Below are 57,671 nucleotides of genomic sequence, written 5' to 3' on the forward strand. Positions count from 1 at the left end.
CCGTTTCGGGCTTTCGGCCCGGTCAGGAGGCAACCTCTCTAACTTAGCGGATCGAGTCCCGCTCGTCAAACCGCCTGTCCAGCGGTTCTCGGTTCGGATCTCTCCCACATCCGGCGCATCACACCGGGCCGGCGACATGGTCGTCGGCTCGGGATGAGCTCCGGGGGGTGTCGCCTGCGGGACCGTCCATCGCGGTGCGTTCCGCGGTGTCCGTTCCTCCCTGCCGGGCGACGTCGAGAACATTACGCAGCCCCGGGCGCCGAGAGCAAATCCGTGCCGTGGTGACGCCGGTCACCGCGCCGAGATCCGCGTGATCACGCGCCACAGACGCGCGGAAGGCCCTGCGAGCGCGTCGCAAGGCCTCCCGAGCAGGGCTCGTCACGGGCCGCTGCGGCTCCGGGCCGACGGGTGTCCGCCGATCCCGTCGCGCGCCGGCGAGGGCGCTCGACGGCTGGGTCGACGACGGTCGACCCCCGCGCGCCGACTGGGTCGAGCGTGCTCACCGTCGCGTCGGACGGCCACGGGTGCCGGGCTCAGTACAGCGCGCTCGCCATGGCGCGCCGGGCGGCCACCACCCGCGGGTCCTCCCCGCCGACGACCTCGAACAGGTCCACGAGCCGGACCCGGACGCGCTCCTTGTCGTCGCCCGCCGTCACGCGCAGCAGGTCGATCAGGCGGTCGAACGCGTCGGTGACCTTGCCGCCGAGCACGTCGAGGTCCGCCACCGCGAGCTGGGCGTCCACGTCCCGGGGCGCCTGCGCCGCGGCCGTGCGGACGGCGGCGAGGTCCGCGTCGCGTGTCCGGGCCAGCAGGGCGACCTGCGCCAGGCCGGCCCTGGCCTCGTGGTCACGGGGGTTCTCGCGCAACGCCTGCTCGTAGGCCGCGGTGGCGGCGTCGAGGTCGTCGCGCTCGATCGCGTCGTACGCGGCCTGGTGCAGCGGCGGGAGCTCGGGCTCGGGCGCCTGCGCCGGCGCGGGCTCGGCCGGTGTCACCGTGCCGGTCAGCCCGTTGGCGGCGGCCGCCTCGAGCACCTGGTCGATCACGGGTCGGATCTGCTCACGCGGCGCCGCGCCCTGGAACAGCGGCACGGGCTGCCCTGCGAGCACCGCGGCCACCATCGGCACCGACTGCGCCTGGAACGCCGCGGCGATCTGGGGGTTGGCCTCCGAGTCGACGCGCGCCAGGAGCCAGCGGCCCTGGTCCTCGTCGGCGAGCGCCGCGAGGTCGGCGACCACCTGCTGGCTGGCCTGCGACCACGTCGCCCACAGGACGACGACCACCGGGTGCTCCGTCGAGCGGCGCACCAGCTCGGGGAACGAGGCCTCGTCGACGTCGACCACGTAGGCGCCGGGCTGCGGCAGGCCGCCGGGGCTCCCGGGCGGCGGCGTGGGCTTGGCCAGCGCGGACAGGTCCACCGCCCCGCGCACGTCGAGCCGGGGTCGCTGGGGATCGGTCTGAGCCATCTCGTCGTCCTTCGTCGTGCTGATCGTGCCTGCCGGCCCGACGCGTCCGCGGGGTCCGGGCGTCGTGCTGCCACACCGTGCACCGCGCGCCGGCCGTGGCAGCCCGACCGACGCGGTCGATCGTGTCAGGAAGCGGTCACGCCCGTCACCACGAGCTCGCCCGCGAGCACCTGCACCTGGGCCTGCGACCCGGCCGGCGGCACGTAGAGCACGACGATGCCGGTGAACGTCCGCTTGGACTCGTGGGCCGCCGACGTCGCACCGGCGAGAGCCGCGTAGAACGGGTCGGACAGACCGATGGTCGCGCCATCGAGCGTGACCGTCATGCGCGAGACCGCGGTGAACGTGCCCGTGACGATCGCGCCACCGTCGACCGTGCGCAACGCGGTGGCCGGGTTCGGGTCCATCTCGTAGCTCGTCGCCGCCGTGCCCGCCGAGCCGATGCCCGAACGGGCCTCGGCGCGCAGGTCCTCCATCTCCTGCACGAGCGGGCTCGCGGCGAAGCTCGCCGCGTACTGCGAGGCAGCGCCGTTCGCCGCGACGTCCATGAACTGCGTCAGCGCGTCCGTCGGCGTCAGCAGCAGGCTCGTGTCGTCCGCGGCGAGCGTCTCCGAGCCCGCGTCGGCGGGTGCGGTCGCGGGCATCTGCGAGCCGGGCATGAGCCGCGCCCAGCCCCACAGCTTGTAGAGCGCGCGAGGGTCGTCCTGACGCAGCACGAGGATGCGTTGCGCCTGCAGGTCGTCGGGCTGCTCGGTGACGACGAGCTGCGTGCGCGACCAGTCCGTCGTCTGCGGCACGACCATCGCGAGCGCGTTCGTCGGGAGCGCCGTCGGCGGCTTGGCACCCGCGGTGGCCGACGCCCGGACGTACTCGGCGGTGCGCATCGCGAGCGCGGGTCCCTCGACGCGCGGCGCGAGCGCCCCGGGGTCGAGCGCCTCGTCGGACGCGGTCAGGACCTCACCCAGCGAGGTCAGGACGCGCTCGGACTGCGGGACGGTGAGCGCGGCCGGCGCGACCGCGGGGGCGGGCGGCGCGTCGGGCTGCGGCAGGTCGGGCGAGCACGCGCCGACGAGCAGCGCCACGAGCGCGCAGGCCGCCACGGTCGCCACGAGCCGTCGGCGCGCGGGCGCAGGCCTGGTGCGGGTGCGGGACGTCGCGGTCATCGGTCGCCCTCCCCACTGCCCTGCTCGGGCGTCTCGGTCGTTCCGGTATCCGGTTCTTGTGCGGCCGGCAGGCCCCACGCGCGGCGCCAGGCGTCGGCACGTGAGCCGGCGGTGTCCGCCGCACGCTGGTCGGCGCCCGCGTCGGCGGAGGGTGCCCGGCCCGCTGCCGAGCCGTCGGGGCCCGGGCCGCTAGGGATCCAGCCGCCCGGGCTGGGGAGCGCCGAGCCGCCCGCCGGGGGCGCCGGGGTCGGGGTCGTCGCAACCGGGCGGCCCGACGCGGCGGTCGAGCCCGCCGAGCCGAGCCACGACGGTCGGGTGCGCCCGTGGTGGTCGGACGTCCCGCCCGCCTCGGCGGGGGGGACGTGCTGCTGCGGGGCCCGTGCCGGCAGCGTCGCCAGCGCCTGCTGCGGGGGCCGCGCCCGGGCCGGCAGGATGTGGTGGCGTCGTGGACGACGAGGTCGCGCTCGCGCCACCGGTCGCGTCGGGCGCCGGGGCCGCGGGGCCTCGGGACCACGCGCTGCGCGCGCCGGACGTCGTGCCCGAGGTCGGCGCGCCCGGCGTCGCCGCAGCGTCGGTCGTGCCGGCTCCGGTCGGGGCGGCGCCCCTCGGGGACGGGCTCGTCGGAGCCGCACCCGTGCGAGGCGCGCCCGTGCGAGCCCCCGTCGACGCGGGAGCACCCGGGGCGGGAGCCGACGGCGTGACCGGCGACGCGGCGCCCGGGGCGGGCGACGACGACCGCGCGGCGCCCGGCGCCGCACCTGGTGCGGTGGTCGCCGTCGAGCGGAGGTCCGTGCCGGACGAGGGCGCCGCCGACGCGGGGCTGCCGCTCCCGGGGACAGCCGGGACCGTCGCGGTCGGCGGGGTGCCGCTGCGGCGCATCGCGCGTCGGCTCAGGGGCGTACCCGCCCCGAGCGTGGGGGTCGCGCCGGTGGTGACGGTGGCGTCCGTCCCGTCGCCCGCTGGCGTCGGACCGCTCACCGAGGCGGGGAGCGTCGGCAGGGCGGACGACGACCCCGCAGCCGCCGCGGCAGACGAGCTGTGTCGACCCTCGTCGTGCGGCGGGACGGTCTGGTGGGCGCCGGTCACGCGCGGCAGCGAGCCCGTCGGCGTGCGTCCGCGTGCTGCCTGCGCGGCCTCGCGCAGCTCGCGCCGGGTGAGCGGACGACCCTCGTCGGCCACGGCCGGGACGGCACCGGTGTGCACCGACTCCCAGGTGCCCTGGCGGTCCCCCGTGCGGCTGCGCAGGAGCACGAAGGCCGCGCCGAGGACGAGCAGGGCGCCCACCACGACGCACGGCCACAGCCACGGGGTCGTCACGACCCGCGGCCAGGAGATCTCGAGCGTCGGCTCGCTCGTGCCCGTGCTCACCGCGAGCAGGCTCCAGCGGCCGCCCTGCGCGGGCCACACGAGCTCGGCGCTGCGCGTCCCGGTCGCCTCGGCGACCCAGTTGTCGTTGCCCGCCGGGCTCACCTGGGCGGGAGCCTCGGCCGGGGGCTCGGCACCGGCCGTCGCCTCACCGGTGGGCGCCGCGCTCGGTGCGGTCGTGGGTGCCGTGGTGGCGGCGGCGGTCGCCGGCGCGGTCGCCGCCGGCGTGCCCGTCGCGGCGGGGTCGGGCGTCGCACCGCCGGGCGAGGGGGCCGTGGGCGGCTCACCCGCGGTGGTCGCGAGCGCGTCCCAGCTCGCCAGTCCCGTCACGCGTGTGTAGGGGTCGGTGCCGACCCAGCCGTCCACGTCGGTGTCGCGACCGACGACCGCGACGACGTCGCCGTCGGGGGCCGTCACGCGCACGGTCGCGGGGTCGCCGCCGAGCTCGAGCACGCCGGGGTCGGTGACGACGACGTGGGTCGTCGCGGTGGTCGTCGCGACGAGGACGTCGTCGGCGCGCCAGACGGTCGCGGAGGCGACGCCGAGGCCGATGACGACCAGTCCGACGACGCCGACGGCGGCCGTGATCACTCGCTTGCGCACGCACAGTCCTCTCAGGCGGAGAGCCCCAGGATAGGCAGACCAGCCGTCAGGACGCGGACGCAGCGGACGTCGTGGGACGACCCGGGTGCTCGTCACGGGCCTCGTCGCGCCGCCTTCGGGCGTCCCGGCGGGACCGTCCGGCCGTCGGCGGCCGCAGCCGCGGCGGACCGTCGTCGGTGCTGCAGGACGGTGAAGCCGCTCTCGTCGCACCGCCCGATCCCCCCGTCGGGTGAGCGCGAGCCTCTATCCTGAACCCGGGCCCGGAAGGGCGACGTCCGCATCGTCGCCCGCGGCACTCGTCCCACCCGGACGAACGCCGCAGCATCAGCCCCCGGCCCACGCCACCGAGGAGGAGATCTCGTGCCCGAAGCCCGGCCTCAGTTCCCCGTCGTCAACTTCCGCGGGTACGAGCGCGAGGCGGTCGACAGCCGGATCGCCGGACTCGAGCACGCGCTCGCGGAGGCACGCTCGCAGGTCGAGGCGCTCGACGCGAAGTCCCTGCAGATCGCCGGCGAGCTCTCCGAGGCGCACCGCCAGCTGCGGGAGGCCGAGCGCCCCACGTACTCCGGGCTCGGGTCGCGCATCGAGCAGCTGCTGCGCTCGGCCGAGGAGCAGTCCTCGGACGTCGTGACGCAGGCGAACGCCCAGGCCGCCGACGCGCTCGCGCGCGCCAAGCTCTCCGCCGGCCAGCTGCGCGCCCGCGCCGAGAACGAGGTCGCCGAGCTGCTCGCGACGGCACGCCGTGAGGCCGAGGAGGTCCGCGCGACCGCGGCGACCGAGGCCGAGAGCACGCTGCTCGCGGCGCAGCGCCGCGCCGAGGAGCTCGTCGGCTCCGCCGAGCGGGAGGCCGCGCGCATCCAGAGCGCGATCACGACCGAGGAGAGCGAGCGGCGGACATCGCTCGAGCGCGAGCTGGGCACGCTGCGCGCGAGCGTCGAGCACGAGGCGACCCAGCTGCGGGTCGCGACCGAGCGCACCGCGGCCGAGCTGCGCGCGCGGGCCGAGCAGGAGACCACGCAGCAGCGCGACGAGGCGGACCGCTACGCGCAGGACCTGCGTCAGGCGGCCGACGAGGAGACGACGGCGCTGCGCCAGCAGGTCGAGGCCGACGCCGCCGCGCTGCGCACCGAGGCTGAGCGCTACGCCGCCGAGCTGCGCGCGTCCGTCGCGTACGAGGTCGCGCAGCTGCGCCAGGAGGCCGGCGCCGAGACGACGTCGCTGCGCACGCAGGCCCAGGAGTTCGCCGACTCCACGCGGGCCGCCGCGGAGCGCGAGGCGACGGCGCTGCAGCAGCGGGTCGCGGCCGAGGTCGCCGCGCTGCGCACCGAGGCGGACCAGTACTCCGCGTTCGTCCGAGCGCAGGCCGACCGTGAGACGGGCGAGCTGCGGGCCGCGGTCGCCGACGAGACCGCCGCGCTGCGTCAGCAGGTCGAGCAGGAGGTCGCCGCGCTGCGCGCGCAGGCCGAGCAGTACGCCACGGAGGTACGCGCCGCCGCCGAGCGGGAGAGCACCGAGCTGCGCGAGCGCACCGCGCACGAGGCCGCGCACCTGCGCGACACCACGGAGCGCGAGACGACCGAGCTGCGCGAGACGACCGGCCGCGAGGCGACGCTGCTGCGTGAGTCGACCGACCGAGAGACGCGCGAGCAGCGCGAGCAGACGCGCCTCGACACCGAGCGCGTCCTCACCGAGGCGCGTCGTTCCGCGGCCGAGGCGCTCGCGAACGCCAAGGCCCGGGCCGACGAGCTCGTGCGCGAGGCCGAGCAGCGGCTCTCCGACGCCGAGCTCGAGATCGCCTCGAAGCGCGAGGCGAGCGAGCGCGAGGACGCCGCGCGGCACGACGCCGCGCGCGCAGAGACGGAGCGCCTCGTGCGCGACGCCGAGGCGCACGCCGCCGAGGCCGAGGAGCGCGTGGCCAAGGCGCTCGCGCAGGCCGAGAAGGTGCGCACCGACGCCGAGAGCCACGCCAAGGAGCTCCTGGCGAACGCCCGCCGGAACGCCGACAAGGTGGTGGCCGAGGCGCGCGAGCACGCCGAGAAGCAGATCTCCGAGGCGATGACCGAGTCCGAGCGCGAGCGCACGACCGCTGCTCGTCAGGTCGAGGACCTCAACCGCCAGCGCGAGTCGATCACGACCTACCTCGACGAGCTGCGCAACCTGCTGGGGCACGACCCCGACCGTGCGGCGCTCGACCGGGCGCGGCGCGCCGAGGCCGAGTTCGCGGCGACGCACGGACCCGCCGGCGGGAACCCGAAGGACGCGGCGAAGCAGGCGGTCCAGGGCCGGTCGGCCGAGGCTGCCTCCGCGACGCGTCCGACGCCCACCGGCGACATCGTCGGCGTCGGCGGCAAGCCCCGCACGAAGTCCCGCCCGAAGTCGCGTCCCGCTCCGCTGTCCGCGGCCGCAGCGGCCGCTCCGCAGCAGGACGCACCCGCCCCGGCCGAGGACGTCGACGCGTCCCAGCCGGACCAGGTCACCGACGTCACGGCTCCCGACGCCGCCGCTGCGCCGCAGGACGGGGTCGCGCACGAGGCCGGGGACACCGGCCCGGGCGAGCACGACGAGGCCCGGCCGGAGGCCGCCCCGCACGAGGGTGGCCAGCACGACGAGGACCAGCACGACGAAGGCCAGCACGAGGGCGAGCAGGGCGAGGGCGAGGCGTCGCCGCACGCCGAGACGCACTGACGCGATGAGCAGCGCGCAGCGGTGCGTCGCCCGTCGGGCCACGGCGGGCGACGCACCGCTCGTCTCCCGGACCACCTGCCGGCCGAGCCCGGCAGGTGCGGCCCCTCAGGTGACGACCTCGACAGACCGATCAGGACGGACATGAGTGACACCGACGCCGCACGCTGGCGCGAGGAACGCCGCGAGGCCGCGCACGCGCACGCCGAGGCGCTCGAGCGCCGTCGCGAGGCGGAGTCGGCCCGCGCGCACGCGATGATCCTGGAGTTCGTCGCGTACGCGAAGGTGCACGGGCCCGCGCCCGAGCCGCTGCGGGTGCGGACGTACGACGGCCGGCAGCGCTACCGCACACCGCTCGAGGGCTGGTACCTGCGGACCGACGAGACGGTCGCGATCGACACCGACGGCGCGTTCTACGTGCTGCGGACGCCGCCCAGCCTGGCGGGGCGTCTGCGCGGCGCACGGCCCGAGCCGTCCGACCCGCCGCTCGTCATCGGCGCGGGCGGCAAGGACGGCGAGTCCGTCGACATGAAGGACGCACTGGCCCGCCTGCGCGGAACGGCCTGACGCGGCGGCTCAGGCGGAGTCGGCGCGCTGGGCGAGGTCGCTCAGCGCTGCGGCGACAGCGGCGGGCTGCTCGACCGCGGACATGTGACCGGACCGCGGCACGACGACGAGCTGCGCCGCCGGTGCGGCCTCGACCATGTGCTCGGCCGCCGCGACCGGCGTGACGGTGTCCTCGTCGCCGACGACCACCGTCACGGGCCCCGGGAAGGCCGCCAGCACGTGGGTGCGGTCCGGTCGCGCGGCCATCGCACGCTGCGCCCAGGCGACGTCGGCCGGGTCCTGCTCCTCGATCCACGCGGCGAGCTGCTCGCTCACCGCGGGCTGCGCGGCGCGCGTGCTCTCGCCCACGAGCGAGGTCGCCATGCCCGTCACGGCCTCGACCGTGCCGAGCCGCTCGGTCTCCTCGGCGACCTGCAGGCGCGCGGCGCGGGCCTCGTCGGTGTCGGCGGTCGACTTGGTGTCGACGAGGCCGAGCGCGGCGACGAGCTCGGGGTGCCGCTCCGCGAGCGCGAGGGCGACGTACCCGCCCATGGACAGGCCCACGACGACCGCGCGCCGCGTCCCGCGCTCGGCGAGCTCGGCAGCAAGCCGGTCCGCGGCGTCGTCCAGCGAGGGCGCCGCGTCCTGCGCCCAGGACGCGGCCGCTCCGGACGAGGTCCGCCCGGAGGAACCGGGCAGGTCCGCGGCCAGCACCTCGCGCGGACCGACGAGCCCGGCGGCCGTCGCCTCCCACATGCGGTGGTCGAGCGGGAAGCCGTGCAGCAGCACGACCGGCAGCGCCTCGCCGTCGTCCTCGCGCAGGACGTGCAGCGTCATGTGCCCTCCTCGTCGTCGATCGTGTCGCCCTGGGGCCGGTCGGCGGCGGGCTCGGTCGAGGTCGTCGTCGGTTCGAGCCTAAGCCCGACGCGCGAGCGCGGTCGCGTGCTCGAGCACCGCCGCGACGCCGTCGTCGCCGTTGGCGGGGCACGCGTGCCGCGCGTGGGCGCGCACGTCGTCGTAGGCGTTGGCGACCGCGAAGGACTCCCCCGCCCAGGCGAGCATCGGCAGGTCGTTCGGGGCGTCGCCGCACGCCCAGACGTCCTCGGCGGGGACGCCCCGCTCCTGCGCCCAGCGCGCGAGCGCGCGGGCCTTGGTGACGTCGAGGGCGCTGATCTCCCCCAGCCCGACCGCGCCCGAGTCGACCGCGAGCGCCGACGTGCCGATCGCGGCCTGCACGGCCGCGCTGTGGCGGTCGCCGTGGTCGGTCCCGGTGCGCACGAGCAGCTTGAGCGTCGAGTCGGTCAGGACGTCCTCGATGCGGTCCGCGACGGGGCTGTCGGGCGGCACGACGTGCACGTCGCGGTAGCCCCGCTCGGCGGCGAAGCCCTCGGCGCGCTCGACGGCCAGGTGCACCTCGCCCAGCGTGCTGCGCAGGGCAGCGGCGAGCTCGGTGACGAGCTGGGCCGTCATGCCGCGCTCGGCGAGCACGCGGCCTGTCGCGACCTCGACGACCGCGGCGCCGTTGGCGCAGATCGCGACGCCGTGGCCCGCGACGTGCGGGGCGAGCGGCGCGAGCCAGCGCGGCGGACGCGCGGTGACGAAGACGACCTCGATGCCGGCGTCCTCGGCGTCCCGCAGGGCGGCCGACGTGCGCGGCGAGACCACGCCGCCGGGGTCGAGCAGCGTCCCGTCGAGGTCGGTCGCGACGAGGCGTGGCGGGCGGGTGGGCCACGTCGACCGGCTCGTCGCCAGCGTCTGCGTCACTGCGGTCCTCCGTCGGTCGGCGTGCGGTGTGGTCCGGGTGCGGGTCTCAGCGTCCCCGCGCGGGTGCGCGCCGGCTGGGGCCGCGCCGGCCACGGGCGTCCCAGCACGCGGTGTGCCAGTGGCGGCGGTCGTCGACCGCGTCGCCGAACCAGCCGTCGGCGCGCCAGGCGACGACGTGCGCGGCGCCGGCCGGCACGAGCTGGTCGCACCCGGGGCAGCGGTACTCGCGCTCGCCGCCGCGCACGCGCTGCACGACCCACTCGCCGTCGGGCGCGTCCTGCACGGTGCGACCGCCCGTCGCGCGCTCGACGTCGAGGGGCACGTGCTCGGCGCCGTACGGGCGCTTGGTCGAGCGTCGGGCCATGGGTCGATCCTCCCCGATCGGGTCGGCGGACGACGAATCCTGTGCCCACGGGCGATGCCCGGAGCCCGACGGCACGCGCCGGGCCGACAGACAGCCGTGCCCGGCGGTGCACGAGGCACCTCCGGGCACGGCGGGGACTGCGGCGGGTCAGAGCGTCGCGGCCGACTCGATCGTCGGGATCGTGCGCGTCCGGACGAGCTCGGCGAACCAGCGGCCCGAGTCCTTCACGGTGCGCTCGAGCGTGTCGTAGTCGACGTGCACGACACCGAACCGGCGGTCGTACCCGTACGCCCACTCGAAGTTGTCCAGGAGCGACCAGACGAAGTACGCCTGGACGTCGACGCCCTTGTCGAGCGCCTCCCCGACGGCGTCGATGTGGTCGTGCAGGTACGCGACGCGGTCCTCGTCGTGCACACGCCCGTCCTCGCTCAGCGTGTCGTAGAACGCGGCGCCGTTCTCGGTGATCGCGAGCGGCAGTCCGGGGTAGCGCTCGTGCAGGCCGACGAGCAGCTCGACGAGGCCCTCGGGCTCGATGTTCCAGCCCATCGCGGTGTGCGGGCCGGGCTGCGGGAGCCACTCGGCGTGCGTCGCGCCGACCCACGGGCTGTTCGGCGACGAGCGGTGGCCGTCGGGGCCGGGCTTGCCGTCGCCCACCGGGGGCGTGCCGTACTTGACCCGGCCCGTGGAGTAGTAGTTCACGCCGAGCACCGACAGCGGGACCTGGATGAGGTCGAGGTCGCCGTCGAGCACGAACGACCAGTCCGTGATGTCCGCGGTGTCGGCGAACACCTCCTTGGGGTACTCGCCGTCGACCACGGGGCCGAGGAAGACCTCGTTCGCGATGGTGTCGATGCGGCGCTTGGCCTCGACGTCCGCCGGGTCGTCGCTCGCGGCGCGGGTCACGTGCAGGTTGAGCGTGATCGAGATCGGCGCGTCCTGCCCGAGCACGTCCTTGATCGCGCGGGCGGCCAGGCCGTGTGCGAGGTTGAGGTGGTGCACGGCGCGCAGCGCCTTCTCGTCGTCCGTCACGCCGGGGGCGTGCACGCCGCTCGCGTAGCCGAGGAACGCCGAGCACCACGGCTCGTTGAGCGTCGTCCACAGCTTGACGCGGTCACCGAGGACCTCGGCGACCTTGCGCGCGTACTCGGCGAAGCGCAGCGCGGTCTCACGGTTGGCCCAGCCGCCCGCGTCCTCGAGCGGCTGCGGCAGGTCCCAGTGGTACAGCGTGACGACGGGGTCGATCCCGGCGGCGATGAGCTGGTCGACGAGGTCGGAGTAGAAGTCCAGGCCGGCCTGGTTGAACTCGCCCGAGCCCGTCGGCTGGATGCGCGGCCAGGCGAGCGAGAAGCGGTACGCCTGGAGCCCGAGCTGCGACATGATCGCGATGTCATGCGGGACGCGGTGGTAGTGGTCGGCGGCGACGTCGCCCGTGTCGCCGTTGAGCACCTTGCCGGGGGTACGGGAGAACGTGTCCCAGATCGAGGGGCCGCGGCCGTCGACGTCGACGGCGCCCTCGATCTGGTAGGACGCCGTGGCCGAGCCCCAGACGAAGGCGTCGGGGAACTGGCGGCCGGAGGGGCGCGTCGTGGTCATGGCTGAGAGTCCTTCGATGGCTGACGGGTGCACCGGCGGTCAGACCCGCGCCAGGGCGGGCCGGAACCGGTTCCGGCGAAGTTCGAATCGTTACGATAGCGGAGACTGCGGTCATCGACCAGCACGCCGGACCAACCGCACGATACCGAGGGCCCGTCCCCCGGCTCACAGCCCGCGGGCCGTTGCTCGTCGTCGAATCGCTTCAACGACGAGACTGCACCACATCGGTAGGATCCGCGCCATGGCCACGATCGCCGACGTCGCGAAGCTCGCCGGCGTCTCGTCGTCCACGGTCAGCTACGTCCTGTCGGGCAAGCGACCCATCTCCGGGCCCACCCGCACGCGCGTCGAGCACGCCATCCGGGAGCTGGACTTCAGCCCGCACGCCGGCGCCCGCGCGCTGGCCACCAACCGGACCAACGTCCTCGGGCTCGTCGTGCCGCTGCGCGCGCTCGAGACGAACTCCGCGACCGTCATGGAGATCGTCGCCGGCGTGCTCACGGCCGCCCGTGAGCACGGGGACGACGTGCTGGTCCTCACCGACGAGGACGTCGCCGACGTGCACCGCCTCGCCGCCGGCTCGCGCGTCGACGCGCTCATCCTCATGGACGTCGAGCGCCAGGACCCGCGACTGCCCGTGCTGGCGGCGCTGCGTCAGCCGTCGATCCTCATCGGTGTCCCGAGCCGGACGCGGGAGCTCTCGTGCATCGACCTGGACTTCGCCGCCGCCGGCCGGCTCGCGGTGCGGCACCTTGCCGAGCACGGCCATACGCGTGTCGCGCTGCTCGGCGCGAGCGAGGCGGCCATCGCACGCGGGGCCAACTACGCCGTGCGCATCATCGACGGCTTCCGCGAGGAGGCGGGCCGGCTCGGTGTGCACCACGCCGTCGTGCCGCTCGAGGACACCTACCCGCAGGCCGCCGCGGCCGTCGCGCGCGCCCGCGCCGAGGTCGAGGGCCTGACCGCGCTCCTCGTGCACAACGAGGGCGCGCTGCCGGGCGTGCTCGACGCGCTCGCGCGCGACGGGCTGCGCGTCCCCGAGGACGTCTCGGTGCTCGCGGTCAGTCCCACCCGGCTCGCCGCGCACCTGCCCGTGCCGCTGTCGGTGATCGACGTGCCCGCGGTCGAGATCGGCCGGACCGCGGTCGCGATGGCCGTCGACCGGCAGCAGCGACCGATGGCCGCCGAGACCCGCCTGCTGGCCCCGCGCCTGCTCGAGCACGGGAGCTGCGCCGCACCTCCGGTCCCCTGAGGCGCGCGGCGGGGTGCCGCAGCGGACGAGCGGCTGGTCAGGGACTGGTCACGAGCCAGCGGTGCCCGAACGGGTCGACCAGCCAGCCACCGCGCGTGCCGTCGGGCAGGTCCTGCGGTGCCCGGTCCGGTGTCGCGCCCGCCGCGACCGCGCTCGCGTAGGTCGCGTCCACGTCGGGCACCGACACGACGACCGCACAGGTCGAGCGTCCGTCGAGGGTCTTCGGAGCGTACGCGCCGTACTCGTGCGCCTCGTCGGACAGGAAGACCGGCGCGCCGTGGATGTCGAGCGCGACGAACCCGATCCGGCCGTCCTCCTCGTCGTACCGCTCCCCCGCGGTCGCGCCGAACGCCGCCGCGTAGAAGGCGAGCGCGCCGACGCCGTCGTCGACCGTCAGATAGGGCACCGTGCGTCCCATGCCGTCCCCCGTACCGGACGGCGTCGTCGCCGCCCTGGTCCCCCTGGTGTCGCCCACGTCGAGGCGTTTCGATTGAACGCCGCGCGGGACCGGCGGTCAAGGCCTCGTGGCGCGGCTCGGGGTCGACGAGACGTCTGTCTCCCGGCCGCGCACCACCGGCCCGCGTTCTGCCGCCTCGCCGGGCGTTCGGCGGCACCGGCCTCGGGTCAGACCACCGGGACGCCCGCACGCAGCACGCGCCGCGCCCGGAGCTCCTCGTCGACCACCACGACGTCCGCACGCAGACCCGCCACGAGCGCACCCCGGTCGGCGAGCCCCAGCACCGTCGCGGGCGTCGTCGACGCCGCCCGCACCGCGTCGACCAGCGGCACGCCCGCGGCCGCGGTGGACCGCACGACGTCGAGCAGGTGCGCGACGCCGCCCGCGATCGCGCCGCTCTGGCCGTCCGGGCCGACGATCCGCGCCACGCCGTCGGCCACGCGCACCGCCATCGGCCCGAGCTGGTAGTCGCCGTCGGCCATGCCCGCGGCGGACATCGCGTCCGTCACGAGGGCGATCCCGTCGGCGCCGACGAGGTCGAACACCGAGGCCACGGTCGCGGGCGCGAGGTGCGTCCCGTCCGCGACGAGCTCGACCACCAGCTCGCCGCGCGAAGCGGCCGCCAGGCACGCCATGACGGGTCCCGGGTCGCGGTGGTGCACCGGGCGCATGCCGTTGAACAGGTGCGTCGCGGTCGGGCGAGGTCCCCGCGCGTGCGGGGAGGCGGCCAGCAGGTCGAACGACCGGTCGACGGCCGCCTCGACCTCCTCGGCGCTCGCGTCGGTGTGGCCGATCGACGGCAGCGCGCCGGCGCGCACGAGCGCTGCGAGCACGTCGGCGGCGTCGTCGTCCGCATCGGCCGTCGTCTCGGCCGCGGTCACGCCCGCGACCTCGGGCGCGATCGTCATGGTGACGAGGTGCCCGCGCGCGGCCTCGGCGATCCGCGCGACGAGCCCCGGGTCACCGGCCAGCATGTCGTCGGGGTTCTGGGCGCCGCACCGCGCGTGCGACAGGAACGGGCCCTCGAGGTGGATCCCCGCGAGCACGCCCTCCTGCGCGGACTCGGCCAGGAGCGCCGTGCGTGTGAGCAGCGCGTCGGCGGGGGCCGTCACGAGCGAGGCGACGAGCGAGGTGGTCCCGTGGCGCAGGTGCTCGTCGGCGGCACGCCGGACCTCCTGCGCGGTCGTCGCGTCCGGGAAGCTCGCGCCGCCGCCCCCGTGGCAGTGCAGGTCGACCAGGCCCGGGAGCACGGTGTCGTCCGAGGTCTCCGGCAGGCGCTCGTTCCACGGCGCGGGGGCCTCGTCGGCGGGGCCGATCCACGCGATCGTCGCGCCCCGTGTCACGAGGAGACCGTCCTCGAGGACGTCGGTCGGCGTGACCACCCGGCCACGCAGCAGGATCTCGGACTCGGGCAGGTCGCTCACGCCGCCATTCTTCCCCACCCGCGCGCGTCTGCCCGGGACGCCTGGCCCGTCAGACCTCGACGGTCGCCGGATGCCGCGCGCGGCGGACGTCGCCGCGCCGGCGCGACCGGTCGGCCCAGAGGCACGCCCCCGCCGCCGAGAGAGCCCCGACCGCGACGATCCCCAGCCCGAACCACGAGACCGACCACCGCTGCAGCACGAGCGCGGTCGAGAGGAACGCCACCAGGGCACCCACCAGCGCGTACACCGCCGCTCGACGCACCGCACGGGCCTCCGCGAGCCAGTGCTCGACGAGCATCGACAGGGCCCCGCCCACGACGAGCACCGGCACGGCGGCGAAGACCACGGCGTACGACACGACCGCGAGCCCGAACGTCCCGCTCCCTGTGCCGAGCACGACCACGGCACCGATCAGCCAGAACAGCACCAGCGCGCGCCACACGACAGCGGCGGCGCGGCGGACCTCGGCCTCGGGGGCGCTGCTCGTCATGCGGCCCATCATCCCGTCCAGTCCCCCCGCACCGGAAGCGCCCGTGCGCGCGACCCGTCCCGGCCGGCCGAGGGGATCAGAACAGGCGCGAGTCGACGTCGTCGACGCCACGCATCGCGTCGTAGTCGAGCGTGAGGCACGTGATCCCGCGGTCGGTCGCGAGCACGCGGGCCTGCGGCTTGATCTCCTGGGCGGCGAACACCCCGCGCACGGGCGTCAGGAGCGGGTCGCGGTTGAGCAGCTCGAGGTAGCGCGTGAGCTGCTCGACACCGTCGATGTCGCCGCGGCGCTTGATCTCGACCGCGACGGCGCCACCCGTCGGGTCCTTGGCCAGGATGTCGACCGGCCCGATCGCGGTGGGGTACTCCCGCCGCACGAGCACGTGGCCGTCGCCGAGCAGCCCGATCTGAGCGGCGAGGAGCTCCTGCAGGTGCGCCTCGACGCCGTCCTTGATGAGGCCCGGGTCCACGCCGAGGTCGTGCGCGCTGTCGTGCAGGACCTCGTACAGGTCGATCTCGAGCCGGTCGTCGGACTTCTGGTGCTGCACGGTCCAGACCTGCGTCACCCCGGCCGCGCGGGACTCGTCGTCCGGCTCGGTGACCGCGAGCGAGCACGGCGGGCTCATCCAGTTGAGCGGCTTGTACGAACCGCCGTCGGAGTGCAGCAGGACGCTCCCGTCGGCCTTCACGACGAGCAGGCGCGTCGCGCGCGGGAGATGCGCCGACAGGCGCCCGGTGTAGCGGGCGGCGCAGGACGCGACGACGAGACGCACGCGTGGACCCTCCGGGAGGTCGACTCAGGGACTGCGGTCAGATGACCGAGCCGACGCGCGCCGGCGTCGCCTCGATCCACGAGGTGAGGCCCGCGTAGGCCTCGGGGGACAGCATCAGCTCGAACTCCACGGGACGGCCGTTCGACCGCGCCTGGCAGCGCACGACCAGCTGCCCCGAGGCGTCGGGCGCCTCGGCTGCCCGCCGCTCGACGACCGCGAGGGACTGCCGCTCCCACCGCCGCGCAGGCCGCGGCGCGAGCGACGCCGAACGCCACCAGTACAACGACGCGGCGCCGTACTGCGCGACGCCACCGGGCCAGCGCGTCCCGCTGCGCAGACGGCAGCGGAACGAGCCGACTCGCCGGTCGAGCGTGTGCCGACGGGACAGCCACAGCCCCCCGCAGCCGAGCACGAGCACGACGACCGTCAGAACCGCGACGACGATCCCCCCGGGCACGTGACCTGGCGCCTCAGTGGTCGGACGTCGTCGGGTCGCTCAGCGCGTCGACGACGACCGTGACCGTGTCGGAGTCCACCGACAGGAAGCCTCCGTCGACGTGCCACGCCAGCTGCTCGCCCTCGGCCGTCTGCACCCGCAGCTCACCCTCGCGCAGCACCGACAGGATCGGCGTGTGCCCGGCGAGGATGCCGATCTGACCGTCGGCCGCGGGGGCAGAGACCTGGCGGGCCTTGCCCGACCAGACCTTGCCCACCGCGTCGACCAGGTCGACCTCGAGAGAGGAAGCCATCAGACGCCGTACTCCTTCTGGATGCGGGCCCAGTTCTTCTCGAGGTCCTCGAGGCCACCGATGTTGAAGAACGCCTGCTCGGCGATGTGGTCGAACTCGCCCGCGGCGATCTTCTTGAACGCCTCGACCGTCTCGGCCACCGGCACCGTCGAGCCGACGACGCCCGTGAACTTCTCGGCCATGTAGGTGTTCTGCGACAGGAACTGCTGGATGCGACGAGCCCGCGCGACGACGGTCTTGTCCTCCTCCGACAGCTCGTCGACACCGAGGATCGCGATGATGTCCTGGAGCTCCTTGTTGCGCTGCAGGATCGACTTCACCTGCGTCGCCACGTCGTAGTGCTCCTGGCCGACGTACCGCGGGTCGAGGATGCGGCTCGTCGAGGCGAGCGGGTCCACGGCGGGGTACAGACCGCGCGAGGCGATCTCACGGCTGAGCTCGGTCGTCGCGTCGAGGTGCGCGAACGTCGTCGCCGGGGCCGGGTCCGTGTAGTCGTCGGCGGGCACGTAGATGGCCTGCAGCGACGTGATGGAGTGACCGCGCGTCGAGGTGATGCGCTCCTGCAGGAGGCCCATCTCGTCGGCCAGGTTCGGCTGGTAGCCGACGGCGGACGGCATACGGCCGAGCAGCGTCGAGACCTCGGAGCCGGCCTGCGTGAAGCGGAAGATGTTGTCGATGAAGAGCAGCACGTCCTGGTTCTGCACGTCGCGGAAGTACTCCGCCATCGTCAGCGCCGAGAGGGCGACACGCAGACGCGTGCCCGGCGGCTCGTCCATCTGGCCGAAGACGAGGGCCGTCTTGTCGAAGACGCCCGCCTCCTCCATCTCGACGATGAGGTCGTTGCCCTCACGGGTGCGCTCGCCGACACCGGCGAACACCGACACACCACCGTGGTCCTGCGCGACGCGCTGGATCATCTCCTGGATGAGGACGGTCTTGCCGACACCGGCACCGCCGAACAGGCCGATCTTCCCGCCCTGGACGTACGGGGTGAGCAGGTCGATGACCTTGATGCCGGTCTCGAACATCTGCGTCTTCGACTCGAGCTGGTCGAAGGCCGGGGGCTTGCGGTGGATGGGCCAGCGCTCGGTGACCTCGAACGTCTCGCCCTCGGCCAGGTTCAGCACGTCACCCGTGACGTTGAAGACCTTGCCCTTGGTGACGTCGCCGACGGGCACCGAGATCGGGGCACCGGTGTCGGTCACCTGGGCGCCGCGGACGAGGCCGTCCGTCGGCTTGAGCGCGATGGCGCGCACGAGCGAGTCGCCGAGGTGCTGGGCGACCTCGAGCGTCATGCGCAGCGTGCCCGCGCCCTCGCCCTCACCCTGGCCCGACAGGTCGATGTCGACCGTCAGGGCGTTGTAGATCTCGGGGATCTGGTCCGCCGGGAACTCGATGTCCACGACGGGGCCGATCACGCGGGCGACGCGACCGACGCCGGGCGTGCCGGCGGCGGCGGCCGTCTCGTCGACGGTGGTGGCGGTCATGTCTGGCCTGCTTTCTCGTCCCGGGGCGAGTCGACCCCGGCGGGTCTTCGGTTGGCTGTGGTCAGGGTCAGGAGGCCGAGGCGAGCGCATCGGCGCCCGAGACGATCTCGCTGATCTCCTGAGTGATCTCGCCCTGACGGGCCTGGTTCGCCAGTCGGGTGTACGTGCGGATGAGGTCCTCGGCGTTGTCCGTGGCCGTGTGCATCGCGCGCTGGCGTGCCGCGAGCTCGGACGCCGCGGCCTGCAGGAGGCTCGCGAAGATCCGTGCCCGGAAGTACCGCGGCAGCAGCGCGTCGAGCACGGTCTCGGGGTCCGGCTCGAAGTCGTACAGCGGCAGCGGACCGCCGTCACCGGCCGGGGCGACGCCCTCGACCACCTCGAGCGGCAGCAGTCGGATCACGCGCGGGCGCTGCGTGACCATGTTGACGAACTGCGTGAACACGACGTGCACCTCGGCGACGCCGCCCTCGTCGGCCGGAGCCCGGAACCGCTCGAGGAGCGTGTCCGCGATCTCCAGCGCCGTCTCGTACTGCGGCGCGTCGGACTGACCGATCCACTGCCCGGCGAGCTCACGCTGCCGGAAGCTGAAGTACGACACGGCGCGACGGCCCGAGACGTACAGGTCGACCTCACGGCCCTCGGCCTGCAGCTTCTCGATCTGCCGCTCCGTCTCGCGCAGGACGGTCGCCGAGTAGGCGCCCGCCATGCCACGGTCGGAGGCGATGAGCAGGAGCGCCACGCGGTTCGTGTCCGTCCGCTGCGCGAGGAACGGGTGCGTCACGTCCGAGTGGGTGGCCACGGCCGAGACGGCACGCGTGATCGCTCGCGAGTACGGCGACGCCAGGGCCACCCGGTCACGTGCCCGTCCGATGCGGGAGGCAGCGATGAGCTCCTGCGCCCGGAACATCTTCTTGAGCGACTGGGTGGACTTGATGCGCTGCTTGTAGACGCGCTGCGAACCGGCCATGCTCAGGCCTTCTTCTGCCGGACGATCTGCTCCTGCTCGACCGCGAGCTCCTGCTCCTCCTCGACCGTGCCGACCAGCGGCGTGCCGTCGAACTTCAGGAAGCCGTTGCGGAACTCGGCGACCGCGTCGGCGAGGGCCTGCTCGGTCTGCGACTCGAGCTTGCCCGACGAGGCGATCGTCGAGAGCACGTCCGTGTTGCGACGCAGGTGGTCGAGCAGCTCCTCCTCGAAGCGCTTGACGTCCTCGATCGGCACATCGTCGAGGTGGCCCTTGGTACCGGCCCAGATCGAGGCGACCTGCGCCTCGACGGGGTACGGCGTGTACTGGGCCTGCTTGAGCAGCTCGGTGAGGCGTGCGCCACGGGCGAGCTGGGCACGCGACGTCGCGTCGAGGTCCGAGGCGAACATCGCGAAGGCCTCGAGCGAGCGGAACTGCGCGAGGTCCAGCTTGAGCGTGCCGGAGACCTGCTTCATCGCCTTGATCTGCGCGGCACCACCGACGCGGGACACCGAGATGCCGACGTCGACGGCGGGGCGCTGGTCCGCGTTGAACAGGTCCGACTGGAGGAAGATCTGGCCGTCGGTGATCGAGATGACGTTCGTCGGGATGTACGCCGAGACGTCGTTGGCCTTGGTCTCGATGATCGGCAGACCCGTCATCGAGCCCGCGCCGAGCTCGTCCGAGAGCTTCGCGCAACGCTCGAGCAGGCGGGAGTGCAGGTAGAAGACGTCACCGGGGTACGCCTCGCGGCCCGGCGGGCGACGCAGGAGCAGCGACACGGCACGGTAGGCCTCGGCCTGCTTCGACAGGTCGTCGAACACGATGAGGACGTGCTTGCCGTCGTACATCCAGTGCTGGCCGATGGCCGAGCCGGTGTAGGGCGCGAGGTACTTGAAGCCCGCCGGGTCGGACGCGGGCGCCGCGACGATCGTCGTGTACTCGAGCGCGCCGGCCTCCTCGAGGGCGCCGCGCACCGCGGCGATCGTCGAGCCCTTCTGGCCGACCGCGACGTAGATGCAGCGCACCTGCTTGGTCGGGTCGCCGGTCTCCCAGTTCGCCTTCTGGTTGATGATCGTGTCGATCGCGATCGCCGTCTTGCCCGTCTGGCGGTCGCCGATGATGAGCTGACGCTGGCCGCGACCGATCGGGATCATCGAGTCGATGGCCTTGATGCCGGTCTGCAGGGGCTCGTGCACCGACTTGCGGGCCATCACGCCCGGCGCCTGCAGCTCGAGCGCGCGACGCGCGCTCGTCTCGATGTCACCCAGACCGTCGATCGGCTGGCCGAGCGGGTCGACCACGCGGCCGAGGTAGCCGTCACCGACCGGCACGGACAGGACCTCGCCCGTGCGGCGGACCTCCTGGCCCTCCTCGATGCCGGAGAACTCACCCAGCACGACGACGCCGATCTCGCGGACGTCGAGGCTGAGCGCGAGGCCGAGCGTGCCGTCCTCGAACCGCAGCAGCTCGTTGGCCATCGCGCCGGGCAGGCCCTCGACCTGCGCGATGCCGTCGCCCGCGAGGGTCACGCGGCCCACTTCTTCGGCCACGGCGCCCGAGGGCTCGTAGCTCTTCACGAAGCTGTCCAGCGCGGCGCGGATCTCCTCCGGCCTGATCGTCAGCTCAGCCATTGCTCTCTCCTGTCATGGGGCCTGCGTGCGCAGGCTCCGCGTTCTGGGGTGCCGGGTCAGCCGGCGAGTCGTCGTCGGGCGTCGGCGAGCCGGGACAGCACGGTCGCGTCCACGACCTGCGCGCCGACCTGGATGCGCAGTCCGCCGAGCACGTGCGGGTCGAGGATCACGTTGAGCTGGATCTCGCGGCCGTAGGCCTCGCGCAGGATGCCGACGAGCCGATCCTTCTGCGCGGCCGTCAGGTCGGTCGCCGTCGTGACCGTCGCGACCTGCCGCTGCCTCCGCTCCGCGATGAGGTCGGCGATGTGGCCGAGCGTGGCCACGTAGCGCCGGCCCCGGGGTGCCGCCGCCGCGCGCCGCGCGACGATCGCCGTGACGTCGCTCGCGCGACCGGCCAGGATCGCGTCGACCAGGCCCGCGCGGGCGGAGCCCGGGATCGCGGGGTCGAACAGCGTGCGACGCACCTCGCGCTGACCGACGAGCGCGCGGTTCAGCCGGAACAGCTCCTCCTCGACCTGCGCGAGCGTGCCCTCGTGCTCGGAGCGCGCCAGGACGGCGCTGAAACCGAGCCGCTCGATCGCGTCGCCCAGGTCGGCGTCGGCCGACCAGCGCTGGCGCACCGCGTCCTGCACCACCGCGACGACCCGGGGGTCGGCGGCGGCGAGGAGCCGGCCGACGAGCCCGGCCTTGGCCTCCCCGTCGATCGACGGGTCGCCGAGCGTCCGGCGCAGCGAGCCCGACGAGTCGAGCGCGTCGACGAGGGCGAACAGCTGCTCGCCCAGCTCGGACGCCTGTGCCCCGGCGGCGGCGAGGACCGGCTCGAACCGCTCCTCGACCCGCGCCAGCGACGCACGAGAGGTCCCGCGCATCAGCTCCCCTTACCGCTGGTGGCGGCCGGTGCCGACGCGAGCTCGTCGAGGAAGCGGTCGACGACGCGCGAGCGCCGCACCTCGTCCTCGAGCGCCTCGCCGACGATCTTCGACGCGAGGTCGGTCGCGAGCGAGCCGACGTCGGCGCGCAGCTGGACCGCGGCCTGCTGACGCTCGGCGTCGATCTGCCGCTGAGCGGTGTCGAGGATCCGAGCCGCCTCCTCCTGCGCACGGGTGCGCTGCTCGGCGACGATCTGCGCGCCCTCGGCGCGAGCCTCCTCGCGCACCCGGGCCGCCTCGGTGCGTGCCGCGGCGAGCTCCGACTCGTACTCCTCGCGCAGCGCTGCGGCCTCGGCCTGCACCGCCTCCGCCTTGGCCAGCCCGCCCTCGATCCGCTCCGCACGGTCGTCCAGGACGGCCTGCAGACGCGGGAGCGCGAACTTGTAGAACGGGATCGCGATGATGAGGAGCACGATCGTCGACCACACCAGGTCGTAGGGCGCGGGCAGCAGCAGCCGCACGCCCTCGATCTCCTCCTCCGCGGCCGTCAGGGCAGCCGCGGTGATCGCGGCCGCGCTCACTGGAAGAGGAACCCGGTGATGAGACCGAGCAGGCCGAGGACCTCGACGAAGCCGATACCGATGAACATCGTCGTGCGGAGCTGGCCGGCGACCTCGGGCTGGCGCGCGATGCCCTCGAGGGTCTTGCCGATGAGGATGCCCAGACCGATACCCGGGCCAAGCACCGCGAGGCCGTAGCCGACCGTCGCGATGTTGCCGGAGACGGCGTCGGTGGCGGCAAGGATCATGCTGGTGTCTGCCACGGTCGTTCGTTCCTTCCGTAGGGTCCTCGGCCGGTCGGCCGAGGGCTCGTTGTACGCCGCAGGGTGGCCGCCCTGCGGTGGGGGTTCAGGTCAGTGCTCCTCGGAGATCGAGGAGGAGATGTAGACGGCGGTCAGCACGACGAAGATGTACGCCTGCAGCGCGGCGACGAACACCTCGAAGAGCGTGATCGCGATGCCGCCCAGGAGGCTCGGCACGGCGAAGGCGGTCATGCCCGACGCCTCACGGACGAAGAAGTCCGTCGCCGCGAAGCACAGGACGAGCATGAGGTGCCCGGCGACCATGTTCGCCATGAGTCGGATGGCCAGCGTCACGGGCCGGATGACGAACACCGTGAGGAACTCGACGGGCGTCAGCAGCACGTACAGGAACGGCGGGACGCCCGGGGGGAACAGGCTCGCCTTGAGGTAGCCGCCCAGCCCGTGCGCGCGGATGCCGGCGCCGAGGTACATGACGTAGACCCACAGCGCGAGCATGACCGGCAGGCCGATCAACGACGTGCCGGCGATGTTCAGGCCTGGGATGACGCCCGTGATGTTGAACGCGAGGATCGCGAAGAAGATCGTCGTCAGGAGCGCGACGTACTTGCCCGCCTTCTCCTTGCCGATGATGTCCTCGGCGACGTTCTTGCGGACGAAGTCGAGACCCATCTCGACGACGCTCTGCGCGCGGCCCGGGACGAGCTTCGCGCGGGAGGCGACGGTGCACACCAGGACGACGAGCGCCACCGCCGCGATCAGGCGGACGAGCTGGATGCGGTTGAACTCCAGCAGCGTGCCCTCGAACAGGAAGGGCGGCGGGAAGAAGTCCGCGATCGACGGCGTGTGGAAGCCGTTGCCCCCCTCGTCGGACGCGAGTGGCAGGAGGGTCGCGAGGCTGGACAGGGTGCGCTCCTGGAGGTCGTCTGCGTCGGTGCCGCGTCGTCGCGGGCACGCCGGTTGACGCTGGGCCGTCGGGTCGAACGAAGCCTAACCCATGCGCAGGGCTGCCAAGGCCTTCGTCCGGGACTGTCGTCCTACGAATCGGGGACTAGTGCGTGCTCTCCTCGCCCGCGCCCGGGAGCGGCTCCACGTACGGGATCCGGGCGCGCGTGACGGCGCGGTAGTCGAGGAACGCCGAGCCCACGACGCCGACGATCAGCACGACCGCGAGCACGCCGCGCGAGTAGAAGTCCTGGCCTCGCAGGATCGCGAGCACGACGACGACCACGGCGAGCTTCGCGAGCCACGTGCCCATGACGACGATCGCCATGGTCTGCGCGCTCGAGTGCGCCGTGCGCAGCATCGCGACGACCGTCGTCCCGGAGAACACCAGGGCGAGCCCCACGCCGATCAACGCACCCCACACGCCCTCGACGCCGGCGACGAGCCAGCCGATCCCGACGCCGAGCACGAGCAGCGCGCCGAGCAGCCACAGCGTCAGGCGCAGCGACGTCCGGAACACCTCCTCGGCGGTGGTGTCGTGCCGCGTCGCGGTCGGCTCGTCGGGCCGTCCGGAGCTGGGCCGGCCGGGGCTCGTCGGGTCGCTCATGCGGTACCAACTCCTGGGGTGCGGTGCGAACGGCCGCGCAGCGGCCCGATGGTCAGCAGGACGGCGACGACGACGGCCGCGGCGAAGATCCACAGCACGGTCGTCGTCGAGAACACGACGAGCGCGCCCACACCGTAGGCGAAGACGGCCGTCCAGACGTACATGATGGCCACCGCGCGGCGGTGGCTGTGCCCGAGCGCGAGCAGCCGGTGGTGCAGGTGCAGGCGGTCGGGGTGGAACGGGGACTTGCCCTGGATCGTGCGGCGCACGATCGCCAGGCCCATGTCGAGCAGCGGCAGCAGGAGCACCGCGATGGGCAGCAGCACGGGCAGGAACGCGGGGAAGGACTGGCGTCGCGAGATCTGCTCGGGGTCGATCTGCCCGGTCACGACGATGGCCGCGGCCGACAGCACGAACCCGAGCAGCATCGCGCCCGAGTCCCCCATGAAGATGCGTGCTGGGTACACGTTGTGCGGCAGGAACCCGATGCACGCTCCCACGAGGGCCGCCAGGACGAGCGCGGACAGGCTCGCGTAGTCGCCCGACGTCGCGCGCGTGAGCAGGTAGCAGTACAGGAAGAAGGCGCCGCCGCCGATCGCGAGCACGCCCGCAGCCAGGCCGTCGAGCCCATCGACGAAGTTCACCGCGTTCATCGCGACGACGACCGTGACGATCGTCAGGAACGTCCACATGCGCGTCGAGGAGACCGTGACCCCGCCGAGCGGGAGCTGGTAGAGCTGCACGCCCTGCCACGCGAGGAAGCCCGCGGCGAGCACCTGCCCCATGAGCTTGGTGAGCCAGTCGAGGTCCCAGATGTCGTCGGCCACGCCGAGCAGCACGACGAGGCCCGCGCCGCCGACGATCCCGACGAGCGCGCGCGGGTTGTCGTACACGCCCGCGAGGAACGGCAGCGGGCTCGCGAGCACGATCGCCACAACGATGCCCAGGAACATCGCCAGCCCGCCGAGCCGAGGCGTCGGCACCGCGTGCACGTCGCGGTCGCGCACGGCCGTGATCGCACCCCACCGCAGCGCGCACCAGCGCGCGAGCGGGGTCGTCAGGTAGGCGACCGCCGCCGCGATGATCCCGACGAGCAGGTAGACCCTCACCCGCCGGCACCGGCCCCGCGCGCGTCGTCGTCGGAGCCGCCGTGGTCGTCGGAGGCGTGCTCGGCAGCGGAGGCGTGGTCGTCAGCGGAGGCGTGGTCGTCAGCCGCGTGCCCGTCACCGGCGGCGTCGGGCAGCCGTCCGTCGGTCCCGCGCACGGGCGCGATCTCGTTGAGCGCGGCGAGCGTGATCGCCCCCTGACGCACGACCTGCAGGCGCGAGCCCGTCGCGTCGACGATCGTCGAGGCGACCTGCCCGGGCGACTCGCCCGCGTCGAGGTACACGCGCACGCGGTCGCCGAGCATGCGGTAGGCGTCGGCCGCGGTGAGTGCGGCGTCCTCACCCGTGCGGTTCGCGCTCGAGACCGCCATCGGGCCGGTGCGCTTGAGCAGCGCGCGTGCCGCCGGGTGGTCGGGCACGCGCAACGCGACGGTGCCGTGCGTCTCCCCCAGGTCCCACGCGAGCGACGGCTGCGCGCGCACGATCAGCGTCAGGCCGCCCGGCCAGAACGCCTCGGCGAGCAGGCGTGCGTGCGCGGGCACGTCGGTCGCGAGGCCGTCGAGCGTGCGGACGTCGCCGATGAGGACGGGCGGAGGCATCTGCCGGCCGCGTCCCTTGGCGTCGAGCAACGCCTGGACGGCGGGCGGCGAGAACGCGTCGGCGCCGATCCCGTAGACGGTGTCGGTCGGCAGGACGACGAGGCCGCCGTTGGCGATCACGTCGACCGCCTCGTCGAGCGCCGGGCCCCAGGTCGCCGCGTCGTGGGCGGGCAAGGTGCGCGCAGTCACGCGAAGGATCCTGCCACGTGCGGAGCGCTGCTCCGGCGAGCGACGAGCATCCGGGGTCGTCCGGTCAGGTCGGGCAGGGTCGCGATCTCGACGAACGCACCGGTCTGCGCCGCCGCGACACGCGCGTCGACGTCCTGGACCTCGGCGTGCTCCAGGACGAGCAGGCCACCCGGCGCGAGCAGCCGGGACGCGGCGGCGATCACCGCGCGCGGCACGTCCAGACCGTCGGCCCCGCCGCCGTAGAGCGCGAGGTCGGGGTCGTGGTCGCGGACCTCGGGCTCGCGCGGCACGGCGTGCGGCGGCACGTACGGCGGGTTGGAGACCAGCACGTCGACCGTCCCGACGAGGTCGGCCAGCAGGTCGGCGGCGCGCACGTCCCCCTGCTCGACGCGCAGCCGACCCGTCCCGACCGCGCCACTGTTGGCGCGCGTGAGTGCGACCGCCTCGGCCGACAGGTCCACCGCGACGACCCGCGCACCGGGGACCTCGGTGTCGACCGACAGCGCGATCGCGCCCGTGCCGCAGCACAGGTCGACGACGAGGGGGCTGCGCCCCGCGGCGACCAGGCGTGCGGCCTCGTCGATCGCGACCTGTGCAACCACCTCGGTCTCGGGGCGCGGGACGAACACGCGCGGCTCGACCCGCAGCGTCAGGTACCGGAAGGCGGTGTGGCCGACGATGTGCTGCAGCGGCTCGCGGGCGCGGCGCCGGTCGACCAGCGCCGCGAACTGCTCGACGAAGCCCTCGGGCGCCGGGTCGGGCGCGAGCGCGAGCTCGAGGCGCGGCAGGCCGAGCACGAACGCCGCGAGCGCGGTCGCGTCGACGCGCGGCGACGGCACGCCCGCCTCGTCGAGCACGCGCACGGCACCCTCGACGAGCGCACGGACCCCCGGCACGCGCGGCGTCGTGCTGGTGCCGCTGCCCGTGCCGCTGCCTGTGCCGAGGGCGGCGTCGGCCCCGCCGCTCACGCGCCCGCCTCGGCGAGCCGCGCGGCCTCGTCGGCCTCGATGGCCGAGGCGATCACCGGCCCGAGGTCACCGGCCAGCACCGCGTCCAGGTTGTAGGCCTTGTAGCCCGTGCGGTGGTCGGCGATGCGGTTCTCGGGAAAGTTGTACGTGCGGATCCGCTCCGAGCGGTCGACGGTGCGGACCTGGCTGCGCCGCGCCTCGCTCGCCGCCGCGGCGGCCTCCTCCTGGCGCGCAGCGAGCAGCCGCGCGCGCAGCACGCGCATCGCCTGCTCGCGGTTCTGGAGCTGGGACTTCTCGTTCTGCATCGACACGACGATGCCCGTGGGCAGGTGCGTGATGCGCACCGCCGAGTCCGTGGTGTTGACCGACTGCCCTCCCGGGCCCGACGAGCGGTACACGTCGATCCGCAGGTCGTTCGGGTCGATCTCGACCTCACCCTCGTCGTCCGCCTCGGGGAACACGAGCACGCCCGCGGCCGACGTGTGGATCCGCCCCGCGGACTCCGTCACGGGGACGCGCTGCACGCGGTGCACGCCGCCCTCGTACTTCAGGTGCGCCCATACGCCGTCCTCGGGCGCCACCGTGCCACGCGCCTTGACCGCGACCTGCACGTCCTTGAAGCCCCCGAGGTCCGACGGCGTCGACTCGAGCACCTGCGTCGCCCAGCCCTTGTGCTCGGCGTACCGCAGGTACATGCGCAGCAGGTCGCCCGCGAACAGCGCGGACTCCTCGCCCCCCTCGCCGGCCTTGATCTCGAGGATCACGTCGCGGGCGTCGTCGGGGTCGCGCGGGATGAGGACCTCGCGCAGGCGTGCCGCGGCCTCGTCGGCGGCGGCCTGCAGCGCGGGCAGCTCGGCGGCGAACGCCGCGTCCTCGTCCGCGAGCTCCGCGGCCGCCGCGGCGTCGTCGGACGCGGTGCGCCATGCGCGGTAGGCCTGCGCGACCCGGCCGAGCTCGGCGTACCGCCGGCCCAGCGTCCGGGCACGACCGGCGTCGGCGTGCACCGCCGGGTCGGCGAGCTGCGCCTCGATCTGTGCGTGCTCGGCGAGCAGCGCCTGTGCCGCGGCGAACTGCTCGCTCACGGGTCTCCCTCAGGTCGACGGACGTGCGTGGGGCACGCCGCGCGCACCCCGGGAACGACGCAGCGCCGGTGCCCTCGCGGACACTGCCATGGAGGGCAGTCGTCCGCGCCGGGCACCGGCGCTGCGGAGGTGCTAGTTGGCCTTCTTGCCGTAGCGCGCCTCGAAGCGGGCCACGCGGCCACCGGTGTCGAGGATCTTCTGCTTGCCCGTGTAGAACGGGTGGCACGCGCTGCAGACGTCGGCGTGGATCTTGCCGCTCGTCACGGTGCTGCGGGTGACGAAGGTGTTCCCGCACGTGCACGTCACCTCGGTGACGACGTACTCGGGGTGGATGTCAGACTTCACGAGAGCTCTCCTTGGTGGGATGTCCCCGGGTCCCGACGCGGAGCGCGCGGGTGAACCGCAGACCAGCGAACCATCATGCCAGAACCTGCGGCGCGCCCGAAATCATCCCGAGGTCGCGACGAGTGACGTCCGACTCCCCGCGCGCGAGCCCTCGTCGACCGCGGTACGGCGCCCGAGGGCTCTCTAGGATGCTCGGGTGCCGTCCCCCCAGCGTGAGCGCCTCGTCGTCGGGCTCGTCATCGACGACAACCTCGACCGTCCCGACGGCGTGCAGCAGTACGTGCTGACCCTCGGCGCCGAGCTCACGCGCCGCGGCCACGACGTGCACTACATCGCCTCGACCACCGTGCGGACGGACCTGCCGAACCTGCACGTGATCGGGCGCAACGTCGGCGTCACGTTCAACGGCAACCGGCTGAACACGCCGCTGCCCGCCTCGCGCGCACAGGTGCGCGAGCTGTTCGAGCGCGTGGACTTCGACGTGCTGCACGTGCAGATGCCGTACTCCCCCGTGCTCGCCGGCGCGCTGGTCTCGGCCGCACCCGCGCGGACCGCGGTCGTCGGGACGTTCCACATCTACCCGCACTCGTGGTGGGTGACCGCCGGGACCCGCCTCCTCGGGCTCGTCGAGCGACGACGGCTGCGCCGGTTCGCGCGCGTGTTCGCCACGTCCGAGGCCGCGGCGTCGTTCGCGGACGCGACGTTCGGCGTGCCGACGCGGGTGCTCGGCAACCCCGTGGACGTCGCGCGGTTCGCGCCCTCGACCGACGAGCCGGCGGCCGACGAGCCCGTGCGCATCGTGTTCCTCGGACGTCTCGTGCCGCGCAAGGGCCCGCGCGAGCTGCTCGCCGCCGCCGTCGCGATGACGCACGCGGGCACGCGGCACGCGTGGACGCTCACGCTCGCCGGACGCGGTCCGCTGCACGACGAGCTCGCCGCGACCGTCGAGCGCGAGGGGCTGACCAACGTCGAGCTGCCCGGGTTCGTCGCCGAGGAGGACAAGGCCGCGCTGCTCGCGTCCGCGGACGTCGTCGCGCTGCCGTCCACGGGAGGTGAGAGCTTCGGCATCTCCGTCGTCGAGGCGCTGGCCGCCGCGCGCGGCGTGGTGCTGGCGGGCGACAACCCCGGGTACCGCACGACGATGCACGGCCTCGAGCGCCAGCTCCTCGACCCCGCCGACACCGCCATGTTCTCCCAGGTGCTCGCGCGCTGGGTCGACGACCGGGAGGGCCGCGCCGAGATCGCGCAGCGCCAGCGCGTGGCAGCCGCGCGGTTCGACACGCCCGCGATCGCCGACGAGGTCGAGCGCGGCTACCGGGCCGCGCTCGACGCCCGGCCCTAGCCGACTCCGCCCCGGCACGTGCCGCACGTCGCGCCCGGAGTGCGGGGCGCGGCACCTGGCCCCAGGCTTGAGAGCATGCTGCCGCGGAACCGGAGGGCGCGATGACGACCACCGATCAGGCCACCGACCTCACCCCCGACCCGGACGCCGCCGAGCGCGAGATCCTGCTGCGGTACCTCGCCGTCGCTCGGGACTGCCTCGTCTGGAAGCTCGACGGGTTGTCCGAGCGGGACGCTCGCTGGCCCGTGACCCCGACGGGCACCAACCTGCTCGGGCTGGTCAAGCACGCGGCGGGCGTCGAGATCGGCTACTTCGGGGAGACGTTCGGGCGCGCGTGGCCCGGTCCGGACCTGGCCTGGATGCGCGACGACGCACCGGTCGACGCCGACATGTGGGCGGCCGCGCACGAGTCCGTGCCGTACCTCGTCGACCTGTACCGCTCGGTCTGGGCCTTCGCCGACGACCTGCTCACGACCGCTCCGCTGGACCTGCCCGGCCATGTCCCGTGGTGGGCGAACGGCGACGTCACGCTGCGCCAGGTCGTCGTGCACGTCACCTCCGACCTGACCCGGCACGCGGGGCACGCCGACATCGTGCGTGAGCTCCTCGACGGTGCGGTCGGGTTGCGCCCGCAGGCGCTGAACGTCCCTGAGCAGTCCGCTCAGGACTGGGCCGACTACGTGCGCGACCTGCGCACGCTCGCCGACTCGTTCGCCACGACACCGAGGAGCACGTCATGAGCTACCGGATCGGCTACTTCGTCGGCAGCCTGTCGAGCACGTCGATCAACCGCGTCCTGTCCCGCGCGCTGATCTCGCTCGCACCCCCGTCGCTCGAGTTCCACGAGATCGGCATCCGCGACCTGCCGCTCTACAGCCCCGACCACGACGAGGACTTCCCGCCCGAGGGCCGCGCCCTCAAGGCCGCGATCGAGTCCGCCGACGGCATCCTGTTCGTCACCCCCGAGTACAACCGGTCGATCCCCGGGGCGCTCAAGAACGCGATCGACTGGGGATCGCGGCCGTGGGGCACGAACTCGTTCGCCCGCAAGCCGACCGGCATCGTCGGTGCCTCGCCCAGCCCGATCGGCACGGCGGTGATGCAGTCGTCGATGCGCTCGGTGCTCAGCTTCCTCAACGCTCCGCAGCTCAACGCTCCCGAGGTCTACCTGACGTTCAAGCCCGAGCACTACGCCGAGGACGGCACGGTCACCGACGAGTCGACCGCCGAGTTCCTGCGCCACTACATGTCGGAGTACGCCGCGTTCGTCGAGCGCGTCCTGTCGGTCACGGCCCCGGGCCACATCGGCGACCGCGACTGACCGCACCCCGCCCCGAGCGGACTCAGGGCCGCACCGCTGCGGCCGAGCGCGGTAGACCCGCGCCGAGCGCCGGCCCTGGACGGCCGCGCCGGCGCCCGATCGACCGCGCTCGTGCTCGATGCGCCGCGCTCGCGTTGCACGCGGACGCGACCCGCGTGGGCTCAGGGCGCGGGGGCTGCCTTCTCGCGGGCCTGCTCGAACCAGAGCACGGTTGCCGCGCCGGCATCACCGACCCGGCGGCGGAACGCGCCGCGCGGCAGCGTGCGCGGCGCGAGGTCGACCCAGCCCTGGACGAGCATCCCCGGCAGCCCGGCCGGCGCGCGCACATGGTCGCGCCGCCCGCTCTTGTCCTGCGACGTGAACCGTGCGACGACCACCCGCCGCCGCTCGCGACGGAGCACCAGCACGGGCCTGTCCTTGGCGCCGGGGCCGTCGTCGAACGGCACCCTCGCGAACCAGATCTCCCCCGGCCGCGGCCCACCGCGCACCCGCCGTCGAATGAGCGTCCGGACGACGACCAGCAGCGTCACCACCGCGGCGGCGACGAGCGCCAGCTCCAGGTCGGTGCGCTCCCCGAGCCAGTCGAGCGGCGTCGCGAGCCACTCCTGCGCGGACGCCAGCACCCGCTCGACGAGTCGGTCGTCGGGCACGTCCACTGCGGCGGGCACTCCAGGCACCCCTCAGCATCGACCACCGCCCACCCACCCTTGAGCCCGACCCACCGAGCGGCAGGTCCGCTTCGAGCGCGGCAGATCCGCGCCGAGCGCGCCTCCCCGGCGACCGCGCTCGCACCCGATCCCCCGCGCTCGCGCTCGATCTCCGGCGCTCGCGCTCGGCCTCGCGCGCGCGGACGCGCATCGGGGGGCCAGTCGCGAGCGCGGTAGATCCGCACCGAGCGCGGCTCCCCACCGACCGCGCTCGCACCCGATCTACCGCGCCCGCGCTCGATCTACCGCGGTCGCGCTCGGTCTACCGCGCTCGCGCTCGATCCTTGGCGCTCATGCCCGATCGTCCGCACTCGCGCCGGGCCCCCGCGGTCGCGCCTGAACTGGCGGGTCGCGCACGGTCCGGCGCGCGCGGGGCGGGGCCGGAGGCGCGCGCGGGGCAGGTCACGTGGCGGTCGCGAGCGCGGTAGATCCGCACCGAGCGCGGCTCCCCGCCGACCGCGCTCGCGATCGATCTACCGCGCTCGCGATCGATCTGCCGCGGTCGCGGTCGATCTGCCGCGGTCGCGCTCGATCGGCCGTGCTCGACTCGCCCCGGTCGCGCCCGGACTGGCGCGGGTGTGGGTGGGTCGGCGGGGGTGCGGGGTGGCGGGTGGGAGCGGTGGGGTGGGGTGCGGGGACGACGAAGGCCGCGCTCGGGGACGGGCGCGGCCTTCGTCGTCGGTGGGAGGTCAGACCGTGCGGCCCGCGTTCTCCTCGCCCCAGCTGCCGGGGGTGGTCTTCTGGACCTGGAGGAGGAACTCGACGTTCGACTTGGTCTCCTTGATCTTGCCCGTGAGGAGCTCGATCGCCTGCTGCTGGTCGAGCGCTCCGAGCACGCGACGCAGCTTGTAGACGATCTGCAGCTCGTCACGCGACATGAGGAGCTCCTCGCGACGCGTGCCCGAGGCGTTGACGTCGACGGCAGGGAAGATCCGCTTGTCCGCGAGCGAGCGGGACAGGCGCAGCTCCATGTTCCCGGTGCCCTTGAACTCCTCGAAGATGACCTCGTCCATCTTGGAGCCGGTCTCGACGAGCGCGGAGCCGAGGATCGTGAGCGAGCCGCCGTTCTCGATGTTGCGCGCAGCACCGAAGAACTTCTTCGGCGGGTAGAGCGCCGAGGCGTCGACACCACCGGACAGGATGCGGCCCGACGCGGGCGCGGCCAGGTTGTAGGCGCGCGACAGACGCGTGATCGAGTCGAGCAGCACGACGACGTCCTGGCCGAGCTCGACGAGACGCTTGGCCCGCTCGATCGCCAGCTCGGCGACGAGCGTGTGGTCCGAGGCGGGGCGGTCGAAGGTCGAGGCGATGACCTCGCCCTTGACCGTCCGCTCCATGTCCGTGACCTCCTCGGGGCGCTCGTCGACGAGCACGACCATGAGGTGGACCTCGGGGTTGTTCGCGGTGATCGCGTTCGCGATCTGCTGCATGATGATCGTCTTGCCCGCCTTGGGGGGCGCGACGATGAGGCCGCGCTGGCCCTTGCCGATGGGCGCGACGATGTCGATCACGCGCGGCGTCAGACGGCCCGGGTCGGGCGTCTCGAGCCGCAGCCGCTCCTGCGGGTACAGGGGCGTGAGCTTGCTGAACTCGGGACGCTCGCGCGCCTCCTCGGGGCTCAGCCCGTTGACCGTGTCGAGCCGCACGAGCGCGTTGAACTTGTTCGGACGGGTGCCCTGGGACGCCTGCTCGCCCTCGCGGGGCTGACGCACCGCGCCGGTGATCGCGTCACCGCGACGCAGACCGGCCTTCTTGACCTGGCCGAGCGAGACGTACACGTCGTTCGGGCCGGGCAGGTAGCCCGTCGTCCGCACGAACGCGTAGCTCTCGAGGATGTCCAGGATGCCCGCGACGGGCAGCAGCACGTCGTCGTCAGCGAGCTCGATCTCGTCGAGCCCGGCGAGGTCCGGCTGACCGCCGCGTCCGCCGGAACGGCCGCGCTTGCGGTCACGGTCGCGGTACCGGTCACGCGACCGGCGGCGGCGGCCGCCGCGCTCCTCGTCGTCGTCCGGACGAGCCCCCTGGCCACCGGCAGCGGCAGCCTCGGCGGGCGCGGCGTTCTGCTGGCCCGCCTGACGCTGCTGGTTGCGCTGGCCGCCCTGGCCCTGCTGGCGCTCGCCCTCGACGCGCTCGTCGGGCGAACCCTGACCGCGACCCGAACGACGCGAGCGGCGCTCGCCCTGCTCGACCTCGACGACGGCCTCGGCCGCGCGCTGCGCGCGGTCGTCGCTGCGGTTGCGCTCAGGGGCCTCCGCGGACGCGACCTTCGCGTCCAGAGCGGCCTCGAGCCCGGCGAGCGCGTCCGTGGCCGGACCCTGCTCGCGGCGCGCCCCGCGCGACCGCTGCGGGCGGCGCTCGGCGGTCGGCTCGCCGACCGGCAGCTCGAGGGTCGGCACGACGACGGGCGCGGCCTGCTCGGCGACGGGCTCCTTGACGGGAGCGACGGCCTGGTCGCGGCGCGCGTCGAGGGCACGGGAGCGGGAGGCACCGCGCGCGGCGTTGATCGCCTCGACCAGGTCGCCCTTGCGCATCTTCGACGTGCCCTTGACGCCCAGCCCGGAGGCCATCGCCTGGAGCTCGGGCAGCCGCAGGGTGGCGATCGACGCGCCGCTCTGGTTGGTGTCTGTCACGAAGGACCCTTCCCCCTCGTCGGAGGTCTCGCCCGGTTCTCGGGCGACGACCGGCGTCTCGCCGTCGGATGCGGTTCACCCACCGGCGAGGCGATGCTGGAAGCCCCACGCGCGGCTCACGACCGTGTCGGCGACGCGTTCAGGCTGGATCGTTCCCGGATGGTCGACTCGCCTGGGGCACGGCCACCCGAGGTGTCTGGGAGCGGCGCGCGACCCGGAGGATGTGGTCCGGGGAACGCGTCGATGCTACCACTGTCGGCCTTCTCGACTGCCCGGATGACGCCTGCGCACCGGCGTCACCCGATCGGGTGCTCACCCACGACGAGCTGCGCTCCCGACGGGTCGACCGCGAGCGGTCGGATCACCCAGCCACCCAGCACACCGCCGAACGCGGCGGCGATCGCCGCGTCCGCGTCGGTGCCCTGCGCGGCGCCGGCCGCGCCGGGTCCACCCGGCGCAGCGAACGCCGACGGGACGCCGTCGAGCCGTCGCGCGAGCGCCAGGACGGTCGGCCCGGCACCCGAGACGACCGCGGCGACGCCCGTGGCGCGCAGCGCGTCGACGAGCGCGAGCGAGTCGGGCATGACGCTGCGCCGGTACTCCTGGTGCAGCTTGTCGACGGTCGCGTCGAGCAGCAGGTCGGGCCGACGACCGAGCGCCTGGACCAGGAGCGCCGAGCGTCCGGCCTGGAACGCGGCGTCGGCGTGCGGGACGTGCTCGGGCAGCACGCCACGCGCGGCCTTCGTCGACAGGTGCGTCGGCGGGATCATGACGACCGGGGCGATCTCGGGGTGCACCTCGACCTGCGTCGCACCGACGCCGCCGGTGGCGTTGGTCCATGCGACCGTCGCGCCGCCCAGGATCGCCGGCGCGGCGTTGTCCGGGTGCCCCTCCATCTGGGTCGCGAGCGCGAGCACGGTCGCGTCGTCGAGCGCCTCGGGCTCGGAGATGAGTCCGCGCGCAGCGATGATGCCCGCGACGACGGCCGCGGCCGACGACCCGAGCCCACGCCCGTGCGGGATCGCGTTGCGGCAGGTCAGCGCCAGTCCGGCTTGCGGCGCACCGACGTGGTCGAGCGCCACGCGGATCGCGCGCACGACGAGGTGACGCTCGTCGTCCGGCACCGAGCCGGCACCCTCGCCCTCGACGACGACCTCCACGCCCGACGACGCGACGGCGCGCACCTCGAGCTCGTCGTGCAGGGCCAGGGCGACGCCCATCGCGTCGTAGCCCGGCCCGAGGTTCGCCGAGGTCGCGGGGACCCGCACCCGGACACGGTCGGCCCGCAGTCGCACGGTCGTCGCCTCAGCCCAGGCCGAGCGCGTCCGCGATGGACACGACGTCCGCGGGCACGCGCACCGGGGTGACCTCTCCGCCGTCGGCGCGCCGCAGCGCCCACTGCGGGTCCTTGAGGCCGTGGCCCGTGACGGTGATCGTGATGCGTGCACCGGCCGGCACGCGCCCCTCGTCGGACAGGCGGAGCAGACCCGCGACACCGGCGGCCGACGCGGGCTCGACGAACACGCCGACCTCCGCGGACAGGATGCGGTGCGCGCGCAGGATCTGGTCGTCGGTCACCGACTCGATGAGGCCGCCCGAGACGTCACGCGCCTCCTCGGCCTGCTTCCAGGACGCGGGGTTGCCGATGCGGATCGCAGTCGCGATGGTCTCCGGCTCGGTCACCGGGTGACCCAGGACGATCGGGGCGGCGCCCGCGGCCTGGAACCCCCACATGACCGGCGTGTGCGTCGCGACCGCGCCGTGCGCCGCACCGTCGTCGAGGCCCGCGTACTCGCGGAAGCCCTTCCAGTACGCGGTGATGTTCCCCGCGTTGCCGACCGGCAGGACGTGGATGTCCGGGGCGTCGCCGAGCGCGTCGACGATCTCGAACGACGCGGTCTTCTGCCCCTGGATGCGGTCGGGGTTGACCGAGTTCACGAGCTCGACCGGGTAGGCCTCGGCGAGCTTGCGGGCCGCGATCAGGCAGTCGTCGAAGTTGCCGTCGACCTGCAGCAGCGTCGCGCCGTGCGCGATCGCCTGGCTGAGCTTGCCCATCGCGATCTTGCCGTCCGGCACGAGCACCGCACAGACCATGCCCGCACGCGTCGCGTACGCCGCCGCGGACGCCGACGTGTTGCCCGTCGACGCGCACACCACGGCCTTCGCGCCGCGGGCCGCCGCCGCCGAGATCGCCGTCGTCATGCCGCGGTCCTTGAACGAGCCCGTCGGGTTCATGCCCTCGAACTTCACGTGCACGTCCGCACCCGTGCGCTCGCTCAGCGCGGGCGCCGCGATCAGGGGCGTGCCGCCCTCGAACAGCGTGACCGGGTGGGTGGTGAGGTGCTCGGGCAGGCGGTCGGCGTACTCGGCGATGACGCCGCGCCACTGGTGGGCCATCAGGCTCCTTCGACTCGCAGGACGGACACGACGTCACGCACGACGTCGAGGTCGGTGAGCGCGGCCACCGTGGCCGCGAGCGCGCGCTCGGGCGCGGCGTGGGTGGTCAGCAGCAGGCGTGCGACGTCCGTTGGGTCGCGGCGGTCCGCGTCGGCGCTGTGTCCGTCGGCGCTGTGTCCGTCGGCGCTGTGACCGTCGGCGCTCTGGCGGACGGCCTCGATCGACACGTCGTGCTCCGCGAGCGCGGCCGCGACCTGCGCGAGCACGCCCGGGCGGTCGTCGACGTCGAGACGGACCTGGAAGCGCGTGCGCGCGGCGTCCGCCGGCAGCACGGGCAGCGCCGCGTACGACGACTCGACCGGACCGCGTCCCCCGAGCACGCGGTGCCGCGCGACGGACACGAGGTCGCCCAGGATCGCCGACGCCGTGGGCGCTCCACCGGCGCCGCGCCCGTAGAACATGAGCTCGCCCGCGGCCTCGGCCTCGACGAACACCGCGTTGAACGCGCCGCGCACGCCCGCGAGCGGGTGCGCGTCCGGCACGAGCGCCGGGTGGACGCGCACCTGGATGCCCGCGACGCCGTCGGACGTGTTGCGCTCGGCGATCGCGAGCAGCTTGATCGTGTGCCCCGTGCGCTGCGCCCACTGGACGTCCGCGGCGGTGACCGCGCTGATGCCCTCGCGCGCGACGTCGTCGATCGAGACGCGCGTGTGGAACGCGAGCGACGCGAGGATCGCGGCCTTGGCCGCCGCGTCATAGCCCTCGACGTCCGCCGTCGGGTCCGCCTCGGCGTAGCCGAGCGCCTGCGCCTCCTTGACGGCCTGCTCGAGCTCGAGACCCTCGGTCGCCATGCGGTCGAGGACGTAGTTCGTCGTCCCGTTGACGATGCCGAGGACGCGCTGCACCTGGTCGCCCGCGAGCGACTCCCGCACCGGGCGCACGATCGGGATCGCTCCCGCGACGGCGGCCTCGAAGTACAGGTCGACGCCCGCGGTGTCCGCGGCCTTGTAGAGCGTGGGGCCGTCCTGCGCGAGCAGCGCCTTGTTGGCGGTGACGACGCTCGCGCCGCCCTCGATCGCCCGCAGGATCAGCGTGCGCGCGGGCTCGATGCCGCCCATGACCTCGACGACGACGTCCGCGCCGTCGACGAGCGCCTCCGCGTCGTCGGTCAGCAGGTCCGCGAGCGGCGTCCCGGTGATCCCCTCACGGGGGGCGGTCGCGTTGCGGACCGCGATCCCGACGAGCTCGAGCGACGTGCCGACGCGCGACGCGAGCTCGTCGGCGTGCTCCAGCAGCCGTCGGGCGACCTGCGTGCCGACGACCCCGCAGCCGAGCAGGGCGACCTTCAAGGGGGCAGGCACACGACCTCCGGGTGCTCTCGTCGGGACTGCGCCAAGGATAGGGCGCCCGCGCGGGTGGGCGTGGCGACGTCCGGTCGGCAGGATGACCCGCCGGTCACCCGGTGCGCGCGCAGGGGTGCCTGGACGCCGCAGGGGCGGCCGGGAGACCCCGACCGCCCCTGCGGATGCCCGACGCGCGTCGGGTCAGACGACCTTGAGCTGGGCCGACCTGCTCGACGCCTTGACGTTCGACGAGCCCGCGTACGTCACCTTGACGTTGTACATGCCCTTGCCGAGCTTCGGCAGCGTGACCGTGCGCGTGCCGCTGCGCAGCGTCACCGTCTTCGTGGCGTAGGACGTGCCGTTGCGCGTGACCTTGACGGTCACCTTGCCCGTCGGCGTCGTGCCGGTCGCCTTCACCGTGACGACGACCTTGCCCGCGACCTTGCTCGTCACGGTCGCGGCCTTGACGGTGATCGAGCTGCTCGCCTTGGCGACCGTCCGCTTCGAGCTGACCTTGGCGGTGCTCAGCTCGCTGCTGCCCGCGTAGGACACCGTCAGCGTGCGCGTGCCCGCCGCGAGCGTCTTCGGGACGGTGAGCGACGCCTTGCCGCCCGAGAGCGTGGCCGTCGACAGGACCGTGCTGCCGTTCAGGAGCGAGACCTTGCCCGTCGCGGCGACCGGGCCGCTGACGGTCACGGCGACCTTGGCCGTCCTGCCGTAGGTCAGCGACGGCCACGTCGCCGCGACCTTCGCGGCGCCCTTGGCGACCGTCACGGCCACGCTCGACGACGAGGGCGCGATCCGGTCCGTGCTGGGCGTGAACGCGAGGTCGACGGTGTGCGTCCCGGCCGTGAGCCCGCCGAGCGAGAGCGTGGCGCGGCCGGCCGAGAGCGTGCCGGTCGCGACGGTCGTGCCCGCGATCGTCGCCTCGACGGTCCCGGCGACGTCCGCACCCGACGCGTCGACCGCGACCGGGAGGGCGACCGCCTTGCCCACGGAACCACGCACGGCGGAAGCGACGACCTGCGACTCGGCGCGCTCGAAGAACGTCACCGGCGTGTACGTCTCGTACGCGGCGACGTTCGCGCCGCCGCCCGCGTACGTGTAGATGCCGAAGTTCCCCGACACGTCCGCGAGCCAGTCCCGGTTCACCTTCACGGTGGCCGTGAACGAGCCGTCGGCGCGCAGGATCGTGTAGGTCGGCGCGCTCGGGTCCTGGCGCGGCGACGACGCCGCGAACGACGCCTCGGGGACGGCCCAGATGACCGAGACACCGTTGCCGGTCGCCCCCGGCGGGTTGTGGCGCTCGGTCGACGGAACGCCGGCGGACGGCCGCCAGACGTCGGGGTACCGGCCGAACGCGATGTACAGGCCGGACTGCAGGCCGCTGAACGGCGGACGGGTACCCGTGGCGAGCGTCGGGTCGAACCCGTGACCCTCGACCGTGACGGTCGACGTGAGGTCCGAGCGCAGATCCGTCTCGGACACCGTGACGGACGGCGCGAGCGGCTCCACGGTCACGTCGAGCGGCTGGGCGCCGGTCGCGGCGGCCGGCCCTGCTGCGGCGACGGCGAGCGTCGTGGCGACGAGTGCGGCAGCCGCCACGGACGCCACGAGACGACGCTCCCAGGACTGACCGCTGCGTGCGGTACGTGTCAACATCTGCTTCCCTTCGTCATGCGCCGCGCGTGAGTCGCCCGCGCACGTGCTGGTGTGCCTACCTGTGCTGCTGGTGCCTGTCAGGGCGAGATGTGCGGGCCGCGCGACCCGACGGCGCTGCGACGTGCGCGGACGACGAAGACGAGCGTCACCGCCGCGGCGAGCAGCGCGGCGGACGCCGTGACCACCCCTCGCGGACCTGCTGCGTCCTCGTCGACCGTCAGGATCAGCCGGAGGGCGAGGCGGCGTTCGACTGCGAGGCCGTCCTGCTCGTCGGCGGCGGTCGTGACGACCGCGGCGACGTGCGTGCCGGGGGTCGCGTCCGCCGGGACCCGCACGTGGACGGGGACGACGACCTGCTCCCCCGCTGCGAGCGCGACGGGCTCGTCGGCGCCGTCCACCGTGACCCACGCGCCCGGGCCCGTGCGGGTGTCCGCGACCTCGAGGGCGCCGTCGGCGTCGGCGCGGGTGTCGGACGTCGACACGGCGAGCTCGAGCGCGGCGGTGCCGTCGTTGCGCACGACGACCGCGTCGTCCACCTCGTCGCCCGCGCGGACGGTGTGCTCGAGCACGGACGCCGTGGCGTCCTGCGGGCGCACCGACCAGCTCGCGTCGTCGGCGGTCGCGGACGTCGCCGGGAGCAGCACGACGAGCGCGGCGAGGGTGGTCGTGAGCCCGGCGCCGACGAGCCCACGTGGAGCCACGGCCGTCATCCGAGCGCCGTGATCGTCAGGACGGTCTCGTACCGTCCGGGCGCGGCACCCTCGGGCACGCGCAGCGTCAGACCCGCGGTGACGCGCACGTCGCGGCGCACGCTCGTCGGGCCACCCACGACGAGCGTGCGCGACGTGGCGAGCCCGCGGCCGGCGGCGGTGGAGGGCGCGATCGCGCGGCCCGCGCGCACGCCCGCGACGGCCTCGAGCAACGACGGCTGCCAGCCGAGGTGCTGCGCGCCGAGCACGTGCGCGCCGTCGCTCGTGGTGAACGGGCGCGCGCGGCCCGACAGCGTGAAGCCGGGGCTGTCCGCCCGGGTGTCGCTGATCGTGACCGCGGGGAGCGTGCCCGTCGCGGCGAGCACGCCGTCGGCGAGCGTCGCGGTGCCGAGGCTCGCCGCGTCGTCCGTGAACGACCATGAGAGCGCGCCGGGCTCGGCGGGGGTCGTCGGCGCGGGTGTGGGCGTCGGGGTCGTCGTCGGACCGGGCGTCGGGGTCGCCGTGGCGGTCGGCTCCGGCTCGGGCTCGTCGAAGCCGAAGCCGACGTCAACCGGGAGCGCGGGCTTGTAGTCCTGCGCGCCACCGCAGGTCGTCGAGTAGAAGTGCGTCTGCAGGCTCACGGGCATCGCGGTCACGAACGCCGCGGGCCACGAGCCCCACCAGCCGGTCGCACCACCCGCCGTCGAGCACGAGCGCACCTGCACACCCGCGGCCGCCCCGTCGACCGTGACCCCGCGGTAGTCCGGGGTGAGCCGGAACGAGTCCTCGTCGAGGGCACTGCGCGCACCCGCGGTGAACGTCAGCACCGTGACGCGCCCCAGGCGCTGGGGCGCAGACGGGTCGCCGTCGAGGTCGACACCCGCGCCGATCGTGACCTCGAACGACAGCGTCCCCGCGCCGTTGCGAGCGACCTGGAGGACCGGGTCCGCGTACACCTCGTCGGGCGCGTTGAGGTAGTCCGGGTAGGCGTTGACCGTGTACGACCCGGTCCACGCGAGCTCGGCCGCGCCCGTCTGCGGGTCGACCGTGCCCTCGCCGCCGGCGAACCGCACGACGTTGGGCGTCTTCTGGGGCGACGACCTCGGCATGGACGTCGCGGGCACCGGTTCGACCGTGTAGACGGACTGCGTGCCGCCCGAGACCGAGCCCGTGAGCACGCGCGCGTCGCCCTGCGCGTCGGACAACGTCCACGGGCCGAAGATGCCGACCTGCGCGTAGCCGCTGATGCCCCACGTGAGCGTGGCGTCGGTGACCGCCGACCCGTCGGGCTCGTCCGCCGCGGCGGGCAGCGCGGCGAGTGCCGCGACCGCCGTGCCGAGCGCGGTCAGCGCCGTGACCGTCCGCCTCAGCGCACCCACGGGAGCACCACCCATCCCTGTCGCAGACCCACCACGCCGGCCGCCGCGGCCAGGCCGATCGCGCCCAGCGCACCGAGCGCGAGCGGGTCGTCGGCGAGCCCCGCGAGGACTCCGCCGCCGGCCGCGGGGGCGGGAGCCGCGGGCTGCGCCACGAGCGCCTGGGCACCCGAGCCCGTCGGGATCTGGGGAGCCACGGCCGCCAGGTCACCGTCGGCGCTCGTGGTCGTCGGGCGGACCGGGCCCGTGCGCGTCGTCGCCGGTCGGTTCTTGACCTCGTTGCGGGGCTGCTGCGGCGTCGCGCCCGGCGAGGGCGTGCCGCCGCCTGTCTGGTCGTCGTCGTCGGCCGGCGGCGTGACCGGGCGGCTCGCGTCGAGGCTCACGACGAGCGCCGTCGCGGGCTTCGCGCGGTCGCGCGCCGAACCGGAGGTGTACCAGTAGGGCGCCTGCCCGACCTCGCCCTGGAAGTCCACGAAGTCCTGCGGGAACGAGCCCCAGTACGGCTCGCTGTCCGTGTCCCGCGCGACCTGCGGGGCCGCACCCGCGGGAGCCTTGACCGCGACGCCGCGGAACTCGGGGACGACGACGAGGCCGTCCTGCGTGATCTCGACGTCCGTCAGCACCGCGAGCGTGGCGGTGCGGGGCGTGAGCGCGACCCAGCGACCCGGCTCGTCGCGATCGGCGCCGAAGCCGGACAGGGTCGCGGTGAGCGTGCCCGTGCCGTCCGCGACCTCGAGCACCGGGTCGGACGCGGTCCAGTACGTCATGCCGCCGTAGAGCACCGCCGTGAACGAGCCCGTCCAGCGCACCGAGGCGGTCCCGGCCGTGAGGTCGACCGACCCGGCGCCGCCCTCGACGACCACCTGGTTGCCGCTCGTGCTCTCGACCGACCCGACGCTCACGGGCTCCCCCGACGCGTCGAGGCACCGCGTGTCCCACGACGCGAGCACGGGCGTGCCGTCCGCACCGGGCTTCTCGATCCGCACGTCACCGGCGCGCGCGGCGTACAGGCCGTCCTGCGCGGTCCACGGACGCGAGCCGCCGGTCGAGCCGGCCTTGCCCGCGGACAGGAAGTTGCACCCGCCGTAGAACGCACCGCCGCCGACCTCGCGGTTCAGGCCCCAGCGCAGCTGCGCGTCGGTGACGGCCACCGCCTCGGGCTCGGGGATGGTGACGTCGATGACGACGTCGTCGTCGGCCGCGGCCGACGACGCGGGCAGGTGCGTGGGTACGGTCGCGGGCAGCGCCACGGCACCGAGCGCGAGCGCCCCGGCGGTGAGCGCACGGCCGACGACCACGCGCGTGGCACGTCCGCTGCCGGCCGTCATCGCACGACCTCGACCGGCTCGGGCGTCGCCTCGATGACACGCACCGGCGCGGGGGGCATCGCTGCGGCGCGACGGCGACGACGCGCCGTCAGCGCGCCGACCGCCACGAGCGCGAGCAGCAGCACCGCGACGCCGACGAGGACCCAGGTGGTCACGGACGGACCCGCGTCCGCGTCGGCCGCGTTCGCGAGCGCTGCCGCGACGGCCGGGTCCTCGATGACGTCGACGTCGAGCGTCGCGACCTGCCCGGAGGCCGCACCCGTGAGCGTGAGGGTCGTCGTGCCGGGCACGAGCGCCGCCGGGACCGCGAGCACGCCGGCGACCTCGCCGTAGGGCCCCGCGGTCAGCGGGCCGACGCCCGCCTGGCCGCCGGACAACGACCCGACGACCTGCTCGCCGGGCGCGAACCCGCGCGCGGTGAAGCCCAGCACGCGGCCGCGCACCACGCTCGCCTGGTCGCTCGTCGCCTCGGCCGGGCCGTCGACCCGCGGCGACGCTGCGCCCGCGCCGGCGGGTGCCGCCGTCTCGTCGCCGGCCTGCGCGGCCTCGTCGTCGCCCGCCGCCGGGGCCGCGTCGTGACCGGCCGCGAGATCCACGAACTGCACGGGCGTGAACGTCTCGTTGGTGGCGTTCGTGACGCCGTGCGCGCCGAACGTGATGACCCCGCACGTCACCGTGAGGCAGTCGACGCTCGTCACGGCGCCCGAGCGGCCCACGGCCTCGAGCGTCGGGCCGGGGATCGTCAGGGTCGTCGACCACGTCCCGTCCGCGGCGATCACCCCGCCGTTCGCCGACGAGGAGGTGTCCGAGCCCGGGTGCGACACGAACTTCTGGAAGCCCGCGTTGTCCTTCGACTCGCTGTCGGGCACGTAGAGCAGGTCCTGCCCGCTGATCCCGCCCTTGCTGGGCCGCCACGAGCCGCCCGCAGGGTCGTCGACCCACCCGAACACGACGTAGATCCCGCCGAAGCCGCCCGGGACGGACTGGAACCCGGACCCGCTGACCGTCACCCGGGTCGAGTAGGTCGTGTCCGCCTGCGGCTTGCCGTTCTCCCCCGCGACGGTCACGCGTGCCGCGGCGGAGGCGGGCACGGCGGCCAGCCCGAGGGCACCGAGCGCGAGGATCGCGGACAGCAGGGTCGACAGGCTCCGGGAGAGCCGGCGCGTGCCGCGGGCGCGACCTCGCGGACGGGAGGTCGTCGGGGACGTGTGCGTCATCGGGTCGTCTCCAGGGCGGCCGCACGGACCGGGAGCACGACGATCTCGTCGCTGCCCGGGCGGTGCACCACCTCGATGGGATGGCGGTAGACGTCGGACAGGAGCTCGCTCGTCAGCACGTCGTGGGGCGGGCCGTCGCCGCGGACGCGTCCCTCGGCGAGCAGCACCACGCGGTCGGCGTACGCCGCGGCGAGCGTGAGGTCGTGCAGCACGACGACGACCGCGGCGCCGTCGCGCGCCCAGCGCACCGCCTCGGACAGCAGCGACTCCTGGTGGCGGATGTCGAGCGCGGCGGTGGGCTCGTCGAGGAGCAGCACCACGGGCTCCTGCGCGAGCGTGCGGGCGAACGACGTGCGGGCCTTCTCGCCGCCCGACAGCGTCGGGTACCGGCGCTCGGCCAGGTGCGTGACGTCCGCGGTGCGCATGACGGCCTCGACCACGCGCTCGTCGTCGTCCTCGCGCTCCGTGCCGCGCCACGGCGAGCGGCCCATGCGGACCACGTCGACCACGTCGAAGGGGAACGACAGGCGGTTCTCCTGCAGCAGCACCGCGCGCCGCCGCGCCAGGTCGTCGAGGCGCATCGCGCGCACGTCGACCCCGTCGAGCTCGACGGCTCCGGCCTCGGGCACGACGTCGCCCGCGAGGACGCCCAGCAGCGTCGACTTGCCGGCGCCGTTGGGGCCCAGCAGGGCGAGCACCTGCCCGGCGTGGACGTCGAGGTCGACGCCGTCGACGACGACCCGGGTGCCGTAGCGGACACGCACGCCGCGTGCGCGCAGCGCGCTCACGCCCAGCCTCCCGCGCTGCGGCGCGTGCGCCGGATGAGCCAGAAGAAGAACGGCCCGCCGCACAGCGCGGTGAGCATGCCGATCGGCAGGTCGGCGTACGGCACAGCCGTGCGCGCGACGAGGTCCGCGCACAGCAGAAGCACCGCGCCGCCGAGCGCGGAGGCGGGCACGAGCACCCGGTGCCCCGGTCCGACGGTCATGCGCACGAGGTGCGGCACGACGAGGCCGACGAACGCGATGATCCCGCAGAACGCGACCGCGGCCGCGGTGAGCAGCGCGACGAGCACGATGCACACCACGCGCAGGCGCTCCACGTCGACGCCGAGGTGCCGGGCCGTGCGCTCGCCGAGCGCGAGCAGGTCGAGGCGGCGCGCCACGAGGCACGCGCCGACGATCCCGAGCAGCACGAGCGGCGCGACGACCGCGACGTACGGCCAGCGCGTGCCGTTGAGGCTGCCGAGCTGCCAGAACACGATCTGCTCACGCGCCTGCGTGTCGCCCAGGAACGTGAGGAACGCCAGGGCGGCGCCCGCGACCGCGTTCACCGCGACGCCGGTCAGCACGAGCGTGACCACCTGCGTGCGTCCGCCGTCGCGCGCGGTGGCGTAGACCAGCAGCGTGGTGAGCAGACCCCCGACGAGCGCGGCGGTCGCGGCCGTCCACGAGCCGAGGAACGTCCAGCCGAACACGATGACCGTGCACGCACCCACGGCCGCGCCCGAGCTCACGCCGACCACGCCCGGGTCGGCCAGCGGGTTGCCGAACACGCCCTGCATGAGCGCGCCGCCGGTCGCGAGCGCGGCGCCCACGAGCAGCGCCATGACGAGGCGAGGGAACCGGATGCTCCACAGCGCGGCGTCGGTGTGGGGATGCGTCGCGGCGGCGCCGGAGTCGAGGCCGAGCCTGCGCAGGACCGAGCCGAGCACCTCCGCGGGCGGGATGTGCAGCTGCCCGATGCCGGCCGCGACGACGGCCAGGACGACGAGCGCGATCGACAGCCCCGTGACCAGCACGACCACGCGACCGCGTCGCACGGCGTGCTGCGCGACGACGGCCGACGCCGGCTCGTCGGACCGCGGCGCGGCCCCCCGCAACGCGCTGCGCACGGGCGCGGGCGCGGTCGCAGAGCCGCCCGACGCGACGACGGTGCCCGCCGCAGCGGTGGGCGCGTCGGCGACGGGCTCGTGGCTGGTCTGCGTCACGGTCACGACTGCGCGGGGGCGTAGAGGGCGACGGCGAGCGCGTCGAGCACGTCCGCGGTCTGCGGCCCGAAGGACAGCACCGCCGAGTCGGCCATGTCGATGATCCGTCGGCTCGCGCCGGCGGGCGTGCTCGCGACCGCGGGGAGGGTCTCGAGCAGGCCGTCGACGCCGCCCACCGAGGCCAGGCCGTCGGACATGACGAGCACGACGTCCGGCGCGGCCTTGACGATGCCCTCGTCGGTCACGGGCTTCATGCCCTCCCAGCCGATCTCCCCGGCGACGTCGACCGCGCCGAGCGCGTCGACGAGCGAATCGGTGCCCGATCCCTCGCCGAACAGGTAGTAGACGCCCGCCTGACCACGCACGTAGAGGAAGACGACCCGCAGCCGGTCGGCCTCGTCCGCAGGCGCGATCGCGGCGATCTCGGCGACCTTGTCCTGCACCGCCTCGTCGGTCCGCTCGGCGAGCGCGGCCCCTGCCTCGGGGACGCCGAGCGCGTCGGCGACCTGCCCGATGAGCGCGCTCACGCCCTCGACCGAGCGGTGCGAGTCGACCACGACGACGGGGATGCCCGCGTCGCGCATCTGCAGCACGACGTCCCACGGGCCCAGGCTCGTGTCGGTGAGGATCACGGTCGGCGCGAGGTCGAGGATCGCCTCGGCGGACAGCTCGTGGCCGCTCGCGGTCACCAGCGGCTTGTCGGCGATCTCCGCGAACGCCGACGACGTGTCACGACCCACCACGTGGTCGCCCAGGCCGAGCTCGTAGACGATGCGCGCGACCGTGCCGTACACGTCGAGCGCCAGGATGCGGCTCGTGTCCGTCACGGTCACGGTCGTGCCCTGCGCGTCGGTGACGGTGACCGGGAGCGTGGGCTGCGGGTCGTCGTCGACGGGGTGCACCGCCGCGTCGGCGACGACCGCGGTCGACGGACCCGTCAGCGACTTCGGATCGGCCGCGGGCCGCACGTCAGCGAGGCGCGCGCCGCCCTCGGCGCTCGCACCCGGTTCCTCGTCGGCGGGACCCGCACCGCATGCGCTCACCGCCAGGACCAGCCCGATCGTCGCGACGAGGGCGCGGACGTGTCGCGCGACGGGCATGAGGGGACGACCTCCGGACGTGGGACGGGGTGCGACCCCGGGACCTGCACATCCTACCCAGGCGTAGGTTAGGCTCGCCTACCCTTACGCACGCGGTCTTGATCACATCAGCACGTCAGGAAACCGCACGCGTGGGGTGACCGGACGGGCGACGTCAGCCCTGGTCGAGCGCCAGCAGGTCGTCGACCGTCTCGCGTCGCAGCAGCGTGCGCACCTCGCCGTCGCGCACCGCCACGACGGGCGGGCGCGTGAGCAGGTTGTAGTTCGACGCCATCGAGCGCCCGTAGGCCCCGGTCGCCGCGACGGCCAGGAGGTCGCCCGCGCGCACGTCGCCCGGCAGCTGCACCTCGTGCACGACGACGTCGCCCGACTCGCAGTGCTTCCCGACGACCCGCGCGAGGACCGACGGCGCCGCCGACAGCCTGCCGACGACCTCGGCGTGATACCGCGCGCCGTACAGCGCGGGCCGGATGTTGTCGCTCATCCCGCCGTCCACCGACACGTACAGGCGCTCGGTCTCGTCGTCCACGCGCACGGGCTTGACCGTGCCGACCGTGTACAGCGTGAAGCCCGCCGGGCCGACGATCGCGCGCCCGGGCTCGATCGAGAACCGCGGCAGCGACGTCCCGAGGTCCGCGGCCGCCGCCGCGACCGACGCCGCGACGTCCTTGGCGATCCGGTCCGGGTCGAGCGCGACCTCGTCCGGCAGGTACGCGATCCCGTAGCCGCCTCCCAGGTCGACCTCGTCGACGAGCACACCCGTGCGCTCGGCGAGCTGCGCCCGCAGCTCGAGCACGACGCGCGCCGCGACCTCGAAGCCCGACGGGTCGAGGATCTGCGAGCCGATGTGCGAGTGGATCCCGAGCAGGTGCAGCTCCGGGTGGGAGAGCACAGCGAGCAACGCGGTCATCGCCGGCGAGTCCGCATCGCCGCGGCGTGCGACCGACAGGCCGAACTTCTGGTCCTCGTGCGCGGTCGAGATGTACTCGTGCCCGCCGGCGTGCACGCCCGTCGTCACGCGCACCATCACCGGTGCGGGCACTCCCCCGCGCGCCTTGACGAGCGCCGCGAGCCGCTCGATCTCGACGAGCGAGTCGACGATGATCCGGCCGACGCCGTGCTCGAGCGCGGCCACGAGCTCGTCGTCGGACTTGTTGTTGCCGTGCAGACCGATGTCGCCGCCCGGGACGCCCGCACGCAGCGCGACCGCGAGCTCGCCGCCCGACGCGGTGTCGACGCGCAGACCCTCGTCGTGCACCCACCGCGCGACCGCGACGGACAGGAACGCCTTGCCCGCGTAGTACACGTCCACACCCGCGCCCACCTCGGCGAACGCGGCCGTGAACGCGCGCCGGTAGCCCGCCGCACGCGCGCGCAGGTCCGCCTCGTCGAGCACGTACGCAGGCGTGCCGACCTCGTCGGCCAGCCGCGCCACCGGCACGCCGCCGACGACGAGCGCGCCCGAGCCGTCCCGCGCGACCCCCGTCGACCAGGGCTCGCCCGGGATGCTCGTCGTCACATCCGCTCCGGTGCGCTCACACCGAGCAGGCCGAGACCGTTCGCGAGCACCTGACGCGTGGCGTCGACCAGCCACAGGCGCGTGCGGTGCACGTCGGTGACGGGCTCGTCGCCCTGCGGCAGCACGTAGCGCTTCGCGTCGTACCACTTGTGGAAACCGCCCGCGAGCTCCTCGAGGTAGCGCGCGACGCGGTGCGGCTCGCGCAGGTTCGCGGCCTGCGCGACGACGCGCGGCAGCTGCGCGAGGTGGCCGAGCAGCACCGACTCGGTCTCGTGGTCGAGCACGCTCGCGTCGAAGCCGTCCTCGCGGCGCACGCCCGTCTCGGCCGCGTTGCGCCCGATCGCCGCGGTGCGCGCGTGCGCGTACTGCACGTAGAACACCGGGTTCTCGTTGGTCGCCTTCGCGAGCAGGTCGAGGTCCAGGTCGATCGCCGAGTCGGTCGACGAGCGCGCGAGCGCGTACCGCGCCGCGTCGACGCCCACCGCGTCGACCAGGTCGTCGATCGTCACGACCGTGCCCGCACGCTTCGACATGCGCACCGGGGCGCCGTCCTTGACGAGGTTCACGAGCTGGCCGATGAGGATCTCGAGGTGCACGTCCGGGTCGTCGCCGAACGCCGCCGCGACCGCCTTCATGCGCCCGACGTACCCGTGGTGGTCCGCGCCGAGCATCATCACCACGCGGTCGAAGCCGCGCTCACGCTTGTCGAGGTAGTAGGCGATGTCGCCGGCGATGTAGGCGGCCTCGCCGTCCGACTTGATGATGACGCGGTCCTTGTCGTCACCGAACTCGGTGGTGCGCAGCCACGTGGCGCCGTCCTGGTCGAACACGTGCCCGAGCTCGCGCAGCCGTGCGACGGCGCGCTCGACCGCGCCGGACTCGTGCAGCGAGTCCTCGTGGAAGTACACGTCGAAGTCCACGCCGAAGTCGTGCAGCGACTGCTTGATCTCGGCGAACATCAGGTCGACGCCGCGCGCGCGGAACGCCTCGACGGCCTCGTCGTCCGGCAGCGTGGCCGGGTCCGGCTCGCCCGCCGCGGCGGCGTCGGCCGTCACCTGCCCCGCGATGTCGGCGATGTACTGGCCGCCGTAGCCGTCCTCGGGCGCCTCCTCGCCGCGGGCGCGCGCCAGCAGCGAGCGCGCGAACCGGTCGATCTGAGCGCCGTGGTCGTTGAAGTAGTACTCGCGCGTGACCTCGGCACCGGCCGCCTGCAGCACGCGTGCGAGGCTGTCACCCACGGCCGCCCAGCGCACGCCACCGATGTGCAGCGGACCCGTCGGGTTGGCGGAGACGAACTCGAGGTTGACGCGGTGACCCGCCTCCGCGGTGTTGGTGCCGTACGTCGCGCCCTGCTCGACGATGCCGCGCGCGAGCTCGCCCGCCGCCGCGGCGTCGAGGCGGATGTTGAGGAAGCCGGGGCCCGCGACCTCGACCGACGCGACACCGTCGGTGCTGCTCAGCCGACGCGCGAGCTCCTCGGCGAAGGCCCGCGGGTTCGTCCCGGACTTCTTCGCGAGCTGCAGCGCGACGTTCGTCGCCCAGTCGCCGTGCTCTCGCTGGCGGGGTCGCTCGACGTGGACGGTCGCCGGGACGTCGGCGGGGTCGAGAGCGAACGTGCCGTCGGCGACGGCCGTCGCCAGGGCGGCCGCGATGGCCTGGGAGAGCTGGTCGGGAGTCACCGGTCAAGCGTAGGGGACCGCACGAGCCGTCACGGCGCGCCGTCCGGCCCGCCCACCTGTTCCCGCACCGGCTCGCGCACCTGCTCGCCGGCCCGTTCGTCGACCGGTTCGCCGGCCTGCTCGCCCAGCACCTGCGGCCGGCACGCGCGCCAGGCCGCGACGAGCAGCACGACGAGCAGGCCGAGCAGCACCAGCAGCGGTGCGTCCCAACTCCCGGTGGCGTCGTACAGCAGCCCCACGCCGATCGGCCCGAGCGCCGCGATCGCGTACCCGACGCCCTGCACCATGCCCGAGAGCACGACCGCGAGCGCGGGCGTGGCCGTCCGCAGCCCGATCAGCGCGAGCAGGATCGGGAACGTGCTCGGCCCGATCCCGAGCAGCACCATCCAGACCGCCGTGCCGTGCGCGGGCGCGAGCAGCAGCCCCGCGTAACCCACGGCCCAGCACGCGACGAAGCCGACGACGAGCGGGAACGGCGAGCGCATGCGCGCGGTGAGCACGGGGGCGACGAGCGACGCGGGCAGGCCCAGGATCGCGAACAGCGCGAGCCACCTGCCGCCGGCGTCGGTGCCGAGGCCCGCGTCGGCGAGCATCTCGGGCAGCCACGCGAACACCGTGTACGTCCCGAGCGAGTTCATCGCGAACGTCACGGCCATCGCCCACGCGAGCGGCGAGCGCCAGACCAGCCGCATCGCGCCGCCGCCCCCGGGCTGCGCGAGCACGCTCACGGCAGGGCCCGACGAGCGCCGGACGAGCTCGCGCAGGTGCGCACGCGCCGCCACCGACCGCACGATCACGACGACCCACGGCACGGCCGCCGCGAGCCCGACCGCCGCCCACACCCCCACCGACCAGCGCCACCCCGCGGCCTGCGCGAGCGGCAGCGCCACGAGCGGCGGGACCGCGGTGCTCACCGACAGGCACACCGAGTAGGCGGCCGTGACCGGGCCGATCCGGTCCGGGAAGTAGCGCTTGACGAGGGGCGGCAGCAGCACGTTGCCCATGCCCATGCCCGCGAGCGCGAGCATCGACCACGCGAGGAACGCCGGTGCCGTCGTGGCGCCCGCCCGCAGCACCTCACCCGCGGCAGACAGGACGAGCGCGACGACCATCGTCGGCTCGAGCCCGAGGTGCCGCGCCACGGGCGTCGCGAGCGAGCCGAACAGCGCGAACGACAGCACGGGGATCGTGCCCAGGAGACCGATCTGCGCGGACGTGAGCGCGACGTCCGCGCGCATCACGTCGAGGATCGGCGAGACCGCCGCGACGGCGATACGCAGGTTCAGACCCACCAGGACGATGCCGGCGAGCACGACGAGGCGGCCACGCCAGGGTGCGACCTCGGGGGCAGGACGCGTCACGGCACTCCGCAGGGTGAAGGAAGGACGAGGGCCGTGAACAGGTCTGGCGGGCGGATGCCTCGCTCGTGTTGACTGCACCGCATGCCTGCACACGGAGCGCCGCGCCGATGACGCGACGGACCGGTCTGATCGATTCGACCGTACAGGAGCTGCGCACGCGCATCACCAGCGGCCAGTGGCCCGTCGGGTCACGCATCCCGCCCGAGCCCCAGCTCGTCGAGCTGCTGGGCGTCGGCCGCAACACCGTCCGCGAGGCCGTGCAGGCGCTCGTCCACGCCGGGCTGCTCGAGCGCCGCCAGGGCTCGGGGACGTACGTGCTGACCTCCTCCGAGCTCGCCGCGTCCATGGGCCGGCAGATCGCCGACGCGCGTCAGCGCGACGTCGTCGAGGTGCGCCGCGCGCTCGAGATCGAGGCGGCCCGTCTGGCCGCGCGACGCCGGACCGCGCTCGACGCGGCCGCGCTGCTCGAGCGGCGCGACGAGCGCGCGACCGCCTACGTGTCGGGCGACCTGGACGCGATGGTCCAGACCGACCTCGCACTGCACCGCACGATCGTGCGCGCCGCGGGCAACCCCGTCCTGCTGTCGCTCTACGAGAACCTCATCGACGCGATCGGCGAGAACATCCGGTTCAACTTCGTCACGGACTACCACGGGCAGACCGCGCACGACACGCTCGTCGAGGCGATCGTCGCGGGCGACGCGACCAAGGCCGTCGCCGAGACCACCGCCTACCTGTCCGCCCTCCTGGGCGAACCCACCTGAGCCCCGCCCCGTCGTCGCGCGAGCAGAGGGGGCCGGTCCGGGCTGGTAGGCTCCCTGGCCGATGCATCCGTGCATCCGAGCGCCCGTAGCTCAGCGGATAGAGCGTCTGCCTCCGGAGCAGAAGGTCGAAGGTTCGAATCCTTTCGGGCGCACCACCGAGGGCCGTGCTGCAGCGAGCAGCACGGCCCTCGTCGTCCCCTCCCCTGCCGTCTCGGCGGGAAGGACGAGCGTCGACCACGGACGGCGCACGCAGGGGGAGATCGCCACCTGGTCGCCAGTCCGCCGCGAGGTGGACACCGCGCGCGACCCACAGCCGGCTCGGCGACAGTGGGCACATGCTCGCCGACCTGCTGCCGACCGGGGTCGAGGTCGTCGAACGTCACGGGCCGCCCGTCACGGTCCCGCTGTTCGCCGACGAGGAGGCGGCCGTCCTCGACGCCGCGCCCGCGCGACGTGCGCAGTACGCCGCGGTCCGCGCGTGCGCGCGAGCGGCCATCGCCCGCCTGGGGGTGACCGACCTCGCCGTGCCGAGCGCACCCAACGGCGCTCCCGTGTGGCCGGGCGGCGTCGTCGGGAGCATGACGCATGGCGCCGCGTACCGCGCCGCGGCCGTGGGCCTGGCGCGCGACTGGGCGGGTATCGGGATCGACGTCGAGCCGCGAGCGCCGCTGCCGCCCGAGGTCGCCGCGCTCGTCCTGAGCGACGACGAGCGCGCGCCGCTCGACGACCTCGACCCGGGCTGGTGCGCGGACCGCGTGCTGCTGTGCGCCAAGGAGTCGGTCTACAAGGTCTGGTCGCCGCTGGTCGGGACCGGGCTCGGGTTCGACGAGGTGCAGGTGCACCTCGTGGGCGACGGCACCCTCGTCGCCCGACTGCACCGCACGGGCCTGGGCGTCGACGTGCTGCACGGGCGCTGGGCCGCGCACGACGACCTGCTCGTCACGGCGGTCACGCTGCCACGGTGACCGCCTCGGCGCGGCGCGCAGCCTCGCGCAGGCCCGGACCTTGCCTTCGACCGCGAGTCACCACCGACGGCTGGGTAGTGTCGGCGTGTCACATCCCCGGCGGTCGACGGAGGACCCGTGCATCACGTCGAGGTGTTCGTGCTCGCCGCGGCAGCGGTCCTCGTCGCGGCCTTCTCCCGCCGCCGGGGCTGGCCCGCACCGCTCGTCGTCGTCGCGATCGCGCTCGTCGTCTCGCTCGTGCCGGGCGTGCCGCGGTACGAGGTCGAGCCCGAGCTGCTGCTCGACTTCGTCCTTCCACCGCTGCTCTACTCCGCCGCGCTGTCGTCGTCGTACCGCGACTTCCGGGCGCAGCTGAACTCGATCACGCGCCTCGGCGTCGGGCTCGTCCTGGTGACCGCGCTCGCGGTCGCGTGGGTGTTCTCCCTGCTCGACGACGTCTCGTTCGCCGCCGCGCTCGTGCTCGGCGCGGTCGTCGCGCCGCCGGACGCCGTCGCCGCCGCCGCGGTCGGGCGCCGGCTCGGGCTCCCCCGGCGCGTCATGACGCTGCTGTCGGGAGAGAGCCTCATCAACGACGCGACGTCGCTCACCCTCTACAAGGTCGCGCTCGCGGGCGTCGCGAGCGGCGCGTGGGCGCTCGGCGCCGGCCTGGCGACGTTCGCCATCGCGGTGCTCGCCGGGGTGGGCATCGGGCTGGTGCTCGCGCTCGTCGTGCACCAGGTCCGGCTGCGGCTCGACGACCCGGTGGTCGCGTCCGCGATCGGGCTCATGACGCCGTTCGCGGCGTACTGGGGCGCCGAGGCCGTCGCGGGCTCGGGCGTGCTCGCGGTCGTCGCCGCGGGCCTGTACCTCGGGCACACCTCGCCGCGCGCCGGCTACGCGACCCGCCTGTTCGAGGAGCCGATCTGGTCGACGCTCGACCTGGTCCTCGAGTCCTTCACCTTCGCGCTCATCGGCGTGCAGCTGCCGTGGGTGATCCGCGACGTCGTCGACTCCGACCAGGGCTTCGCGCACGGGCTGACGGTCTCGCTCGTCGTCCTGCTCGTCGCGCTGCTGGTGCGGCCCGTGTACGTCTTCGCGACCGCGTGGTTCGACAACATCCGCCTGCCCGGCTCGCACCGGCCCGAGCGCGACGCGCTCACCGGGCGCGAGTCCGCCGTCGTGTCGTGGGCGGGGATGCGCGGCGTCGTCACGCTCGCGGCCGCCGCCGCGATCCCGGCGACCATGGAGGGCGCGCCGTTCGAGCACCGCGCGACCATCCAGCTCGCCGCGTACACCGTCGCGCTCGGCACCCTGCTGCTGCAGGGCATGACGCTGCCGTGGGTCATCACTCGGCTCGGCGTCGGCTCCGACCAGGAGGAGGCCGACGACGCCCGGCAGGAGGCCGCGATGCGCGTCGCGACGGGCGAGGCCGTGCAGGACTACGTCGAGCGCCAGCGGCCGCGGCTCGCGCAGAAGCTGGGCGACGAGAAGGCGCAGGAGGTCGTCGAGCGCCTGTCGGCCGCCTGGGGTGCGCGCGCCGCCGCCGCGGCGGTGATGCTCGACCCCGACAGCGCGGGTGAGCTCGGCGTGGACCTCGAGGCGGTGCGCGAGGCGACCGCCGCGCGCGGGCTGGGTGTGCTCGCGAGCGCCGGCAAGTCGTCCGCGGACGCGGGACGCCGCCTGCAGTCCGTGCGACGCGAGGTCATCGCCGCGCAGCGCGAGGTGCTCATGCAGCACCGCGACGCGGGCGACCTCGACGAGGCCGTGATGCGTCGGATGATGCGCGAGCTCGACCTCGAGGAGGAGGCGCTCGCGTCCTCCTGGGTGAGCCGGCTGCGCGACTGAGACGCCCGCTGAGGCAGGACCCAGGTCCCGTGGCGGGCTCGCGCGTGGCCAGCGGGATCACCCCTGGGACCTCTCAAGGACTTTCATCCCACCACTTCACGAGCGCTCGTCCATAGCGTCGAGGTGTCGGTTCGGACGGACTCCAGCCCCGCCCCTTCCACCGATTCCACCCGACCAGGGAGCATCCGTGACCACCACCAGCACGCCCCGCCCCGCCAAGAGCCGCAAGGCCGACGCAGCGGCACCCGCACCCGCGCCGGCCCTTGCCGTGCAGTCCGACGAGCAGGTCCACGCCGCGATCGACGAGCTCGTCGCGAACGCCACCAAGGCGCTCGCCGAGTTCGAGTCGATGACGCAGGACGATGTCGACCGCTTCGTCAAGAAGGGCGCGGTCGCCGCGCTCGACCAGCACGGCCAGCTCGCGAAGCTCGCCGTCGAGGAGACCGGACGAGGGGTCTTCGAGGACAAGGCCGTCAAGAACATCTTCGCGTGCGAGCACGTGACGAACTCGATGGCGAACCTCAAGACCGTCGGCGTCATCCACGTCGACGAGCTCAACGGCATCACCGAGATCGCCGAGCCCGTGGGTGTCATCGCCGGCATCACGCCCGTGACCAACCCGACGTCGACCGCGATCTTCAAGTCGCTGATCTCGCTCAAGACGCGCAACCCGATCATCTTCGCGTTCCACCCGAACGCGCAGCAGTCGTCGATCGCCGCCGCGCGGATCGTGCGCGACGCCGCGATCGCCGCGGGCGCCCCCGAGCACTGCATCCAGTGGGTCGAGACCCCGTCGCTCACGGCGACGAGCGCGCTCATGAACCACCCGGGTGTCGCGACGATCCTGGCCACCGGCGGGAACGCGATGGTCAAGGCCGCGTACTCGTGCGGCAAGCCGGCCCTCGGCGTCGGCGCGGGCAACGTCCCCGCGTACGTCGAGAAGACCGCCAAGCTCGCGCGGGCCATCAACGACATCGTCCTGAGCAAGGCGTTCGACAACGGCGTGATCTGCGCGTCCGAGCAGGCCGCGATCATCGACGACGAGATCTACGACGCCTCGATGGCCGAGTTCGCCAAGCTGCACGCGTACCGCACCACGCCGCAGGAGAAGGCCAAGCTCGAGCGCTTCATCTTCGGCGTCGAGGCCGGCGGCGAGAACTGCGCCGGTGCCAAGCTCAACCCGAACGTCGTGGGCAAGTCGCCGGTGTGGATCGCCGAGCAGGCGGGCTTCACCGTCCCGGCCGACACGTCGATCATCCTGGCCGAGGTCTCCGGCGTCGGCCCCGACGAGCCGCTGACCCGCGAGAAGCTGTGCCCCGTCCTGGCGGTGCTGCGCGCGGGCTCGACCGAGGAGGGCTTCGCGCTCGCCGAGAAGATGGTCGAGTTCGACGGCCTCGGTCACTCCGCCGCGATCCACACGCGTGACGAGGCGCTCACGGTCGAGTACGGCAAGCGCGTCAAGGCCATCCGCGTCATCTGCAACGCGCCCTCGTCGCTCGGCGGCATCGGCGACATCTACAACGCCTTCATCCCCTCGCTGACCCTCGGTTGCGGCTCCTACGGCCACAACTCGGTCTCGAACAACGTCTCGGCGGTGAACCTCATCAACGTCAAGCGCGTCGGTCGTCGGAACAACAACCTGCAGTGGTTCAAGGTCCCGGCGAAGACCTACTTCGAGCCCAACGCGATCCGCTACCTCGCCGACATGGCCGGCATCGAGCGCGTCACCATCGTCACCGACACGACGATGACCGCCCTCGGCTTCGTCGACAAGGTCCTCGACGTGCTGCGCCGCCGCAACAACTCGGTGGCCGTGCAGATCATCGACGAGGTCGAGCCCGAGCCGTCGGTGCGCACCGTGCAGAAGGGCGCCGCGAACATGCGGCACTTCAAGCCGGACACGATCATCGCCCTCGGCGGTGGCTCGCCGATGGACGCCGCGAAGGTCATGTGGCTGCTGTACGAGCACCCGGAGATCGTCTTCTCCGACCTCAAGCAGAAGTTCTTCGACGTCCGCAAGCGCGCGTTCAAGTTCCCGGTCCTGGGCGACCTGGCCAAGCTCGTCTGCATCCCGACCACGTCGGGCACGGGCGCCGAGGTCACGCCGTTCGCGGTCATCTCCGACCCCGACGCCGGCAAGAAGTACCCGCTCGCG

Annotated in this window: 52 protein-coding genes and 1 tRNA gene (1 of these 53 running past the window's edge); 11 read left to right on the forward strand and 42 right to left on the reverse strand. The window is 74.1% G+C overall.

Annotated elements, in window-relative coordinates; all coding sequences use genetic code 11:
* Positions 1-533 precede the first annotated feature (533 nt).
* From CPE01_RS08135 to CPE01_RS08145, 3 genes are all read right to left on the reverse strand, one after another.
* Positions 534-1,463 carry a tetratricopeptide repeat protein gene (locus CPE01_RS08135; RefSeq protein WP_146806159.1) on the reverse strand — a complete coding sequence of 310 codons (930 nt, stop codon included), beginning with the start codon at positions 1,461-1,463 and terminating at the stop codon, positions 534-536.
* Between the two features lie 125 nt (positions 1,464-1,588).
* The gene (locus CPE01_RS08140) at positions 1,589-2,626 is read right to left on the reverse strand and encodes a DUF8094 domain-containing protein (RefSeq protein ID WP_146806160.1); all 1,038 of its coding nucleotides are present in this window, start codon (positions 2,624-2,626) and stop codon (positions 1,589-1,591) included.
* 189 nt (positions 2,627-2,815) lie between these two features.
* Positions 2,816-4,594, reverse strand: a complete 1,779-nt coding sequence (locus CPE01_RS08145; RefSeq protein WP_146806161.1) for a hypothetical protein — start codon at positions 4,592-4,594, stop codon at positions 2,816-2,818.
* Between the two features lie 360 nt (positions 4,595-4,954).
* On the opposite strand from CPE01_RS08145, the gene CPE01_RS08150 reads away from it, so the two are divergent.
* Both CPE01_RS08150 and CPE01_RS08155 read left to right on the forward strand, forming a co-directional pair.
* On the forward strand, positions 4,955-7,279 hold the full coding sequence (locus CPE01_RS08150; protein ID WP_146806162.1) for a coiled-coil domain-containing protein: 2,325 nt from the start codon (positions 4,955-4,957) through the stop codon (positions 7,277-7,279).
* 141 nt (positions 7,280-7,420) lie between these two features.
* Positions 7,421-7,843 carry a hypothetical protein gene (locus CPE01_RS08155; RefSeq protein ID WP_146806163.1) on the forward strand — a complete coding sequence of 141 codons (423 nt, stop codon included), beginning with the start codon at positions 7,421-7,423 and terminating at the stop codon, positions 7,841-7,843.
* A gap of 9 nt (positions 7,844-7,852) precedes the next feature.
* On the opposite strand, the gene CPE01_RS08160 is transcribed toward CPE01_RS08155, so the two are convergent.
* From CPE01_RS08160 to CPE01_RS08175, 4 genes are all read right to left on the reverse strand, one after another.
* On the reverse strand, positions 7,853-8,659 hold the full coding sequence (locus CPE01_RS08160; protein ID WP_146806164.1) for an alpha/beta fold hydrolase: 807 nt from the start codon (positions 8,657-8,659) through the stop codon (positions 7,853-7,855).
* A 78-nt stretch (positions 8,660-8,737) separates the two neighbouring features.
* Positions 8,738-9,586 (reverse strand): HAD-IIB family hydrolase, encoded by an 849-nt coding sequence (locus CPE01_RS08165; protein ID WP_246783812.1) that lies wholly within the window; start codon positions 9,584-9,586, stop codon positions 8,738-8,740.
* Positions 9,587-9,632: 46 nt separating this feature from the next.
* Positions 9,633-9,950 (reverse strand): Rv1322 family protein, encoded by a 318-nt coding sequence (locus CPE01_RS08170; RefSeq protein WP_146806165.1) that lies wholly within the window; start codon positions 9,948-9,950, stop codon positions 9,633-9,635.
* A gap of 147 nt (positions 9,951-10,097) precedes the next feature.
* On the reverse strand, positions 10,098-11,543 hold the full coding sequence (locus CPE01_RS08175; protein ID WP_146806166.1) for a GH1 family beta-glucosidase: 1,446 nt from the start codon (positions 11,541-11,543) through the stop codon (positions 10,098-10,100).
* Between the two features lie 241 nt (positions 11,544-11,784).
* Between CPE01_RS08175 and CPE01_RS08180 the strand changes: the two genes are divergently transcribed.
* Positions 11,785-12,795, forward strand: coding sequence for a LacI family DNA-binding transcriptional regulator (locus CPE01_RS08180; protein WP_146806167.1), 1,011 nt, complete (start codon positions 11,785-11,787; stop codon positions 12,793-12,795).
* 37 nt (positions 12,796-12,832) lie between these two features.
* Here the strand turns inward: CPE01_RS08180 and CPE01_RS08185 are convergent, their stop codons facing one another.
* From CPE01_RS08185 to rpmE, 19 genes are all read right to left on the reverse strand, one after another.
* Positions 12,833-13,213 carry a VOC family protein gene (locus tag CPE01_RS08185; RefSeq protein WP_146806168.1) on the reverse strand — a complete coding sequence of 127 codons (381 nt, stop codon included), beginning with the start codon at positions 13,211-13,213 and terminating at the stop codon, positions 12,833-12,835.
* A 206-nt stretch (positions 13,214-13,419) separates the two neighbouring features.
* Entirely contained in the window at positions 13,420-14,667 is a 1,248-nt protein-coding gene (locus CPE01_RS08190; RefSeq protein WP_146806339.1) for an N-acetylglucosamine-6-phosphate deacetylase, read from the reverse strand.
* A gap of 58 nt (positions 14,668-14,725) precedes the next feature.
* Complete coding sequence (locus CPE01_RS08195) at positions 14,726-15,166, reverse strand: hypothetical protein (protein ID WP_146806169.1); 441 nt, start codon at positions 15,164-15,166, stop codon at positions 14,726-14,728.
* Between the two features lie 76 nt (positions 15,167-15,242).
* Positions 15,243-15,938 carry an endonuclease NucS gene (gene nucS / locus CPE01_RS08200; protein ID WP_146806170.1) on the reverse strand — a complete coding sequence of 232 codons (696 nt, stop codon included), beginning with the start codon at positions 15,936-15,938 and terminating at the stop codon, positions 15,243-15,245.
* 37 nt (positions 15,939-15,975) lie between these two features.
* Positions 15,976-16,395 (reverse strand): DUF2550 domain-containing protein, encoded by a 420-nt coding sequence (locus CPE01_RS08205; protein ID WP_146806171.1) that lies wholly within the window; start codon positions 16,393-16,395, stop codon positions 15,976-15,978.
* A 13-nt stretch (positions 16,396-16,408) separates the two neighbouring features.
* A complete protein-coding gene (locus CPE01_RS08210; RefSeq protein ID WP_146806172.1) occupies positions 16,409-16,687 on the reverse strand; it encodes a F0F1 ATP synthase subunit epsilon in 279 nt (92 codons plus the stop codon).
* Positions 16,687-18,174 (reverse strand): F0F1 ATP synthase subunit beta, encoded by a 1,488-nt coding sequence (gene atpD / locus CPE01_RS08215; RefSeq protein ID WP_146806173.1) that lies wholly within the window; start codon positions 18,172-18,174, stop codon positions 16,687-16,689. Before atpD ends, CPE01_RS08210 begins: the two co-directional genes overlap by 1 nt.
* A gap of 67 nt (positions 18,175-18,241) precedes the next feature.
* Positions 18,242-19,141: a F0F1 ATP synthase subunit gamma gene (locus CPE01_RS08220; protein ID WP_146806174.1), complete on the reverse strand. Its 900-nt coding sequence runs from the start codon at positions 19,139-19,141 to the stop codon at positions 18,242-18,244.
* A 2-nt stretch (positions 19,142-19,143) separates the two neighbouring features.
* On the reverse strand, positions 19,144-20,772 hold the full coding sequence (gene atpA, locus CPE01_RS08225) for a F0F1 ATP synthase subunit alpha (protein WP_146806175.1): 1,629 nt from the start codon (positions 20,770-20,772) through the stop codon (positions 19,144-19,146).
* A 56-nt stretch (positions 20,773-20,828) separates the two neighbouring features.
* On the reverse strand, positions 20,829-21,641 hold the full coding sequence (locus tag CPE01_RS08230) for a F0F1 ATP synthase subunit delta (RefSeq protein WP_146806176.1): 813 nt from the start codon (positions 21,639-21,641) through the stop codon (positions 20,829-20,831).
* Positions 21,641-22,222 carry a F0F1 ATP synthase subunit B gene (locus CPE01_RS08235; RefSeq protein ID WP_146806177.1) on the reverse strand — a complete coding sequence of 194 codons (582 nt, stop codon included), beginning with the start codon at positions 22,220-22,222 and terminating at the stop codon, positions 21,641-21,643. Before CPE01_RS08235 ends, CPE01_RS08230 begins: the two co-directional genes overlap by 1 nt.
* Complete coding sequence (gene atpE / locus CPE01_RS08240; RefSeq protein ID WP_146806340.1) at positions 22,219-22,449, reverse strand: ATP synthase F0 subunit C; 231 nt, start codon at positions 22,447-22,449, stop codon at positions 22,219-22,221. The genes CPE01_RS08235 and atpE overlap by 4 nt, the downstream gene beginning before the upstream one ends.
* Before the next feature lie 105 nt (positions 22,450-22,554).
* Complete coding sequence (atpB, locus tag CPE01_RS08245; protein ID WP_307723688.1) at positions 22,555-23,211, reverse strand: F0F1 ATP synthase subunit A; 657 nt, start codon at positions 23,209-23,211, stop codon at positions 22,555-22,557.
* 301 nt (positions 23,212-23,512) lie between these two features.
* On the reverse strand, positions 23,513-24,013 hold the full coding sequence (locus CPE01_RS08250; RefSeq protein WP_146806179.1) for a Cg1360 family ATP-synthase-associated protein: 501 nt from the start codon (positions 24,011-24,013) through the stop codon (positions 23,513-23,515).
* Positions 24,010-25,122, reverse strand: coding sequence for an MraY family glycosyltransferase (locus CPE01_RS08255; RefSeq protein WP_146806180.1), 1,113 nt, complete (start codon positions 25,120-25,122; stop codon positions 24,010-24,012). The genes CPE01_RS08250 and CPE01_RS08255 overlap by 4 nt, the downstream gene beginning before the upstream one ends.
* On the reverse strand, positions 25,119-25,907 hold the full coding sequence (locus CPE01_RS08260; RefSeq protein WP_146806181.1) for an L-threonylcarbamoyladenylate synthase: 789 nt from the start codon (positions 25,905-25,907) through the stop codon (positions 25,119-25,121). Before CPE01_RS08260 ends, CPE01_RS08255 begins: the two co-directional genes overlap by 4 nt.
* Entirely contained in the window at positions 25,904-26,803 is a 900-nt protein-coding gene (gene prmC, locus CPE01_RS08265) for a peptide chain release factor N(5)-glutamine methyltransferase (RefSeq protein ID WP_146806341.1), read from the reverse strand. The genes CPE01_RS08260 and prmC overlap by 4 nt, the downstream gene beginning before the upstream one ends.
* A 68-nt stretch (positions 26,804-26,871) precedes the next feature.
* Positions 26,872-27,957 (reverse strand): peptide chain release factor 1, encoded by a 1,086-nt coding sequence (gene prfA / locus CPE01_RS08270; protein WP_146806182.1) that lies wholly within the window; start codon positions 27,955-27,957, stop codon positions 26,872-26,874.
* A 132-nt stretch (positions 27,958-28,089) separates the two neighbouring features.
* A complete protein-coding gene (gene rpmE / locus CPE01_RS08275; protein ID WP_019134883.1) occupies positions 28,090-28,302 on the reverse strand; it encodes a 50S ribosomal protein L31 in 213 nt (70 codons plus the stop codon).
* Between the two features lie 196 nt (positions 28,303-28,498).
* On the opposite strand from rpmE, the gene CPE01_RS08280 reads away from it, so the two are divergent.
* The 3 genes from CPE01_RS08280 to CPE01_RS08290 all read left to right on the forward strand — a co-directional run bounded on the left by CPE01_RS08280 (position 28,499) and on the right by CPE01_RS08290 (position 30,965).
* A complete protein-coding gene (locus tag CPE01_RS08280; protein WP_146806183.1) occupies positions 28,499-29,644 on the forward strand; it encodes a glycosyltransferase family 4 protein in 1,146 nt (381 codons plus the stop codon).
* A gap of 101 nt (positions 29,645-29,745) precedes the next feature.
* Entirely contained in the window at positions 29,746-30,384 is a 639-nt protein-coding gene (locus CPE01_RS08285) for a DinB family protein (RefSeq protein WP_146806184.1), read from the forward strand.
* Entirely contained in the window at positions 30,381-30,965 is a 585-nt protein-coding gene (locus tag CPE01_RS08290; RefSeq protein ID WP_146806185.1) for an NADPH-dependent FMN reductase, read from the forward strand. The genes CPE01_RS08285 and CPE01_RS08290 overlap by 4 nt, the downstream gene beginning before the upstream one ends.
* Positions 30,966-31,126: 161 nt before the next feature.
* Here CPE01_RS08290 and CPE01_RS08295 read toward each other — a convergent pair whose 3' ends face one another.
* From CPE01_RS08295 to CPE01_RS08370, 16 genes are all read right to left on the reverse strand, one after another.
* On the reverse strand, positions 31,127-31,633 hold the full coding sequence (locus tag CPE01_RS08295; protein WP_246783814.1) for a type II toxin-antitoxin system PemK/MazF family toxin: 507 nt from the start codon (positions 31,631-31,633) through the stop codon (positions 31,127-31,129).
* A gap of 728 nt (positions 31,634-32,361) precedes the next feature.
* Positions 32,362-34,302: a transcription termination factor Rho gene (gene rho, locus CPE01_RS08300; protein ID WP_146806186.1), complete on the reverse strand. Its 1,941-nt coding sequence runs from the start codon at positions 34,300-34,302 to the stop codon at positions 32,362-32,364.
* A 296-nt stretch (positions 34,303-34,598) separates the two neighbouring features.
* Complete coding sequence (gene thrB, locus CPE01_RS08305; protein WP_146806187.1) at positions 34,599-35,597, reverse strand: homoserine kinase; 999 nt, start codon at positions 35,595-35,597, stop codon at positions 34,599-34,601.
* A gap of 10 nt (positions 35,598-35,607) precedes the next feature.
* Complete coding sequence (gene thrC, locus CPE01_RS08310) at positions 35,608-36,699, reverse strand: threonine synthase (RefSeq protein WP_146806188.1); 1,092 nt, start codon at positions 36,697-36,699, stop codon at positions 35,608-35,610.
* Entirely contained in the window at positions 36,699-38,060 is a 1,362-nt protein-coding gene (locus CPE01_RS08315; protein WP_146806189.1) for a homoserine dehydrogenase, read from the reverse strand. The genes thrC and CPE01_RS08315 overlap by 1 nt, the downstream gene beginning before the upstream one ends.
* A gap of 183 nt (positions 38,061-38,243) precedes the next feature.
* Complete coding sequence (locus CPE01_RS08320) at positions 38,244-39,656, reverse strand: Ig-like domain repeat protein (RefSeq protein ID WP_186811468.1); 1,413 nt, start codon at positions 39,654-39,656, stop codon at positions 38,244-38,246.
* 125 nt (positions 39,657-39,781) lie between these two features.
* Positions 39,782-40,405, reverse strand: coding sequence for a hypothetical protein (locus CPE01_RS08325; protein WP_146806191.1), 624 nt, complete (start codon positions 40,403-40,405; stop codon positions 39,782-39,784).
* A 5-nt stretch (positions 40,406-40,410) separates the two neighbouring features.
* Entirely contained in the window at positions 40,411-41,772 is a 1,362-nt protein-coding gene (locus CPE01_RS08330) for a hypothetical protein (protein ID WP_146806192.1), read from the reverse strand.
* Positions 41,760-43,097, reverse strand: a complete 1,338-nt coding sequence (locus tag CPE01_RS08335; RefSeq protein WP_146806193.1) for a hypothetical protein — start codon at positions 43,095-43,097, stop codon at positions 41,760-41,762. The genes CPE01_RS08330 and CPE01_RS08335 overlap by 13 nt, the downstream gene beginning before the upstream one ends.
* Positions 43,094-44,314, reverse strand: coding sequence for a hypothetical protein (locus CPE01_RS08340; RefSeq protein ID WP_146806194.1), 1,221 nt, complete (start codon positions 44,312-44,314; stop codon positions 43,094-43,096). Before CPE01_RS08340 ends, CPE01_RS08335 begins: the two co-directional genes overlap by 4 nt.
* Positions 44,311-45,102, reverse strand: a complete 792-nt coding sequence (locus CPE01_RS08345; RefSeq protein WP_146806195.1) for a heme ABC transporter ATP-binding protein — start codon at positions 45,100-45,102, stop codon at positions 44,311-44,313. Before CPE01_RS08345 ends, CPE01_RS08340 begins: the two co-directional genes overlap by 4 nt.
* On the reverse strand, positions 45,099-46,196 hold the full coding sequence (locus CPE01_RS08350) for a FecCD family ABC transporter permease (RefSeq protein WP_371861990.1): 1,098 nt from the start codon (positions 46,194-46,196) through the stop codon (positions 45,099-45,101). Before CPE01_RS08350 ends, CPE01_RS08345 begins: the two co-directional genes overlap by 4 nt.
* Before the next feature lie 110 nt (positions 46,197-46,306).
* A complete protein-coding gene (locus CPE01_RS08355) occupies positions 46,307-47,404 on the reverse strand; it encodes a heme/hemin ABC transporter substrate-binding protein (RefSeq protein ID WP_146806196.1) in 1,098 nt (365 codons plus the stop codon).
* A gap of 154 nt (positions 47,405-47,558) precedes the next feature.
* Complete coding sequence (gene lysA / locus CPE01_RS08360) at positions 47,559-48,923, reverse strand: diaminopimelate decarboxylase (RefSeq protein ID WP_146806197.1); 1,365 nt, start codon at positions 48,921-48,923, stop codon at positions 47,559-47,561.
* Positions 48,920-50,602 carry an arginine--tRNA ligase gene (gene argS, locus CPE01_RS08365; protein ID WP_146806198.1) on the reverse strand — a complete coding sequence of 561 codons (1,683 nt, stop codon included), beginning with the start codon at positions 50,600-50,602 and terminating at the stop codon, positions 48,920-48,922. The genes lysA and argS overlap by 4 nt, the downstream gene beginning before the upstream one ends.
* A gap of 29 nt (positions 50,603-50,631) precedes the next feature.
* Positions 50,632-51,963, reverse strand: coding sequence for an MFS transporter (locus CPE01_RS08370; protein WP_222592889.1), 1,332 nt, complete (start codon positions 51,961-51,963; stop codon positions 50,632-50,634).
* 107 nt (positions 51,964-52,070) lie between these two features.
* Here CPE01_RS08370 and CPE01_RS08375 point away from each other — a divergent pair, with 107 nt between their 5' ends.
* The 5 genes from CPE01_RS08375 to adhE all read left to right on the forward strand — a co-directional run.
* Positions 52,071-52,727 (forward strand): FadR/GntR family transcriptional regulator, encoded by a 657-nt coding sequence (locus CPE01_RS08375; RefSeq protein ID WP_146806199.1) that lies wholly within the window; start codon positions 52,071-52,073, stop codon positions 52,725-52,727.
* Positions 52,728-52,806: 79 nt separating this feature from the next.
* Positions 52,807-52,882: transfer RNA gene (locus CPE01_RS08380), tRNA-Arg, on the forward strand.
* Between the two features lie 180 nt (positions 52,883-53,062).
* The gene (locus tag CPE01_RS08385; RefSeq protein ID WP_146806200.1) at positions 53,063-53,692 is read left to right on the forward strand and encodes a 4'-phosphopantetheinyl transferase family protein; all 630 of its coding nucleotides are present in this window, start codon (positions 53,063-53,065) and stop codon (positions 53,690-53,692) included.
* Positions 53,693-53,809: 117 nt separating this feature from the next.
* Positions 53,810-55,516: a cation:proton antiporter gene (locus tag CPE01_RS08390; RefSeq protein WP_146806201.1), complete on the forward strand. Its 1,707-nt coding sequence runs from the start codon at positions 53,810-53,812 to the stop codon at positions 55,514-55,516.
* A 187-nt stretch (positions 55,517-55,703) separates the two neighbouring features.
* A protein-coding gene (gene adhE / locus CPE01_RS08395; protein ID WP_186811469.1) for a bifunctional acetaldehyde-CoA/alcohol dehydrogenase crosses the window boundary here: on the forward strand, positions 55,704-57,671 show its 5' portion. Its footprint extends 771 nt past the window's final position; the window shows 1,968 of its 2,739 coding nt (coding positions 1-1,968); the start codon lies at positions 55,704-55,706; its stop codon lies off the right edge, out of view.

The sequence above is a fragment of the Cellulomonas persica genome (genome assembly GCF_007989825.1).
Classification (GTDB): domain Bacteria; phylum Actinomycetota; class Actinomycetes; order Actinomycetales; family Cellulomonadaceae; genus Cellulomonas; species Cellulomonas persica.

Bases quoted from the DNA above. Each gene is read 5' to 3' on its own strand.
- CPE01_RS08135 (WP_146806159.1), bottom strand. From the start codon at position 1,463: ATGGCTCAGACCGATCCCCAGCGACCCCGGCTCGACGTGCGCGGGGCG.
- CPE01_RS08155 (WP_146806163.1), top strand. From the start codon at position 7,421: ATGAGTGACACCGACGCCGCACGCTGGCGCGAGGAACGCCGCGAGGCC.
- CPE01_RS08185 (WP_146806168.1), bottom strand. From the start codon at position 13,213: ATGGGACGCACGGTGCCCTATCTGACGGTCGACGACGGCGTCGGCGCG.
- CPE01_RS08355 (WP_146806196.1), bottom strand. From the start codon at position 47,404: ATGCCCGTCGCGCGACACGTCCGCGCCCTCGTCGCGACGATCGGGCTG.
- CPE01_RS08250 (WP_146806179.1), bottom strand. From the start codon at position 24,013: ATGAGCGACCCGACGAGCCCCGGCCGGCCCAGCTCCGGACGGCCCGAC.
- thrC (WP_146806188.1), bottom strand. From the start codon at position 36,699: ATGGCCCACCAGTGGCGCGGCGTCATCGCCGAGTACGCCGACCGCCTG.
- CPE01_RS08180 (WP_146806167.1), top strand. From the start codon at position 11,785: ATGGCCACGATCGCCGACGTCGCGAAGCTCGCCGGCGTCTCGTCGTCC.
- CPE01_RS08160 (WP_146806164.1), bottom strand. From the start codon at position 8,659: ATGACGCTGCACGTCCTGCGCGAGGACGACGGCGAGGCGCTGCCGGTC.
- CPE01_RS08175 (WP_146806166.1), bottom strand. From the start codon at position 11,543: ATGACCACGACGCGCCCCTCCGGCCGCCAGTTCCCCGACGCCTTCGTC.
- CPE01_RS08170 (WP_146806165.1), bottom strand. From the start codon at position 9,950: ATGGCCCGACGCTCGACCAAGCGCCCGTACGGCGCCGAGCACGTGCCC.
- CPE01_RS08195 (WP_146806169.1), bottom strand. From the start codon at position 15,166: ATGACGAGCAGCGCCCCCGAGGCCGAGGTCCGCCGCGCCGCCGCTGTC.
- atpE (WP_146806340.1), bottom strand. From the start codon at position 22,449: ATGATCCTTGCCGCCACCGACGCCGTCTCCGGCAACATCGCGACGGTC.
- CPE01_RS08385 (WP_146806200.1), top strand. From the start codon at position 53,063: ATGCTCGCCGACCTGCTGCCGACCGGGGTCGAGGTCGTCGAACGTCAC.
- CPE01_RS08220 (WP_146806174.1), bottom strand. From the start codon at position 19,141: ATGGCCGGTTCGCAGCGCGTCTACAAGCAGCGCATCAAGTCCACCCAG.
- CPE01_RS08140 (WP_146806160.1), bottom strand. From the start codon at position 2,626: ATGACCGCGACGTCCCGCACCCGCACCAGGCCTGCGCCCGCGCGCCGA.
- CPE01_RS08340 (WP_146806194.1), bottom strand. From the start codon at position 44,314: ATGACGCACACGTCCCCGACGACCTCCCGTCCGCGAGGTCGCGCCCGC.
- CPE01_RS08375 (WP_146806199.1), top strand. From the start codon at position 52,071: ATGACGCGACGGACCGGTCTGATCGATTCGACCGTACAGGAGCTGCGC.
- CPE01_RS08210 (WP_146806172.1), bottom strand. From the start codon at position 16,687: ATGGCTTCCTCTCTCGAGGTCGACCTGGTCGACGCGGTGGGCAAGGTC.
- atpA (WP_146806175.1), bottom strand. From the start codon at position 20,772: ATGGCTGAGCTGACGATCAGGCCGGAGGAGATCCGCGCCGCGCTGGAC.
- CPE01_RS08230 (WP_146806176.1), bottom strand. From the start codon at position 21,641: ATGCGCGGGACCTCTCGTGCGTCGCTGGCGCGGGTCGAGGAGCGGTTC.
- atpD (WP_146806173.1), bottom strand. From the start codon at position 18,174: ATGACCGCCACCACCGTCGACGAGACGGCCGCCGCCGCCGGCACGCCC.
- CPE01_RS08290 (WP_146806185.1), top strand. From the start codon at position 30,381: ATGAGCTACCGGATCGGCTACTTCGTCGGCAGCCTGTCGAGCACGTCG.
- CPE01_RS08285 (WP_146806184.1), top strand. From the start codon at position 29,746: ATGACGACCACCGATCAGGCCACCGACCTCACCCCCGACCCGGACGCC.
- CPE01_RS08335 (WP_146806193.1), bottom strand. From the start codon at position 43,097: ATGACGGCCGGCAGCGGACGTGCCACGCGCGTGGTCGTCGGCCGTGCG.